Consider the following 55,463-nt stretch of genomic DNA (forward strand, 5'->3'; position numbering starts at 1 on the left):
GTATGTTGACTTTCAAGGCGGAGCCTTTAGGGAAAGGCGCCAGCCAATCCCGGTATTGTTTTGTGGTATGTTGACTTTCAAGGCGGAGCCTTTAGGGAAAGGCGCCAGCCAATCCCGGTATGGTTTTGGGCCTTTTTGACTTTCAAGGCGGAGCCTTTAGGGAAAGGCGGGAGCCAATCCCGGTATGGTTTTGTGCTATGTTGACTTTCAAGGCGGAGCCTTAAGGGAAAGGCGCCAGCCAATCCCGGTATGATTTTGGGCCTTTTTGACTTTCAAGGCGGAGCCTTAAGGGAAAGGCGCCAGCCAATCCCGGTATGGTTTTGGGTCTTTTTGACTTTCAAGGCGGAGCCTTTAGGGAAAGGCGCCAGCCAATCCCGGTATGGTTTTGTGGTATGTTGACTTTCAAGGCGGAGCCTTTAGGGAAAGGCGCCAGCCAATCCCGGTATGGTTTTGTGGTTTGTTGACTTTCAAGGCGGAGCCTTTAGGGAAAGGCGCCAGCCAATCCCGGTATGGTTTTGTGGTATGTTGACTTTCAAGGCGGAGCCTTTAGGGAAAGGCGCCCGCCAATCCCGGTATGGTTTTGGGCCTTTTTGACTTTCAAGGCGGAGCCTTTAGGGATAGGCGCCAGCCAATCCCAATCAGTTAGTCCCTAAATTTCAAGTAGGTATATTGCCATTTTTATTGGCCTTGATCGCATTGATGATCATCAGTGCATGGATTCGGGAGTTTTCTATAAACCATTTATGGGTTTCCATCCCTCCGCAAATAACCCCAGCTAAATAGAGCCCTTTAATATTGGTCTCCATAGTTTCTTGGTTGTATTGGGGAAGTCTTTTTTCATCTGGCGAAAGCTGAATCCCCAATTTTTCAAGAAAAGTGAAATTTGGTCGATAGCCAGTCAAGGCAAGTACAAAGTCATTTTCCAATTCAATTACTCCGTCTTCTGTCGCTATCAATAACTTGTCAGGATGGATTTCTTTAACATTGGCATTGAAATAGGCCTTGATACTTCCTTCCTTAATACGATTTATAATATCGGGCCGAACCCAGTATTTAACACGTTGACCTACTTCAGGTTCACGAATGATCAGTGTCACTTCCGCACCTTTTCGATAACATTCCAGTGCCGCATCTATGGCAGAATTACTTCCCCCTATGACAGCCAATTTTTGACTGGCATAAAAATGTGGGTCTTTATAATAATGGGATACCTTATCCAATTTTTCACCGGGAATATCCAGTAGATTGGGTATATCGTAGAATCCTGTCGCTATAATCACATTGGATGCTTTGTAATTTCGTTTGTCCGTAACGATTTCAAAGCCGGAATCGACCTTATTAACCGCTTCCACCTTCTCAAAAAGATTTATTTTTAAGTTATTGCTGGTAACTATTCTTCGATAATACTCCAAGGCTTCGTTCCTTTTGGGTTTGGCTTCATTGCTGATAAAAGGAATTTGATCTATTTCCAGTAAATCCGAAGAGGAGAAGAATTGCATATTTACGGGGTAGTTGTAGAGTGAATTTACAATAGTACCCTTTTCTAAGATTATATAACTTAGTCCGTTCTTTTTGGCTTCCAACCCACATGCAATACCAATAGGGCCACCTCCAACAATTACAATATCAAAATGATCCATTAGTAAACAAGTTCCTTTAATTCATGAATCGTTTGTGTTGGATTATCACTTTTGAAGACAAAACTACCGGCAACCAAAACATCGGCTCCGGCATCTACCAAGGCCTTTGCGTTTTTTGAAGTAACACCTCCGTCTATTTCAATCAGTGTTTTTGCACTTTTACCATTTATCAATGCTTTGAGTGATCTAATTTTTTCATAGGTGTTCACAATAAAGGACTGTCCTCCAAAACCAGGATTAACACTCATAAGACATACCAAATCAATATCCTTAATGGTGTCCTCTAATAAACTGATATTCGTGTGCGGGTTAATCGCTACCCCAGCTTTCATTCCTTCTGCTTTTATGGCCTGCAGGGTGCGATGAAGGTGGTTGCACGCCTCATAATGCACACTTAGCACACTGGCGCCTAAATCTGCAAAGGTTTTGATGTACCTGTCCGGATCAACGATCATCAAATGCACATCGAGGGGTTTGGTAGCATGCCTTTGAATCGTTTTAACCACAGGCATGCCATACGATATGTTGGGAACAAAAACACCATCCATAATATCGATATGATGCCAATCGGCCTCACTTTGGTTAACCATTTCGACGTCTCGTTGCAAATTGCCAAAATCGGCAGCGAGCAATGAAGGGGCAATTTTAATGTGACTCATAGTTTATTCGCAAGAAGTTTATGTAAAAGTAATGATTTGCTGTCGTTTTCAATGCCTCGGGTTTTATCTAAAATGAGGGAATAACTTTTAGAAATCGCCAATTTCTAACTGACATCTTGAAATTTTCGAAGCAGGGGATTCCCTTTCCCGCATTACGAAATATGTTTTAAACCTTCATAAACGACAATGCTCACGGCATTGGCCAAGTTTAGACTTCGTATGTGTGGACTGTATAGCGGTATTTTATAAAGTTTGTCCGTATTGGGTTCGGTTAAGGCATTGGGTAGGCCAACGGATTCCTTTCCAAACACTAGAAACATATTGTCCTCATAGTTTATAGACCAATGGTCTTTTTTCCCATGGCTCGAAAAATAAACCAAATTCTTGTCTTTGTGTTTTGACTGAAAATCAGCGATGCTTTCATAAATGAACAGTGATATATGGGGCCAATAGTCCAACCCTGCACGTTTTAATCTCTTATCATTTATCTGAAAACCAAAGGGTTTTACCAGATGTAGGTTTGCACCCGATGCCAAAGCAAGCCGACCAATATTACCGGTATTGTTAGGTATTTCAGGTTCTATAAGAACAATATTGAGAGGCATTTAATCGCGGATAGAGTGTAAATATAGTCGTTCTACTTTTTCTCTTGCCCATGGTGTTTTTCTCAAAAAAATGAGTGATGATTTTACAGAAGGATTACTTTTAAAACAATTGATATTTACTTGATTGGCCAATTCTTCCCATGTGTATTTTTGGGTGAGATATTCTAAAATATCCATTAGTTTTACGCCATGTAGCGGATTGTTTGGTTGTTCGTTGTCCATAGTAGGCATATGATTATATCATAAGTTGTCGTTTGGGATCCATTAAAAGCAATGGGATAATTCTAAGTTTAAGGAAATATAGGGAATTTGAACTTACTATAAAAACAAAAAGGTAATAGGTATAAATCCCATTGCCTTTTTGTTTTTGATATAGAAGGATTGACCTTTGCAATACTATTTTCTAAGCACTTTGTCCAAAACAGTATCCTTATCTAGTTTTTTTGTACAGAAGAACCAATCTTTGCAATCAATATCACTATCTTCCATTCTGTCTTTGGCGGTTCCGCAAGAACCTGCTGGGCCAATGATTACGTCATCGCCCGGGTACCAGTCTGCTGGGGTCGCTACTCCAAACTCATCAGCTGCCTGCAGCGCGATGATTACTCGGTAGAGTTCGTCAAAATTTCTTCCCAAACTTAAAGGATAGTAGATGATTGCCCTTATTATTCCTTTAGGGTCAATGAAAAATACAGCCCTAACAGCTTTGGTAGAATCTTCGTTAGGTTGGATCATTCCATATTTTTTCGCAACATTCATGGTAATATCCTCAATCAAAGGAAAGTTGACCTCGACATCCTTCATTCCTTTGTATTCGATTTTTTCCTTGATGGTACGTAACCATGCAATATGGCTATAAAGACCATCGATTGAAAGGCCAACAAGTTTGCAATTGGCTTTATTGAACTTCTCATCCATGGTAGCGAAAGTCATAAACTCTGACGTACATACGGGGGTAAAGTCAGCGGGATGGCTGAATAGAATCACCCAATTTCCTTTATAATCCGCTGGGAAATTAATATCACCTTGAGTGGTCACTGCTTTAAACTCTGGGGCGGCATCACCAATTCTAGGCATACTTATCACTTGTTCCATTTGTTCTTCCATTGTATTTATTTTATAATTAGACAACTTATTAGTGCTCTAAAGATAATTTGCCAGGTAGCCTGGATAAAGCTACTATTGTTACAGATACGCCTTTTTGTGAATTCATTAACAGGTTTGACGTTCTGAAAATCGCTGATAAATAGTGTTGTCTTATTTCAAGGTGATAAATCTGTTTTGATGGATTTGGAAGTGTATGAAATGAAAAAACTCCGGTAATCAGCCGGAGTTTATTCATCAATCAAAAAACGAACAGTCATGATAAACTGTTGTTAACTATAAAATTACAATATATATGCCAAATTTCCAATTTAAGGAGAATTTAACATTGTTAATAGTGCAATTGACCTATCCTAAATAGGTCTTTAAAATTTTACTTCTTGAAGTGTGTTTTAGACGTCGGATCGCTTTTTCCTTGATTTGACGAACCCTTTCCCTTGTTAAATCGAAAGTTTCACCAATTTCCTCTAAGGTCATTGAATGTTGTCCTGCCAAACCGAAATAAAGACGAATAACATCTGCCTCCCTAGGGGTTAAGGTTTCCAATGCACGTTCAATTTCTGTGCGCAATGATTCATGTAATAGTTCCCGATCTGGGTTTGGAGATTCGCCACTACGAAGTACGTCATAAAGGTTTGAATCCTCACCAGCAATCAAAGGAGCGTCCATAGATACGTGACGACCTGAATTCTTCAAGGATTGTTTAACATCCTCAACGGTCATATCCAATTCCTTGGCGATTTCCTCGGCAGAAGGCATTCTTTCATGCGCTTGCTCCAAAAATGCAAAAGTCTTGTTGATTTTGTTGATCGATCCAATCTTGTTCAGAGGCAAACGTACAATACGCGATTGCTCTGCCAATGCTTGTAAAATGGATTGACGAATCCACCATACGGCGTAGGAGATAAATTTAAATCCACGGGTTTCGTCAAATCGTTGTGCCGCTTTGATCAATCCCAAGTTTCCTTCATTGATCAAATCAGGCAAAGTAAGTCCTTGGTTTTGGTACTGTTTGGCGACCGACACCACGAATCGAAGATTGGCCTTTGTGAGTTTTTCAAGAGCGATCTGGTCGCCTGCCTTGATGCGTTGTGCCAATTCTACTTCTTCATCTGCGGTAATCAAATCTACTTTGCCAATTTCTTGCAAGTACTTGTCCAAAGATGCGGTTTCCCTATTGGTAACCTGTTTTGTAATTTTAAGCTGTCTCATCTACAATATTTAAGTTCGAGTTGCATAGACTGCATATACTTATACGTAAAAAAGACTGAAATGTTACAAAAGGGAGGAAAAACTTCTATATTTAATGGTAGGAGAACTTTCGAGGATGCTTTCTATCTCCCTACTGCATTGTTAACCTTTTAGGACTCCTTGACATTAAGTGGTAATTACACCTCATGTGTTGGTCCTGACTTTATTGGTCTAAAACTTATTTTATTAATATATACCAACACTGCGGTAAAATACTAGTCTTATGAAATCATTGTATTTAATTTGCGTATTGTGGTCGATTGTAATTTATTCTTCCAGATTATCGGATCACTCAACTGAAGGTCTGCCCGAACAACAGCGGATAAACGGTACCTATCAACTAACTTTCTACGAGTACAGTGCTTCTCGATTAGATAATACTAGATCGGATGATGACTGGGATTTGAGATATGCCAATTCGATATGTCGTGCTACAAATATCTCAATGAGCGTAACATTTCAGGATGATGGCACTTTCAAAGCCGAGGGTGGTTATTTAGGTACTTCAATAGATCCCAACCTTCCTCGTCATACCATGCTGACCCGTTCAGATGAGTTTACCCAGGATGGTAAATGGAAAATAGATAATAATAAGTTGGTTTTCAGTGATGATGAGTTTTTGGGATATCCGATTTCAATGAACCCTTGGACGTTGACAATTTTTCATTCCGTTGAAGAGTTTCCCATAGATGGTTTGAAAATCGTGGACATTACCAATGAAAAGATTACTTTGGAGCTAGTTTCAAATGTAGATGTAGACTTTGGCATACCTTCAAAGGTGCAATTTATTGGTACTGTTATTCTAGAAAAATGATTTGTCGGTTAGGATTCTTTCACTTTAATACAAAAAAAGCCCTGACGGTACCGTCAGGGCTTAAAATATATTAGACTTAAGGTTTAATCCCTTCTTGGTTTACGGTCCCTATTGTCTCTTCCGCGACGGTCGTCCCTACCGCGATTTCGATCATTGCTACGTGGTGGTCTTTCCACAAAACCTTCTGGTTTTGGTAAAAGTGCCTTACGGGAAACTTTCTCTTTTCTTGTTCTTGGATCTGTACCTAAATATTTCACATCAAAAACGTCACCCATGTTTACAACATCACTGACATTTTCGGTTCGTTCCCATGCCAATTCGGAAACATGAAGTAAAACTTCATTTCCAGGGGCATCCATATATTCAACAACAGCACCAAAATCCAACATCTTGATGACCTTCACTTCATACACGCTACCAACTTTAGGCTTAAATAATATAGAATCTATTTTCGCCAATACTGCATCTATACCTTCTTGACCAGTTCCAAGGATCTCTACAATACCTTCTTCTGTAACAGGATCTTCATTGATAACGATAGTCGTATTTGTGGCTTTTTGCAATTCCTGTATGACTTTACCTCCTGGCCCGATCAAAGCACCAATAAACTCATTAGGTATGGTCCTTGTCACCATTTTCGGTGCGTGGGACTTAACGTCTGCATTTGGTGCGGCAATGGTATCGGTAAGCTTTGTCAATATATGTAAACGACCTGCTTGGGCTTGTTTCAAAGCTTTTACAAGAATTTCATACGACAATCCTTTTACTTTGATATCCATTTGGCAAGCGGTTATACCATCTGCGGTACCTGTAACTTTAAAGTCCATATCACCCAAGTGATCTTCATCACCCAGAATATCGGATAACACCGCATATTTCCCAGAATCACTATCAGAAATAAGTCCCATGGCAATACCAGAGACAGGTTTCTTTAGTTGAACACCAGCATCCATCAAAGCCATGGTTCCTGAACATACAGTTGCCATAGACGAAGAACCGTTAGATTCCAGTACCTCTGAAACAACACGAACGGTATAGGGACAATCGGCAGGAATCATTCCTTTCAAAGCCCTTTGCGCCAAATTACCATGACCTACTTCCCTACGGGATGTACCTCTTATGGGTCTTGCTTCACCGGTTGAGAAAGGAGGGAAGTTATAATGAAGGTAAAATGTTTCCTCACCTTCATAAGATGGCATATCAATTTGATTGGCTTCCCTTGAGGTTCCTAAGGTTACTGTGGCCAATGCCTGGGTCTCACCCCTTGTAAATATGGCAGAACCATGTGTAGAAGGCAAATAATCCACCTCACACCATATAGGTCTGATCTCATCTGTTTTTCTGCCATCTAAACGCAATCCTTCATTTAAAGTAAGGTCACGAACAGCGGCCTTTTCAGCTTTACTGTAATATTTTGATATCAATCCTCCGAACTCGACTAATTCCTCTTCAGAAAAGGTAGCTATGAGATCATTTTTAATTTCTTCAAATGCCGCACTTCTATCATGTTTGGCAGATCCAGCTTTCGCGACAGCGTAAACCTTGTCATAAGCCATTTCATGTATTTTTTTGGCCAAATCCTCATTTTCGCTTTCTGTCTCGTACTCACGAACCTCTTTTTTACCAAAGGCTTCAGCCAATTTTATTTGGGCTGCACATTGTACCTTGATAGCTTCGTGGGCAAATTTAATGGCCTCGACCATTTCTTCTTCTGAGATTTCCCCCATTTCACCTTCTACCATCATAACAGAATCGGCAGACGCCCCTATCATCATATCGATATCACTTTCTACTAATTGTGCTCTTGTGGGGTTAATGATAAATTCCCCATTCACACGACCAACCCGTGCCTCGGAAATAGCACATTCAAATGGAAAATCTGATAATTGAATTGCCGCGGATGCTGCCAAACCTGCCATTGCATCTGGCATGACATTTTCGTCATGGGACATCAATTGAATCATCACCTGGGTTTCAGAATGATAATCTTTTGGAAATAATGGGCGTAAAACCCTATCGACCAAACGCATGGTCAATACTTCTCCATCACTTGGTCTTGCCTCTCTCTTGAAGAATCCACCTGGGTAACGCCCAGATGCAGCGAATTTTTCACGATAATCTACCGTTAACGGTAAGAAATCTACATCGCTTTGTTTGTAATTGGAAACAACTGTACATAATAACATACATTTTCCTGACTGGACAACAACAGAACCATGGGCTTGTTTTGCCAATTTTCCGGTTTCGATAGAAATTTCCCTACCGTCACCAAGGTCAATGACCTCTCTAAATACTTTTGGAATCATAAATTCGATTTAAAACCTGATTCATTCAGGTTTATTAAACAATGGTCTATCCGCCATGCTTTCTGGTCGGATTGTGTTGTGTTGTTGTGTGTTGACCAATGAAAAACTGTGTGCAGCTTTTTGAATTTGCCCTTTTTTGGATCCTGGACTTAGGAGTATATTAAAAAGGGGAAGCCCAGCTTCCCCTTATTTCTTATTTTCTAATATTCAATTCTTTGATAAGTTCACGATATTTTACAATATCCTTCTTTTTCAAGTAATCCAAAAGACTTCTTCTTTTACCTACAAGTCTTACCAATGAACGTTCGGTGTTATAATCTTTGTGGTTGCTTTTTAGGTGACCGGTCAAATGGTTGATGCGATGTGTAAACAAAGCAATCTGCCCTTCCGTTGAACCTGTATTGTCTTCTTTTCCGCCGTGTTTCTTGAATATTTCGGCTTTTATCTCTTTGGTTAAATACATTCCAATATTGTTTTAAATGATTTTTATGTATTTGATTGATTTTCAATCAGGGCGCAAAGATAGGAATATTTTTTGTTTCGTGCGGTAGAGTATTCTTTTTTTAAAACAACATTAAACCTTTTGATCTTTTCCTTGTCAAACTATAAATGTTAAAAAAATGTTATTATGAAAAAAAGTTTTAAAAAAGTGAACTTCACGGGATCATTGCTTTTGGCAATATTGGTTTTGGTTTCCTGTGACAAAGATGATTCCACGGATATGTCCGAGGAAGGAGCTATTACCGCAACAGAACTCAAATTCAGTGACGAAACGGATTTGATTGTGGAAGATGTTATAACTATTGGTGAAGAAATTTATGCAACGGATGAAATCATCGTTACCTCTAAAGCCAATTATATTTCCGATTACCTACCCGATTGTGTTACGATTACCACGGTGGTTAACAGCACCACCAAAGAGAAGACCATTGATTTTGGTGAGGGTTGCGAACTGCCAAATGGTAATGTGCTTAGCGGAATCATTTATCTTAGTTATTTAAAGGATATGGATCTAGCTACAAAGACCTTGAGTATGTCCTTGGAAAATTTCACTTTCAATAGTGTTGCAGTTGAGGGTAGTGCATCAATTGTAAGGACCAGAAGTAACGATAGTGGTAATCCTCAGTCAGATGCTGAAGCTGGTTTCAGTGGAACATGGCCCGATGGTACTACTGCCAATTTCACGGCCAATAGAACCCGCGAATGGATTGAAGGTTATGGATCTGGTTATTGGGGTGATAATGTTTTCTTGATCTCAGGGAAAGGAACCTATATTGGAAAATTAGAAAACGTTTTTATGAAAGAAACGATTGTCCCCTTAAGAAGGGAAATGTCCTGTAGGTTTATTGTAAGTGGTATTTTGGAAATATCAAGAAATGAAACAACGGTTACCCTTGATTTTGGTGATGGAAGTTGCGATGCAAAAGGTATTCTTACCTATCCGAATGGGGAATCTGAAGAAATATTCTTACGGAGGTTTATTAAATAAAGTTTGTTGTGAATATAAAAAGCCCTGACAATCTGGTCAGGGCTTTTTTATTATTTCCTAATCGGATTGTTTTGAATCAAATCGATATAGAGATTGATTTTCTTTTTTAAGTCCCTTCTATGGGTAATGAAATCCAAGAAGCCGTGTTCCTGCACAAACTCCGATGTTTGGAAACCTTCAGGCAATTCTTTTCCAGTTGCTTCCAATACTACCCTAGGTCCTGCGAAACCGATCAAAGCACCGGGTTCCGAAATATTGATATCGCCCAACATCGCATAAGAAGCCGTGGTGCCCCCAGTTGTTGGATCGGTACATAATGAGATATAAGGCAATTCAGCTTCGGCCAATTGTGCCAGTTTTGCGGAGGTCTTGGCCAATTGCATTAATGATAATGCCGCTTCCATCATTCGAGCACCACCGGATTTTGAAATCATTACAAAAGGTACTTTCTTTTTAATGGCATAATCAATTCCCCTTACGATCTTCTCACCTACAACGCTACCCATAGAACCCCCGATAAAACTAAAATCCATACAGGAAATGACAATATACTTTCCCATGGATTTGCCATAACCAGTTCGTACGGCATCTTTAAGTCCGGTTTTCTTTTGGGCCGCCTTTAAACGATCAGTGTATTTCTTGGTATCGGTAAATTTAAGGGGATCTTTTGAGTGCAATTTGACATCCAATTCGGTGAATTTATTGTCGTCGAAAAGTATTTCGAAATATTCCTTGCTTCCGATCCGAACATGATAGTCATCCTCAGGACTGACATAAAAGTTTTTAGCCAATTCCTCCGATTCAACGATCTTACCTGTGGGAGATTTATACCACAAGCCTCTTGGCGTATCTTTTTTCTGCTCAGTGGCAGTCTGAATTCCTTTTTCTTTTCTTTTGAACCACAACGACATATCTTCCATATTGGGTTAAACTCTTCTATTCTTATAGTGTATTTACATTATTAAGGTCTTCAAATGCTTTTTTCAAACGCTCGACAAATGTCTTTTCACCTTCACGCAACCAAACCCTCGGGTCGTAATATTTTTTGTTGGGCTCATCAGGTCCATTGGGATTGCCAATCTGTGATTGTAGAAAATCCTTTTTATCCTGAACATAATCCCTTACACCTGCCAAGAAGGCATATTGTAAATCGGTATCGATGTTCATTTTAATGACACCATAACCAATGGCCTCCCTGATTTCCTCTACGGTAGACCCAGATCCACCATGGAATACAAAATCGATATAATTGTGCTTTACGCCATATTTTTTAGTAATGTATTCTTGTGAGTTCTTTAGGATTTTGGGCGTTAATTTTACGTTCCCTGGCTTATATACCCCATGTACATTGCCAAAGGCTGCTGCAATCGTAAACCTAGGACTTACTTTTGAAAGTTCTTCATAGGCATAGGCTACTTCTTCTGGTTGGGTATATAATTTGGAGTCATCTACATCGGAATTGTCAACGCCATCTTCCTCACCTCCTGTAATTCCCAATTCTATTTCCAAGGTCATGCCCATTTTGCTCATTCTCTTAAGGTACCCTTTGCAGATTTCGATATTTTCTTCAATTGGCTCTTCCGAAAGGTCGATCATATGGGAGCTGAATAAAGGTTTGCCGGTTTCGGCATAATGTTTTTCACTCGCATCTAGCATACCGTCTATCCAAGGTAATAATTTTTTTGCACAGTGGTCTGTATGTAAGATTACCGTGGCACCATAAGCCTCGGCCAATTGATGAACGTGTTTCGCACCAGCAATGGCTCCAAGTACGGCAGCCCGCTGTCCATCATTCGATAAGCCTTTACCTGCGTTGAATTGTGCTCCGCCATTTGAAAATTGTACTATCACAGGTGCGTTAAGGGTCGCTGCGGTTTCCAATACCCCGTTTATAGTATTTGATCCTATAACGTTTACTCCTGGTAAAGCGAATCCTTTTTTCTTTGCATAGTTGAAAATTTCCTGAACTTGGTCTCCGGTGGCTACACCGGGCTTAATATTATGGGCCATAATTATTTGGTCTTTAAATTCTTAAAAAGTGAAGCACAAAAGTAATAAATAATTAGGTCTAAAACGGATAGTTTATACCTATTTGTAATACCGAATTGGCAAAATTATAGTCCCTGAACCATCTTTTTGAATTTTCTTCCGCAGGATTATAGGTTTTAAAACCAAGATCTACCCTGATTAAAAAATAGGTGAAGTCGTAGCGTATTCCAAAACCTGTGCCCAAAGCGATATCGGTGAGGGAATCTATACCATTAAAGGTTTTGTCAGGGTCATCCTCGTTATCGAATACGTTCCATATGTTACCTGCATCGGCGAATAGGGCCCCTTTTATATCACCTACCACAGGAAATCTGTATTCCAGGTTTAAGGCTAATTTTAGGTTAGCTTCGTTAAAATCATTGGTTTCATCTGATTTCCCGGGACCCAGGGAATAAGGGTTCCAGGCCCTATTGTCATTTGATCCCCCGGCAAAATAACTCCGAACAAAGGGAATGTTGTCCGAATTGCCATAAGGTACGGCTATACCAAAGAAACTTCGAAATGCCAATACGTTCGATCGACTCAGGTCCCAATATTTTATATAATCGAATTCCGTTTTAATATACTGGGAGTAGGGAACGCTAAAGACAAGTAGGTCCCCATCGTCGTCTTCATTAAAGGGAACAACATAGGACAAGGCCGAAAGCAGGTTCCCTGCGCTTTCGACTTTCCAACGAAACCGATGAAAGCTATTATCGGTGATACCGTTTCTGTTGTTCTTGTTAAAAGAATAATTTGTCGAGAAAATAAGGTTGTTCTCCGTTAGGCGATCTCTTCTTTCTTTTATACTTCGTACGTTGTCATAATCATCACTTGTAGAGGAGACCGTGCCATTAATAATTGCGTTTATAAAATCATTGGCCCCATCAGGTATTACCAATTCCGGATCATCGCTATTATCACTGGTCTCAAAATCATTAGCGAGTTCTGGGTATTCGGTTGCATCATCATAGGAATCCGCTATTTCGTCTAAACTTTCATAGGTGCTTTCGTAAACATAAAAGAATCTATCTGGATTTACATTGTTGACAAATTGGATATTCAGAAGTTCCACAGTATGTTTTTTATGGTCATTCGGAGACCAATTATATCCTAAAATACTATTCAAGGTTTGTTTGTCCAGTCCTATATTTTTTTGAAAACTGGTCCCTAAAGAAAGACGGGTTTTAGGCAGGGTGTAATTCGGAATCAATTTGCCTGTATTTACAAATGGAAACCATATTCTTGGAAAGGTCAAGTTAATATCGGCCCCAAACTCCAATAAGTTAAAAAATCGATTATCGGTTGCTGTAATACTTTGGTCGTTAGAAGACCCTACATTCAGCCTTCCTGTTAAACTGAGGTTTTCAGCCCCTTTAAATAGATTACGGGCCTGTAAAGACGGGCTAAATGTTAAACCTACCTGTTGAATATTCGAGTGGGAAACGTCCAGATCCATACCCAACTGGTACTTAGGCTTTTCGGTTAAATAGATATTGGCGGTAAGTCCTGTACGCGTGGTATCGGTCTCAAAGGCTATTGAGGGGTATTTAAATACATTGAGATTCGTAATCTGCCTATACGTCCTAGATCTATTTAATTCCCTATAAATACTGTCTTTTTCAAAAAATATGGCATCGGTCAGAGTTTTGGGATTTAACCCTAATTTATCTTTATAGTGAATAGTATATCCCTTATATTCAACAGTATTGAATTCTTCATCTTCTCCATTATGGAGATAATCGGTATAAATGTTTATTTTCTTGAACGTTTCAATTTTATATTCGGAAGTAGTCATGTCATTATTACTTCTAAGACGCAGGTTGTCAATATTCAAGTCAATGGCCATATCCTGGTCATCCCCAGCCTTTGTAGAATCCCGAGTGATTGCATAGTTGATCGAACTCTCTTGAAAATTTCGTATTCCCGAATTTCGAAAAATCGACGTTAATCGCTGGCGTTCATTGTCAAAATTGGTCAAATCAAATTGTTGGCCTATTTTTATCAAAGATTGCGCCTTATTCAATTGATAGATCGAATCGACGACTTTGGAAGAAATCCGATCTGAAATGGTATCGATCATATAGGGTTTTCCTAAGGTGATCTTATAGTCGATTTCAGCTCTTTTTGGCCGTTTCAAGGTATCGACGACGTAGGTCGTGTTATTGTTGAAATACCCCTTGGTACTGTAATACGCCTTTAATCTTTCTAAGGTTCTCCTACTATCGGAAGTATCGATAATGGTTGGAGGTTCACCGATATTCTTTAACCATTCGCTCATGCCCTTGACCAAAAAGGATTCCCCCAGTCGGCCGACTTGCTTTTCAGAGAGCAATTTTACCAAGCGCCCCTTTCTTTTCTCCTTTTTATATAACCAATTTTGAAAGGAAGAATCCGGATTTTGTTTGGCGAGATTATATAAATTCAATCGTAACGGATAACCTAATAGGGTGCTGTTGGGATTTTGAATGATAAGGCTTTGTATATCCTCGTTCCTTACTTTGTCCTCATCCGCATAAATGGTGTTTTTCATGAGAAGGAGTTCATTATCATCGACCCGCTTTAAGGTATTGCATGAGGCAAGTACAATGGCAAAAAATAATAAGCTTATTTTAGCACTGGGGTTTTTGATACGAAACTCTATCCTCATAGAAATCAAAAATACATTATTTGTATGGTTGGTAAAAGCCAAATAAAGTTTATAAAAAGCCTACAGCAAAAAAAGTACCGAAATCAACATGGGATGTTCTTGGTTGAAGGATTAAAGACCGTTCAAGAGCTCTTGGATTCAAATTTTGAACCACACAAACTCTATACTACGGACGCAGCACTGATCCAAGCGGATCAGGTTGGGATCGAGTTGATTTCAGAAGCTGAATTAAAAAAAATAAGTAACCTCAAGACCCCCAATAAAGTATTGGCGATATTTAAATTCCCCGATATAAAACCCATCGATGATCGTGAATGGATTTTGGCGTTGGATGATATTAGGGATCCAGGAAATTTAGGTACCATTATAAGGCTTTGCGATTGGTTTGGAATTCAACATTTGGTATGTTCGGAAAACACGGTAGACTGTTTTAATCCCAAAGTGTTGCAAGCTACCATGGGTTCTATAGCTCGCGTTAATATTGTATATACCGATTTGCTTCAATTCATTACTGACTTTAAAGGGCTAGTTTATGGTACTTTTATGGATGGTGAACCTGTCTATACCATAAAATTACCCCAAAAAGGAATACTGGTCATGGGAAATGAGGCCAATGGAATTTCGAATGAGATCAAGAACAAGATAGATAAAAAGATCAGTATACCCCAATTTGGTGGTAGGCAAACAGAAAGCCTTAATGTTGCCACAGCGGCAGCTATTTTTTTAAACGAAATAAGAAGAATTTAAAAGTAGTGCGAGCAGCAAACAGCTAGCCACTGATTATTATTCAAAAGTGAAATTAATAAAGAGGCCACGTGTTCGCATTGCATCAATATTGCTGGTCCAAGGGCTGTTAGGGTCGTTATCGGGCACCAATTCATCACTTAAGGCAAAAACACCCCGTATGGACGGCGTAAACTTAAAGTATTCCAGATAAAAATCTATTCCGAATCCCAACTCGTAATTGTAGACCATTTTTTTCATTCTGAAGGTACCTCCGGAGTTATCATCCAAACTATCTTCATTACTTCCTAAATTCAAGGAAGTTGAGGCGCCCCCGATTAAAAAGGGCTTCCAATTCCCGATTCTTCGTGTATTTACTTTTAATAATAAAGGAAAATTGATGTATGTGGACTTCACCTCTCTAATGGCGTCATTTTCTTCAGTAAAACCAGGGAAACCTAAGGTTCTTGAGTTGTATAAGAGGCCAGGTTCAAAACGTACATCCAAAAACTCATTGATACGCATTTCCCCGATAAGGCCAACATTAAATCCAAAGGACTTGTCTACCAGAACATGGCGGGCATCGTTTTTGTAATCGAATTTAAAGTCATATTGGTTAAATCCCAGGAAATATCCCCAATTCAATAAGGGTTCATCCTCATTCTCCAAATTAATGACAGGATCTTCGTTAAATTGGGCCGTTATCGATTGGTTTAAAAAAACCATGCCGATCAGGATCAATACTAATTTTCTCATAGTTTATTTTGTGGCTATATAAATAGATGCAACCCCAAAGGTTTGCGGTTTGTTCACTACATCTATAAACCCGATTTTACGTAAAATATTGTTGAACTTCTGGCCATGTGGGAAAACGGAAGCCGATTTACTCAGATACGCATATGCAGAATCATCTTTGGAGAACAGCCTACCTATTTTCGGTAGCATATATTTGGTATAAAATACATACCCTTGTTTGTATGGTGATTTTGTGGGCACCGAGGTTTCTAAAACTACAAATGTGCCCTCGGGCTTCAACACCCTATGTATTTCGGCAAGTCCTTTTTCAAGGGTCTCGAAATTACGGACCCCGAAGGCTACGGTTACGGCATCAAAGGTATCATTGTCGAAAGGTAGATTTTCACTATCGCCTTCTATCATCTCTATGGTTTGGTCCAACTTTTTGTCATGTACCTTTTTCTTTCCCACTTCCAACATACCTGGGGAAATGTCCAAACCAACGATCTTATGTGCCCCGGTTTTAACCAGGTTGATGGCCAAATCCCCCGTTCCTGTGGCAATATCCAATATTAGGTCAGGTTGTTTTTGCTTTAGGATGGCCACTACCCGTTTTCTCCATTTTATATCAATACCAAAGGAAATCACTCTATTTAAACCATCATAATTCCCCGAAATCTTGTCGAACATTCGGGTAACCTGTTCCTTTTTTCCTAAATCCGAATTCTTGTAAGGTGTTACTTTTTTGGTCATTGAAAAAATTTCGACAAAGATACAATTTAGCCAATAGCTATTTTTTTTTTAGTGATAAAGGATGATTACCACTTCACTTATCACTTATTAAAGTGATTATGAACCCGGAAAAAATATGTAATTTTGTGCAGCATTTATTGCATATATTCATTCAATGGGCTGTTTAAATAGCGTATTATCTCATAAAATATTTCTTTTTGAAAATCAATTAAGATATGATTGTCTTAATCGTGAAATCAATACTTTTACTACATGAAAATTATTATTGCCGGTGCTGGTGAAGTAGGGTTTCACTTGGCAAAATTACTCTCATACGAATCTCAGAATATTACCTTGATAGATACGGATAAAGAGAGTTTGGTATATGCGGATAATCATTTGGATATTAAGGTGTTGCGAGGTGATGCTACTTCGATTTCCTTATTGAAGGAAGCTGATGTGCATCACTCGGAACTGGTCATTGGTGTTACATCTTCGGAGACCACCAATCTTACCTTTTGTATGTTGGCCAAGCAATTGGGCTGTAAAAGAACCATAGCAAGAATCTCAAACACGGAATTTATCCAAAATAGGGATATTATACGTTTTTCTGAATTAGGAATAGATGAATTGATTTCACCTGAGCAGTTAGCTGCAGAGGAAATTCAACTCTTGTTGAATAAATCGGCCTTTAATGATACGTATGAATTCGAGGGGGGTAAATTGATTATGGTCGGAGTTTCATTGCAAAAAAGTGCACCTTTCGTGGGTAAAACGGTGAAAGAAGCGGCCCAAATATTCACAGAGCATCATTTTATGCCCATTGCCTTACAACGCTTGGGGACCCAATTCACTGTTATACCACGGGGGGATACCATTTTCAAGGAAGGTGACCAGGTTTATTTTATAACAACCCCGGAAGGGGTCGATGAGTTGTACAAATTGACCAACAAAAAGAAGGAAGAAATCAGGAATGTCATGATCCTCGGCGGAAGTAAGGTTGGATTTAAAACTGCGAGGGATCTATGTGCAAAGAAATTCAACGTTAAGCTTATTGAAAAGAACAAAGAAAAGGCCTTTGATTTGGCTGATGATCTTCCTAATGCTCTTGTCATCAATGGTGATGGTAGAAATGTTGAATTATTAGAGGAAGAGAGCTTGGATTCTATGGATGCTTTCGTGGCCGTAACCGGTAATTCCGAGACCAATATCATGTCATGTTTGGTAGCAAAATCAAAACATATTAAAAAGACAATCGCACTCGTTGAGAATATGGACTATTTTCAACTTTCACATTCTATCGGTATTGATACGCTTATCAATAAAAAGCTTTTGGCTGCGAACCATATTTTCAGGCATATTAGAAAAGGGAAGGTAGTAGCCCTAATGCGCCTTAACAATCTGAATTCAGAGATCCTCGAATTCGAAGTTAAACCAACTTCAAAGGTTAGGGGCAAGCTAATCCGGGAAATCGAATTTCCCGAGGAAGCTACTATAGGTGGTGTCGTCAGGGATGGTATAGGTGTTATTGCCCTCGGGGATTTTAAAATACGGTCCGGGGATAGGGTAGTGGTCTGCTGTTTGCCTGATGCCATACCAAAAATAGAACGTTTATTTCTCTAGTATGTCTTTGAATTCCAAAATCATAATCCATTTAATGGGGCTTCTTTTGCTCTTTAATGGATTGTTCATGCTTTTTGCTGCGATAATGAGCGGTATTTATGATGATGGCGCTACCTTGGATATTACCTTGGCTTCCATAACCTCAATGTTCATTGGGATTACTGCCATGTATTTTACGAGAAACCATAAGAAGGAGGTAAAGCGAAAGGAGGGGTATATCATAGTTACCTTTGGGTGGATCGTGATGTCTATTTCTGGGATGTTGCCCTATTTATTTTCTGGGGCGATTCCCGATGTCACCAATGCCTTTTTCGAAACGATTTCTGGTTATACGACTACCGGAGCGACGATTTTGGATGATATTGAGATTTTGCCCAAAGGTATTTTGATCTGGAGAAGTCTTACCCATTGGATTGGAGGAATGGGAATCATTGTACTGGCCATTGCCATACTTCCTCTTTTAGGAATTGGGGGAATGCAGTTGTTCGCGGCTGAGGCCCCAGGCCCAAGTGCCGATAAATTACATCCAAGGATTACAGATACGGCAAAACGACTTTGGTATATTTATGTGGGATACACCATTGCCGAAACCATATTGCTAAAGTTTGCTGGCATGTCTTTCTTTGATGCTTTAAACCATTCCTTAGCAACCTTATCGACCGGCGGATTTTCTACAAAAAATGCGAGTTTGGCATATTGGAACGACCAACCATTGATTCAATATATCGTTATCTTTTTCATGTTTTTGGCAGGGAGCAATTTTGTACTTAGCTATTTTGCCTTTAAGGGGAAAATACAACGTGTATTAATGGATGAAGAATTTAAATTCTACTTTACCTTTATATTGATATTTACCGTTATTGTTGCTTTGGGAGTATATTTCCAAGCAAATGTTCCTGTGTCGGATTATCATCCTATGGTCAACGGACCTGCCGAAAGTGCCTTTAGGCATGGCCTTTTTCAAGTCGTTTCGGTAATAACAACAACAGGTTTTGTAACCGCGGATTTTAGCAATTGGACCCCGTTCCTTAAGGTCCTCTTTTTTGGTTTGTTTTTTCTAGGTGGTTCGGCAGGGTCAACTGCTGGTGGTATAAAAGTTATGCGACACCTTCTTATCATTAAGAATGGCATATTAGAGTTTAAGAGAACCTTACATGCAAATGCGGTTATTCCCGTTAGATATAATAATAAAACAGTAAGGGAGCATATCGTCTACAATATAATCGCCTTTTTCGTACTGTATATGTTGTTGTTTATCATCGGTTCCCTGGTGTTGGGTTTCTTGGGATTGGATTTTGAATCTGCAGTAGGCGGAGCAGCTTCCTCTTTGGGGAATGTTGGTCCAGCTTTGGGCTCCCTTAATCCATTGAGTAATTTTAACGGATTACCTCTATTGGGGAAATGGTGGCTAGGTTTTTTAATGCTCTTAGGAAGATTGGAACTCTTTACTGTACTGATTATCTTAACACCTTACTTTTGGAAAGACATATAAAAAAACCCGCTTTTGCGGGTTTTTGATTTTATAACGCGGCTTTAATCCGTGATATGGCTTCCCTCAGCTCCGCTTCAGAAGCGGCATAGGAGATTCGTATGCAATTAGGGTTGCCAAAGGCTTCGCCGGTTACCGTAGCAACATTTGCGAATTCCAATAAGTACAAGGCAAAGTCAGAGGCATTATTGATTTTTTTGCCTTTCATTGTTTTTCCGAAGAAACTCGATATGTCAGGAAATACATAGAAAGCACCTTCAGGGACATTGAGATTGAAACCTTTTATTTCTCCCAAAAGGTCAAGGATCAAATCCCTTCGTTTATGAAATTCATCGATCATAAACTGAATTTTACTTATAGGGGCTTCCAGGGCCGTAATGGTTGCCCTTTGGGCAATGGCATTGGCACCACTTGTGTTTTGTCCTTGAAACTTGGTGCATGCTTTGGCGACCCAATCTGGCCCTCCAAGATATCCTATACGCCAACCCGTCATGGCAAATGCTTTCGAAACCCCATTGACGGTTATCGTACGATCATACATACCATCAATACCGGCAATACTCACATGACCTCCCCTAAAGTTAATGTGCTCATAAATTTCGTCGGACACAACAAAAATACCTGGATGCTTTTTTAGGACCTCGACCAATCCTTTTAATTCTTTCTCGTTATACACCGAACCACTGGGGTTGCAAGGCGAACTAAACCACATCATTTTGGTCTTAGGGGTAATGGCTGCCTCGAGTTGTTCGGGAGTCATCTTAAAATCAGAGGCAATACTGGTGGGTACTTCAACAGGAACACCCTCTGCAAGTTTTACAATGTCGCTATAACTCACCCAATAAGGGGCTGGTAAGATAACCTCGTCCCCCTTATTCAACATAACCATGGCTATATTGGCCAATGACTGCTTGGCGCCGGTCGAAACTACAATCTGGTTTAATCCGTATTCTAGATTATTGTCTCGCTTGAATTTGTTCGAAATGGCCTGTTTTAAATCGACATAGCCATCCACCGGTGAATAACTGCTATAATTCTCGTCTATGGCTTTTTTTGCGGCTTCCTTGATAAAATCGGGGATATTGAAATCGGGTTCCCCTAAACTCAACCCAATAATATCTTTGCCTTGACCTCTTAGTTCCCTGGCTTTTGCAGCCATGGCCAATGTGGCCGAAGTAGCCATATTGTTAATTCTTTCGGATAAATGGTTGTTCATTGAATTCTTAAATTTACTGGTACTGTAATGTGGGTTTTTTACCCAATTCCCTTAAATGTTTGAAGTGCGAAATTATAGCTTTTCTTGTAGTTTTATATTCGTTATAAGGTAAATTAAACTCTTTTGCTGTTTGTTTAACAATTTTGGAAATATTTGTGTAATGTATATGGCTAATATTAGGGAAAATATGGTGTTCAACCTGATGGTTCAACCCTCCGGTAAACCAGTTTACAATACGGTTTTTGGTCCCAAAGTTTACAGTCGTGAATAATTGATGTATCGCCCAGGTATTTTTCATAGTCCCGCTTTCATCAGGCAAAGGTGTTTCAGCCTCATCTACGACATGTGCCAATTGAAATACCACACTAAGGATAACGCCTGCCACATAATGCATAATAAAAAAACCAATTAATATCTTCCACCAAGCAATGTCCAAAATAAGCATGGGCAGCACGATCCAAATGGCCACATAGATTGATTTTGTGATGACCAAAGTACTCCAATTGATCACTGGATTGGGTAGTTTGCCAAAGGAAAGCTTTCTCTTCATATAACGGTACATCTGCTGAAAATCAGTGGTAATGGCCCAATTGAAAGTTAAAAGTCCATAAAGGAAAATCGAATAAAAATGCTGGAATTTGTGGTATTTATGCCATTCGGCATGTTTGGAAAAACGTAAGATGCGACCCGCTTCCAAGTCTTCATCATGTTCGTGGATATTGGTATAGGTATGATGCAGAACATTATGCTGCACTTGCCAATTGTATACATTACCTGCAAGGATGTATATACTGCCGCCCATTATCTTGTTGATCCATCTTTTAGAGGAATAAGAGCCATGATTGCCGTCATGCATTACGTTCATACCAACTCCGGCCATTCCCACACCCATAACAATGGTCAATAGCAGGTTGGCCCAATTTGGCAACCCTAAGGTCAATATTAAAAAGTAGGGGGTTAGGAATAAGGCGAACATGACAATTGTCTTTAGATGTAATCGCCAGTCACCGGTTTTTTTCTTGTGGGTTTCTTTGAAATATTCGTTTACTCTTTTATTTAAAGTCTTGAAAAATTGGGCGGAATCCTTTCTGGAGAAACGCACTGTTTTTGTATCCATCTGTTGAATGCTATGTGTTAATATAAGGCAATGACAGCGTATTAATAAAATTGTTTCAATTAAAGGGAAATCCTAATATGCTATTTTTGCAAAATACAAAGATAAACATGAATGCCGAGATAGTATTTAAATATTTTCCCAATTTATCCGATATTCAACGTCAGCAGTTCGTGGCATTGGAAAATTTGTACAAAGATTGGAACCTCAAAATCAACGTGGTATCACGCAAGGACATTGAAGACTTGTATTTGCGCCATGTCTTACATTCCCTGGGCATTGCTATGGTACAACCCTTTAAGCCGGGCAGTGATATTTTGGATGTAGGCACAGGTGGTGGGTTTCCGGGCATACCCCTGGCCATTTTGTTTCCAGATTCTAAATTCACATTGGTAGATTCTATTGGTAAAAAGATCAAGGTCGTTGAAGAAGTGGTCGATGGCTTGCAATTACAAAATGTAACCCCAATAAATAAGAGGGTTGAAGATTTGGACAAACAGTTCGATTTTATAGTCAGTAGGGCGGTCGCAGCAATGCCTACCTTTGTGCATTGGGTAAAGGGAAAAATTAAAAAGGAGTCAAAACACGAAAGGCGAAACGGAATTCTTTATTTAAAAGGAGGGGACTTGTCAGAAGAACTGAAAGACTATAGGAATGCACAGACCCTTGAATTGTCCGATTATTTTTCGGAAGATTTTTTCAGCACGAAAAAAGTGGTCTATCTACCCCTTAAATTCAAGGGGTGATCTCTTAGATTTTAAACATTGAATTGAAGGCATAACTGCAATCCTCTGCATACTTCTTAATATATTTCTGCACTCTATTTAAATAAGAGAACATACTGTTCATTGACGTGTCTTGATTGTTGTTTTTTGCATTCATAGGTTCATAAATTAGGAATGTAAATTCTATTTTTACTAAAAATTTACATTTACTTAACGTTAAATTTACATAGAAATTGTCCAGCTTTCCAAATAATAGATGTTAAAGTATTTATAATTAGGTAATTACGTTAATTCTGCTGATGGTTTTGGCCGGTTTAAAATGGAATTTTTTGACGTTTGTTTCTACGTATTTTAAATCCGAAAAATAAAATCAATATTATAGTAAAGGATTTGCTTTCCTATATTCTATCCCATCCCTTAACCAATACAAATCCTCTATGGGATTGTTTGTTCCGCAGATCGAGCCACCAATATCAAAACAGGAAATAACAACGAATACTAATATGAAGCCTTGGATTATTTTTATCATAAAACAAGGTTTGGGTGTTCGTATAGATGTATACCCCTTACTCGGTTGAGTAATAAGAAGCCCCTATTCTCTAGAGAATAGGGGCTTTTTTATCTGGGGTTAAACCCTGTTGTTAACCCAAAAATGGGTATCTATAATCAATTGGGGTAACGAAAGTCTCTTTGATCAATCTTGGCGAGACCCATCGTAACAGATTTTGTGCAGATCCTGCCTTATCATTGGTTCCGGAAGCCCTAGCTCCTCCGAAAGGCTGTTGGCCAACAACGGCACCGGTTGGTTTGTCATTGATATAAAAATTACCCGCACAATTCTGCAACGCTTTGGTCGCTTCATCAATAGCGTAACGATCTTTTGATAACACAGCCCCTGTTAATGCATACTCAGAGGTTTGATCAATCAATTCCAACGTTGCCGACCAATCCTTATCATTATAAACGTATACCGTTACCACGGGACCGAACAATTCGGTTTCCATCGTAGTATAATGTGGGTCTGTGGTTAAAATGACCGTTGGGGCTATAAAATAGCCTTTCGATTTGTCATAATCTCCACCGGCCACGATCTCTGCATTTTTGTCTTTTTTCGCTTGGTCAATGTATTTGGTCAATTTGTCAAACGAACCTTCATGGATGACAGCCGTTATAAAATTGGTCATATCTTCAGGAGAACCGGGTTTGTTGAAAGACGCTAGATCTTTTTTTACCAAATCCAAGATTTCCTTTGATGACGATTTGGGTAAATACACCCTTGAAGCGGCACTGCATTTTTGACCTTGGAATTCAAACGCACCTCGGGTTATCGCTGTAGCGACTTGTTGTGGATTTGCTGTTGGATGTGCCAAAATAAAATCCTTACCTCCGGTTTCACCCACTATTCTCGGATATGTTTTATACCTGTGAATATTATTACCTATCTGTTTCCAGAGTTCCTTGAATACATAAGTCGAGCCCGTGAAATGCAATCCAGCGAAATCGGGACTATCCAACAGGGTTTTCGTAATCATGACAGGATCACCGTACACCACATTGATCACCCCATCGGGAAGTCCAGCTTCCTTGAAGACATCAACAATCACTTTTGCAGAAAATATTTGACTATCACTGGGTTTCCAGATAACAACATTCCCCATCATCGCCGCACTGGCAGGTAAGTTACCCGCAATGGCAGTAAAATTGAATGGGGTAATGGCGTAAACAAACCCTTCTAAAGGCCGATATTCCACTCGGTTCCAAACACCTTCTGCAGAATCGGGTTGTTCTTCATAAATTTGGGACATATATTCCACGTTGAAACGGAGGAAATCTATGAGTTCGCATGCGGCATCAATTTCCGCTTGGTGTATGTTTTTTGACTGTGCGATCATGGTTGCCGCATTGATTTTGGCCCTGAAAGGTCCAGCAATTAGGTCTGCGGCTTTTAAGAATATGGCGGCCCGCTGCTCCCAGGTTAAATTGGCCCAAGCGGTTCTAGAATCCAAGGCGCTTTTTATGGCCTGTCCTATATGCGCCTTATCAGCCAGATGGTATTGCCCAACGACATGTTTATGGTCATGTGGTGGGGAAATGGGTTTTGTCTTTCCTGTCCTTATTTCCTTGCTTCCGATATAGAATGGAATATCAATATTCCCGTTAAAAAATGTCTTGTATTGTTCCAAAACTTCCTTTCTTTCCGGATTACCGGGAGCATAACTTTTAATTGGCTCGTTGATGGCCGTTGGTACCTGAAAAAAACCTTTACCCATTGTCGTATTTTTTAAATTGAAAAACTGACCAAAGGTACTGAATTGGCAATCGATAAAAAACTAATTGAAGTGTAAAAGAAGAATCAATTCAAGGCAAAGGGGGCACTGAACTTGAAGGTAGGGATGTAAACCCTGAATTTTTCGGAAGACCCTATTTTGACCATATTATAATGACCTTTCATCGCCCCGATTGTAGAGGCCAACAAGCAACCGGAGTTGTACGTGTGCGACTCTCCTGGTTTAATGACCGGTTTTTTACCAATAACCCCTTCGCCATCCAAAACTTCAGTTTCATTCAATGAATCATAGATTCGCCAATGCCTTGAAGTCAGTTGTACCGAATCTTTGCTTTGGTTCTCTATGGTTATGGTATAACCGAACGCAAAATGCATTTTGTAGTTTTTGAAGAATGTACCTTCAAAACTGGTGTTCACTGATATTTTTATTCCTTTGGTTACTTGTGTTATCATCGCCATTTTCATATGTTATTAAACATTCAGTGAACATTGGATTTACTGAAATGCCAGCTAAAATAAAAAAAATCGTTTTTAAAAAAAGATATTTAACTATTGTTTAAAAGTTTCTTCTTTGTAGAATTTCCGCATGGCCTGATACAGGTAGATGGAAAAGATAGTTATGAAAACCCAACCACTATCCAGGGCAATTATGGTGTCTACTAAAAACTAATAAGGAGCAAGATAATCAACAGTGATTGATTATGGAAGGTAAATATGGGATTATCGGTATAATTGTATTTTTTTCTGATGTACACCTGTCAAATGATTATCGTAGTGCCTAGTGGGTCGATGAAAGTTTCGCATGGGAATTTCGTAAAAAGAGTCGATTGCCAAAAACCATAAGCCATGGAGGTTAAAATAGGTTAGTTACTGATGTTTTGGGAATTAGTTGATCCTACACCTATGATGCTGTCATAGATATCCCCAAAGTTTCGGTAATAAACCAATATTAAATAGCTGTTTTCTGTAAAATGGAAATTACCCGAAATAGTATTCAATTCTATGACCTCATTATCCCGTTCAATCACATATTTATAATTGTAAAACCCCTGTTTCAACAATAAGGTGGCTTCCATCATTCCATTGGTCTCATTGTAGGTCATCTTATTTTCATCACCCAAAGCATAATTATTGAATTTCCCATATACGAAAACATCATCGAGTGCGATTGCTTCTGAATAAGGAAGGCTAAAATGCACGTTGGTGTAGTCGGCTTCCCGGGATACGTCGTCACCTTGTAACGTTCGCACTACAAAGTCCCCATTAATGTCAGGGAAGTACGTATAGGGCCTTTCTGCTCTGAAACGGTCTGCAAAAAGGTAATGGTTGTACAAATCCTCAACTTCTATATGGGATATTGCCGAACTCGGTGCCCTCAAATCCTTAGTGTCGAAATTTAAATATTCATTACCGCCAAAAAAGCTGGTTTCCTGGTCATATTTGTAAACAAGTTCATTCCCTATTGTAAATTGTGGGGTAATATTGTATAAGGCCGTTGGCCAATGATAATTCTGTAGAATGGCCACTTTAATCTCTTTTTTGGGGTTTACCCAACTAAAGCTACCCGCGTTTATATTGAATTGAACAACCTGCTTTTCATCGATGAACGAAAAATCCCTAGTACGCTTAACGACACCTCCAACTTTGACCAAATCTTTATACACGATAAATTTTCTCGAAAATTGTAGGTCGTTACTACCATTGTAGATTTCCAAAAGGTAATTGCCACTAACCTTTAAACCTACATTCTCATTAGGGATGGTCAATTTGTAATTGGAATATGGCTGTAAGGTGGTATAACTGTTTTCATAATCCAATATGCGCTGGTTGTCAATACCACTCAAATATTGCGATTTTAATAATTGGGAAGGTGTCCAGTCATAATCACAATGGATAATTTTATAGTAATAATCCTGTTCGTTGGCAAGAAGGTCATCAAACTCCAAAAAAATAGGTTCACCTATTTGAACAATTGGAAATTGATCATCATTTTCCCCTTTGAAACTAATCGATTTTATCGTTGGAGGGGCATTTACTTCTTCTTGGACCTGCGCGAATAAGGTAGGTGCAAAAAGCACGAGTAAAAAATGTTTAAGAAAAAGCCGCATTTAGGGTTAAATTTTCCGGTAAAGGTAAACAAAAACCATACCTTACAAATTCTCTACGGTGAAATGCCAAATTTATGGACGATAATTATGAATACTTTCCATTAAATGCTATTTTTGCCCGAAAATTTGTTAACCTAAGGTCTACAATTTATGTCTAAAGACATCCGAATACGAAAGGGCTTGAACATTAACCTTGTAGGTGCTGCCGAACAGACAACTTCCAAAGCTGTCTTAAGCAATGTTTATGCGCTAAACCTCAATGATTTTTACGGAATTACACCAAAGATGTTGGTTAAGGAAGGTGCTGAGGTCAAAGCTGGCGAAACACTCTTTTACAACAAGAATAATGAGGCAATGATGTTTGTGTCTCCGGTAAGTGGTGAACTGGTTGAAATTAATCGCGGTGCAAGGCGGCGAATCCTGTCGCTTAAAATTCTTGCCGATAAGTCGCAGTCTGCTATAGACCATGGAGTTTTTGATGTTTCAAAAGCTACTTCAAAAGAGATCAAGGCACATCTATTGAAAACGGGTTGTTGGCCTTTTATTAAGCAGAGGCCTTATGATATCATAGCCAATCCGGATGCAAATCCCAAATCGATTTTTATTTCCGGTTACACTACGGCCCCTTTGGCGGCTGAAAGCGATTATATATTACAAGGTAAGGAAAAGGAGTTACAAGCGGCAATTTCGGCCTTGGGCAAACTAACCCCTGGGAAAGTCCACGTTTCTGTAGGTACGAAATCCAATTCTCCCTTAGTTGGACTTAAAGGCATAGAATTACATAAAGTTTCGGGACCACACCCTGCCGGACTTGTGGGTACCCAAATCAATAGAATTGACCCAATAAATAAAGGGGAAGTGGTATGGACCGTTACTCCTCAGGATTTGGTGATTATCGGAGAGTTGCTTTTGACAGGAAAGTTCAATGCTGAACGCATTGTGGCTTTGGCCGGTTCGTCTGTAAAGACCCCAAAATACTATAAAACAATAATTGGTGCCGAAATCGCTACGTTCCTTTATGGTAGTGGGGTAAAAGATGATGATTTCAGGGTAATCAATGGGGATGTGTTGACCGGTGCTAAAAGTAGACCGGATGGCCATTTGGGGTATTTCAATAACACTGTAACCGCTATACCTGAAGGTGACGATTACGAATTTTTCGGGTGGACCCGACCTGTCTTTAATAAAATATCAACTACTAGGGCTTTGACATTCTCATGGATACAACCCAATAAGAAATATGATTTAAACACCAATACCAATGGTGAACATAGGGCATTTGTAGTTACAGGACAATATGAGGAGGTCTTCCCATTGGATATTTACCCCATGCAACTATTAAAAGCTTGTATGGTGAAAGATCTTGATGAAATGGAGCAATTAGGATTGTATGAAGTGGCCCCTGAGGATTTTTCATTGACCGAATTCATTTGCATTTCCAAACAACCCCACCAAAAGATCATTCGCGAAGGATTGGATTTATTATACAAAGAAATAGGCTAAAAGATGAGTAATAGAAGATTGACTTTTAAGAAAAGACTGCATATACTTAAACATCATTTTAGGGATAAAAAAATGGCACCGGCGTTCGCTGCGTTCCATACCTTCCTATTCACTCCCGATGAAACTACTCATTCGGGTGCCCATGTTAGAGGTGCTGATGATCTGAAGCGAACGATGAACATGGTAATCTTGGCTCTGGTTCCAGTATTGCTTTTTTCTATGTTCAATGCCGGATATCAGCATTATGCCGCTATCGATGTGGCAAACAACGTGTCGCGTGAACTTTCATTGTGGGAAAATTTTCTTACTTGGGACAATTTCTGGATAGGTATTATCAAGGTATTGCCCTTGGTCGTGGTGTCTTACGGAGTGGGCTTAGGTGTTGAGTTTATATTTGCGATCATCAAGGGTCATGAGGTAGAAGAAGGATATTTAGTAACCGGTATGTTGGTGCCCTTAATTGTTCCAATAGATACACCACTTTGGATGTTGGCCATTTCCGTTATTTTCGGAGTCGTCATTGGTAAAGAGGTTTTTGGAGGTACGGGTATGAATATTTTGAACCCTGCCTTGACGATAAGGGCCTTTTTGTTTTTCGCATATCCGACCTGGATGAGTGGGGATAAGGTTTGGGTTTATGAGGCTGTTGAAAGGACAGGTACTGCGGATGCCATATCCGGTGAAACCGTATTGGGGGCCTTGGCCCAAAATAATCTTGCCGAGCTCAATTATTCGGTCTCGGATATGTTCTTTGGATTTATTCCCGGTTCTGTGGGTGAGACCTCGACCTTTTTGATTCTCTTAGGAGGTTTGTTTTTAGTGTTCAGCAAAATTGCGAGTTGGCGTATTATGTTGAGTGCCGTCATCGGATCCCTGGTTATGGGTTACATTTTCAACGTTATAGTTGATATGGGAATCATAACCGAGTACAGTAATTTTTATGGCTTAATGAGTTTTGAATATTGGCAACACTTACTGGTGGGCGGTCTGGCCTTTGGAATTGTTTATATGGCAACGGATCCCGTAACCGGATCCCAGACCAATCGCGGAAAATGGATTTATGGATTCTTGATCGGTTTTCTGTCGGTAATGATTCGGGTATTCAATCCTGCTTATCCGGAAGGGGTGTTCTTGGCTATTTTACTTATGAATGTATTTGCACCGACTATTGATCATTACGTAGTTAAGTCCAATATCAAAAAACGCTTAAAACGGCTTAAGAATGCAACCATTCTTCCGAAGGATTCCGATAGTAAAGCAGAAGAATTAAAAGCAGAAACAGTTTAATCATGGCAATCAATACAGAAAAGAATAGTTACACGATAATTTTTGCAGCCGCCATGGTGGCTGTTGTGGGTACCATTTTAGCCTTTTTGGCCTCTTCTCTGAGTGAAAAGATCAAAGAAAACGAACGACTGGAGAAACAACAGAACATCCTTTATGCCATGGGCATAAATGAAAATGAAGGAGAAGGTAGTGTTAATTTTATACCAACCGATGCGGTTGCAGGTGAATTCTCAAAGTATATTAAAGAGCAATTGATCATCGAAGGGGATAAGATTACCAAAGATGATCAAGCTTATTTGATCGACCTTAAAAAACAGGCTACAGCGGCAAAAAATGGCGAAACCAGAAAACTACCCTTGTTTATTGGGGATAAGGATGGCAAAACATTCTATATCATTCCCATGAGAGGCAAAGGGCTTTGGGATGCCATTTGGGGTTTTGTCGCCTTGGATGAAGAAATGGTGGTCCAAGGGGTTTATTTTGATCATGCCGCCGAAACACCTGGTCTTGGCGCCAATATCAAGCAACGTTACTTTATGGATGATTTCGTCGGGGAATCTATTTTAGACGGAACTAAATACGCCGGTATTACAGTAGCCAAGGGCAATAATGATCCATTGAACGAAATTAAGGATGATAATGAGGTTGATGCGCTAGCCGGGGCCACCATTACAGGAAATGGGGTTTCTGCGATGATCAGTGAAAGCGTAAATCTTTATAAAGACTATTTAGAAACGATTAGAGTTAAATAATATGGCACTACTTTCAAAAAAAGATGCGAATTTAATCATTGACCCGTTAGCCGACAATAATCCTATTACCATTCAGGTATTGGGTATATGTTCGGCATTGGCAATCACCGCGGAGTTGAAAGCTTCGGTGGTTATGGCCATTTCCGTTCTCTTTGTATTGGGTATCGGTAATGTGGTCATTTCCTTGATGCGAAATATCATCCCTTCGAAAATCAGGATAATTGTACAACTTATCGTTGTAGCAACCTTGGTGATTATTGTGGATCAGATATTAAAGGCCTTTGCGTATGAGTTAAGCAAAACCCTTTCAGTATTTGTAGGATTGATTATTACCAACTGTATTATTATGGGGCGTTTCGAGGCCTTTGCGTTGGGTAATGGCCCTTGGAAATCATTTTTAGATGGCATTGGTAATTCGCTTGGTTATGGGGTTATATTAATCATTGTAGGATTTTTTAGAGAGCTGTTGGGCTCAGGAACCTTATTTGGTTTCCCGGTTTTAGGCAACCCAATCGCAAAAACGGGATTATATGCAACAGGATACGAAAACAATGGATTCATGATTATACCACCTGCGGCATTGATCGTGGTTGGGATTATCATCTGGGTACAGCGGTCAAGGAATAAAGCCTTAATTGAAGATAATTAGTAGTTAGTTAAAAATAAAATTATGTTAGAGCATATAGAATTATTTTTTAAGTCCATATTTATCGATAATATGGTGTTTGCGGTATTCTTGGGAATGTGTTCCTATTTGGCCGTTTCAAAGAAAGTGGCGACTGCTGTGGGTTTAGGAGCGGCCGTAATCTTTGTATTGGCAGTGACCGTACCTTTGAATTGGTTATTAGACCAATATTTGCTTCGCGATGGGGCATTGGCATGGTTGGGGCCCGAATTTGCAGATTATAACCTAAGTTTTTTATCCTTTATACTGTTTATTGCCACGATTGCGACCATGGTACAATTGGTAGAGATTGTGGTTGAAAAGTTTTCACCGGCACTATATAATTCACTCGGTATATTCTTACCCTTGATTGCGGTAAACTGCGCAATACTTGGGGGCTCGTTATTTATGCAATCCAGGGAAATCGCGACGTTGGGATTGGCCTTCAATTATGGTGTCAGTTCCGGAATCGGATGGTTCTTGGCCATTTTGGCCATTGCCGCCATTCGCGAGAAGATTAGATATTCGAATGTACCACCACCTTTAAGGGGTCTTGGCATCACCTTTATCATTACCGGATTAATGGGTATCGGCTTTCAAAGTTTTGGGGGTATGCTTACCGGTGGTAGCGAGGAAGAGGCTCCCGTACTAGAAAAAACGGCCGCTGCTAAGGTTGAGGAAGTTGAGGTAAAAGAAAATAAAAAAGAAATCGACGAAAAAGAGATTTCATATAATGACGCTATAAACAAGTAAAAATGATTTTAGCTACAAGTACCGGCGGAACAATTTTAATTACAGTATTATCGTTCCTCATTCTATTATTGGCTTTGGTAGCCCTTTTATTGTTTGCAAAGGAAAAACTTTCACCTTCAGGGCCAGTAACCATTACCATAAATGGTGAAAAGAAAGTCGAAGTGAGCTCAGGGGGTTCCCTGTTATCTACTTTAGGAAACCAAAAAATATTCCTACCATCCGCATGCGGAGGTGGGGGTACCTGTATTCAATGTGAGTGTCACGTATTATCGGGCGGCGGTGAGGCCTTACCCACAGAAACACCACATTTCTCGAAAAGGGAATTAAATGAAGGTGCACGGTTGGCATGTCAAGTAAAAGTTAAACAGGATATGGAAATTACCATTCCTGAGGAAGTATTCGGAATCAAGAAATGGGAAGGTACCGTTGTACGTAATTACAACGTGGCTTCCTTCATCAAGGAATTCGTTGTCGAGATTCCTGAGGATATGAATTATAAAGCCGGTGGATATATACAAATCGAGATCCCCCCTTGTGAAATTAAATATTCGGATATAGATATTACGGCACATCCTGAAGAACATGAGACCCCTGATAAATTCCAGGCCGAATGGGACAAATTCAATCTTTGGCCCTTGGTTATGAAAAATCCTGAGACCGTAGAAAGGGCATATTCAATGGCTTCTTATCCGGCTGAAGGTAGGGAGATTATGTTGAATGTACGTATTGCCACTCCTCCATGGGATAGATCTAAAAATGGTTGGATGAGTGTAAATCCTGGCGTCGCGTCATCTTTTATTTTTGCACAAAAACCAGGGGATAAGGTGATTATTTCAGGCCCTTATGGTGAGTTCTTTATCAATGAATCCGATTCTGAAATGTTGTATGTAGGTGGAGGGGCCGGTATGGCACCCATGCGTTCGCATTTGTACCATCTGTTCAAAACCCTGAAAACAAAACGTAAAGTGACTTATTGGTATGGTGGGCGTTCAAAAAGGGAATTGTTCTATCTAGATCATTTTTATAAATTGGAGAAAGAATTCCCCAATTTCAAATTCTATTTGGCACTTTCGGAACCTATGGAAGAGGACAATTGGAAGGTTAAGGCTGATATAGACGCTCCCGGTGACGGTTTTGTAGGGTTTATACACAATTGTGTCATCGATAATTATTTGAGTAAACACGAATCGCCAGAGGATATAGAGTTGTATTTCTGCGGCCCTCCATTAATGAATAAGGCCGTACAGAAAATGGGTGAGGATTTTGGAATCCCCGATGAGCATATTCGCTTTGATGATTTTGGAGGATAAACCCCTAGTGCTAATTTTGTTTGGCAGTAGTAAGAGAAACATTATAATTAAAAACCGATACCTTCCTATCGGTTTTTTTTGGCTCCTTTTGGACGTATAGCAGATATTAATGAAGTTAGACTTAGAAATTAGATGAAATGAAACCCCTCACAGCGCAAGAATTACATAATTTGGCGATGAACATCGTTGGGAGATTGCTCGAAGCCGAGGGGTATGAATTTATGGGTGTAAATAGCAAACCCAAGAAGAACCCCCAATTTGTCTGCTTAAAGAATAAGCAATTGCACTTTATTGTAGTGCGAAATGTGGTCTATCCAAAAGACCCAAAAAAGTATGACCTTGATTTGATGAAAAAGATGAAAGACCATGCTCATAGTCAAGAGGGTAGAATTTACTATGCCGGGGTGGGGTTGTACAATGCCGCAGACCCAAGTTTACCCGTATACTTAAATGAGGAATATATAGTCGATTATGAAGGACTTATCGAAATACAGTAATGTTGATCATTTTAAATATGGGATTTTTTACCCAATATCCAAGTCAAATATGATAATCAATAAATGGGTATTGATTTTAATAGCAATGGCCGTTACCTCCTGTGGCAAGGCACCGGAGAAATATATCAAGAATATCAATGTGGGAGGTGCTTTGGGAACATCATACAGTATTATTTATTTGGCAGATCGAGAGCTGGACTTTCAACGCGAAATCGACTCGGTGTTCAATGTGGTGAACCAATCTTTGTCAACCTATATTCCGACTTCCGATATTTCAAGAATCAATCAAGGGGAAGACCAAGTAATGGTTGATCACATGTTTCGGGAGGTATTTACACTTTCCAAGGAAATAAATGCCAAAACCGATGGTTATTTTGATCCAACAGTAGGTATAATGGTCAATGCCTGGGGGTTTGGTCCGGGTAATAAAATAAATATGGATAGCACAGCCGTAGATAGTCTTATGCAATGGGTTGGTTTGGACAAGGTAAGTCTGACGCCAGAATACCGCATCCAAAAACAATTCCCCAATACTTATTTGGATTTCAATGCCATTGCCAAAGGATATGCCATAGACCGATTGGCCAAAATGATGGATCAAAAAGGAATTGAAGATTACCTGCTCGAAGTAGGCGGGGAATTGGTGGGCAAGGGGTTGAACCAGATAAAACAGAAACCATGGGTCGTAGGTATTGACGATCCGCAAGTAGAGGAAGGGAGAAGATTGAAGATCTTGATCCATTTAAAGGATATGGCCTTGGCATCATCAGGAAATTACCGCAAATTCAGGATTGATTCGATTACAGGTAAAAAGTATGTGCATACTATAGATCCCAAAACCGGTTATACTAAAAGTGCGAGTACCTTGGGCGTTACCGTACTGGCCGATTCATGTGCCAAGGCCGATGCCTATGCTACGGCTTTTATGGCGATGGAATTGGAGCGGTGCAAAGAAATAGTGGCGGCAAATAACGAATTGGAAGCTTATGTAATTTATTTGGATGATGAAGGGCATACGCAAGAATATATGACCCCAGGATTTCAAAAACTGGTAGCGGACTAGGATTTTCGAACGAAGGGAATAATTTCGTTTACAGCCAACCTGTACCTATTTATTTCTTCTTGGGTAAGTTTGTGGGTGAAATCAACTTCCTCTACTTCAAACCCGGCTTTTCGAAGTTTATCAAAGTAATCCCTGCCATATATACGAACATGGTCGTATTGCCCGAATATTTTAGCACGTTCCTTACGGTCTATAATGTTATCGTCTTCAAAAGTCCGTTCCCTTTGCAGATCTTGTGGAATTTGGAAAACACCCCACCCACCAGGTTTAAGAACGCGATATAACTCCTGCATGGCCTTTTGGTCATCAGGTATATGCTCCAATACATGGTTGCAAAGTATCACATCGTATGTATTGTCCTCAAAAGGCAAATTACAAATGTCCGCCTTAATATCCGACAAAGGGGAATTCAGGTCCGTTGTGGTATAATCAAGATTTTTTAACTTTCTGAATCTTTTATAAAAAGCCTGTTCAGGTGCAAAATGTAACACTTTCAAGTTAGACCGGAATAAATCCGTTTCTTGTTGAAGAAACAACCATAATAACCGATGTCGTTCCAAGGATAAGGTAGAGGGGGAAAGCACATTTTCCCTCGGATTTTCATAACCGTAAGGTAAAAATGACCTGAACCGTTTCCCATCAATGGGGTCGGTATATTTGTTTCCCCTTAGCCATAAGGCTAAAAAAGGCCGGATCCAATAACTTAATTTTATAAGCAAAGGTCTCGGAACTGCATTCAAGAAGTATTTAAAAAGTTTTTTCATTTTGCCGTTCCTGCATAGCGGGAATCATACTTCAATGCTATAGCTGTAGTTTCTTTTGTCGAAATTCATCCTCTTCGTTACTTACGATTCCCAAGGCCTTATAGATATATTGAAATGTGGATAATAGTTCGGGTTTGCCGTTTACAATGGCCACATTATGCTCAAAATGGGCACTGGGCATTCCGTCAGCAGTCAAAATCGTCCAGCCGTCCTTAAGCTGTTTTATGTTTTTTGTTCCCATGTTGATCATGGGCTCAATGGCAACCACAAGGCCCTCCACAAATTTCTTGCCCCTACCACGTTTTCCATAATTGGGCATTTCAGGACTTTCATGTAATTTTCTTCCTAATCCATGGCCTACCAATTCGCGAACAATACCATAGCCATGTTTTTCACAATGATTTTGAATGGCATAGGCAACATCACCGACACGTTTGCCTACCCTAAATTCCCGAATTCCCAAATAGAGCGATTCTTTGGCGACTTTCAATAATTTTCGGGTTTCAGGCGCTACTTCACCCACTTCGAACGTATAGGCGTGATCCCCATAAAAACCGTTTTTAAGGGCACCGCAATCCACAGAGATAATATCCCCTTCTTTTAGGGGTTCTTTGGTGGGAATACCATGGACCACTTGTGCGTTTGGACTCATATTCAGGGTATTGGGGAAGTCGTACATACCCAAAAACCCTGGTTCCGCACCCTGTTCCCTAATAAATTCCTCGGCTAATTTATCTAGAAATAAGGCATTTACCCCAGGTTTTATTTCGGCAGCCAACATGCCCAAGGTCTTAGAAACAACCAATGCGCTTTCGCGCATTAGTTCAATTTCTTCAGGAGTTTTGATTTTTATCATAGTTTGCAAAGGTAAAACAATCTGAGTTGTTTTTAAACCAAAGGTTTTTGGGTCATCGATGCAGGCTGTGGTATGCCCATTAATTTTAAAATTGTTGGGGCGATATCACCTAATACCCCATCTTTTATCACTTTCACATCTTTATCTATAAGAACCAAAGGAACAGGATTGGTGGTATGGGCGGTGTTTGGCGACCCGTCTGGGTTGATCATGGTTTCACAATTACCATGGTCGGCAATAAGAATGGTCGAATACCCATTTTCCAAACCTGCAGTTACAACCGATTCGGCACAGCTATCCACTGTTTCACAGGCTTTTATCGCGGCATTCATATCGCCTGTATGCCCCACCATATCAGGATTGGCAAAATTAAGACAAACAAAATCGGCCTCACCTTTCTTCAATTCAGGAATAATGGCATCCCTAATTTCATAGGCACTCATTTCAGGTTTTAGATCGTAAGTTGCAACTTTTGGGGACGGACAAAGGATCCGTTGTTCCCCATCAAAAGGTATTTCCCTACCGCCATTGAAAAAGAAAGTTACATGGGGGTATTTTTCGGTCTCGGCAATTCGAATCTGTTTTTTGCCATGTTTCGAAAGTACCTCTCCCAAGGTTTCCTTGATGTTCTCCTTATCGTATACCACGTGTACATTGTTGTATGAATCATCATAATTCGTAAGGGTTACATAGTACAGGATCAATTTATGCATATTCAACTCATGCATATCCTCTTGGCTCAATACCTGGGTCAATTCCCTTCCACGATCCGTTCTAAAATTGAAAAAGATCACTACATCATTTTCCTTGATATGTGCCAATGGATTACCAGCACTATCGGTCATAACAATTGGGTCAATGAACTCATCTGTAATATTGTTATCATAACTTTCTTGCATAGCCTTGGCAATATCCGTTGATTTTTTCCCAACGTTATTGACCATCACATCATAGGCTTTTTTTACACGATCCCATCGTTTATCCCTATCCATAGCATAATACCTTCCTATCACGCTAGCCAATTTTGCATTTGTATCCGAACAGAATCGGGTCAGATCCTCAAGGAAACCCTTACCGCTTTTAGGGTCTACATCCCTTCCATCGGTGAACGCGTGGATATACATTTTCAAGACTCCGGAATCCTGCCCGGCCTTGATCAAACCTTTTAAGTGTTCAGTATGGCTATGAACACCCCCATTACTGACCAATCCTAAGAAATGGACATCTTTATTGTTTGCTTTGGCGTATTCGAAAGCCTGCCGTAATACCGCTTCATCCTTTAAGGTATTTTCTTTTACGGCAAGGTTTATTTTGGCCAGATCTTGATAAACGATCCTACCAGCCCCAAGGTTCATATGCCCTACTTCACTATTGCCCATTTGACCTTCGGGAAGCCCTACGTTCATCCCATCGGTAAGCAAGTTTGCATTGGGATACTTGGTATATAGCGAATCAACAAAAGGTGTATTTGCATTGTCAATTGCTGAAACTTTTGGGTCGGGGGATTTACCCCATCCATCCAAAATCATTAAGATTACTTTTTTGTTCATGATGTGTTTATTTCAAACTACAAAAATACGGTGTTACGATTAGTATAACTAGTTATACAAGAGCCTTTTTTTTACTTTCAATGCCAATGCTCTCAATAGAATTGGAAAATTGTTGGGTGTTAAAATTTAGTTATTTAACAGTTAATGCTGAAACATTTATCTGGGAACGAGGTCTATATTTATAGTAATACTATAAATCATTCATCAATCAGTACCGGATTTTGTCCTGTACAAAAAACAATCATCATGAAAAGAACAGTTTTAATCGCTGCCACGGCATTTATGTTTGTGTGCACCACCGTATTGGCAAACAATCAAAACCAAATTGACTATTCAAAAGTAAATCCCATCTCCTTTGAAAAGGCTGAAATCAGTGCACTTTGTAAGGCTATAGTCAAAGGGGATATTGAATTAGTGAAAAAATTGATTTCCTTGGGTGAGGATGTTAATCGGAAATCTTTAGGAAAAACCCCGGCCATTTTTGCCGCCCGCTACAACAAGGGTGAAATCTTAAAATTATTGATAGACAACGGTGCGGATCTTACTATCAAAAGTGATAGTGGATACACAATTACAGAAATTGCAAAATCAGCGAATGCCAAAGAGGCTTTGGAAATCATTAGCTCGGCCATGCAAAGTTAAAACAAGTCACCGCAAAAAAAAGGACCATTGCACTAAGTGCAATGGTCCTTTTTTAATTGTTCACTTCAAATAGTGTTCAAGTAAAAGAGTGAATCGTAACCATTTAAAATTCGAAGCCAGTAGCTACCCTATAAATAAACGCATAAAATGCCATTGTCAGCATTAAAACGCAAAAAACGGAATAGGCTTTTAAGAGTATTACTACAAAATTTGGTTTGCAATTCTCGAAGGCTTCTGTGTAAATGTCTTTAAAATGTAATAGTGTTCCCATATAGTCTTGTTTAAATGATTGTAAATCAAAGCTATAAGGGTTAAATCTGAGGCAATTAAAAGATTTGGTAGAAAATCAAAGATAGTAAAATAAAGTAAAATTCAATATGTTTTATGTTAATTCTAGAAATAATCATCCCCCATATTTTGCAATTGCTTCCTTGATTTTTTCAATACGGTTCTCTGGATCGGGATGGGTACTTTGAAACTCAGGTACGCGATTAGGTCCAGCAGCAGCTTTTAAGATTTTCATCACCTCGATCATTTCATTAGGATTATAATTGGAATTGACCATAAATAACACACCGAGTTCATCACTTTCCAACTCATCTCCACGACCATTTGTTAAAAGGGTATTTTGACCTATACTACTCACTATTCCACCAGCATCGGCCCCAACTGTCGCTCCCATGGTAACGGTTTGCCAAAATTGACTGTCAGCGATACGCTCCGCGGAATGCCTGCCGATTACATGACCTATTTCATGTCCCAATACCCCTGCCAATTGGGCTTCGTTCAATTGGGAAAATAGGGCATAGGTAATAAAGACTTGCCCGCCTGGTAATGCAAAGGCATTTATGGTTTGATCATCGGCCAATAAGTGAAAATCATATTTATAGGGGGTTTCTCGGGCAATGCTATTGTCGACCAACTTTTTGCCCACATAATCAACGAATGACTGGAGCCTTTCATCTGGATACAATCCCCCATGTTGCTGCGCAATTTCTGGGGCACTTTGCAGGCCTATGGCAATTTCCTGCTCGGAAGTCATATTAATGTTTTGGACCCTACCGGTATACGGGTTTTCTTCTTTATTGTTGCATCTTTGAATTAGGGCAAAACCCACAATGGCCAAGCCAATAAAAATTCTAATTTTCCAATTGCCTCTTCTCATAGTTTGTGCTGTTCAGTGTTGACACAATGTACAAAAAGACTTATAAAAGCGCTGTATTTATGTCCAAAATATTATTTCTCACATAATTCTTTATAAACCCTGTGGTAAAGTGTTCACTACCATAAAATTCTTCATTTCTGAGCAATTGAACGATATTCAATTTACGATATGCAGTTAGCATGGGAATTGAAATAGGGGCATAGCTATAATGCCAAGGCTCATATTTAAAACCTCTTCGTTTGGGGTCATCGGTATAAACTAAATGGAAGTCGAATTTACGGGAATTCCCATCCATCCATTTCTTAAAATCCTCAAAAGGTCCTCCCGGTTCGAATTTTTCAGGAACCAGGACATCGCCACTGGTCTTTCGATACCCGTCAATGATATCGATGTCTGTGCCCCAATGATGTCTGCTTGTGCCCGGGATGGTGGAATATTCTATGATCTTATCAATAGCAGCAAGGGGTTCTAAACCGTCATCCTCGGTGTATTTCAAGTACTTTCTTTCCCAGATCAATTCCTGTCGTTCGAAATTGCGATAACTCGAAACTATTTTAAGATCTATACCGTCACTATATGCAGCTCTTTTCATAGCCAAAAAAGCATCATGGGCTTCCTTTCTAAGTTGTATTCCTTCACCATAAAGCGCAATGTCTTCCTTGCCCATTAATTCCAATACCGAATATTCAATTTCATTTGCAAAAGCAAATGATGGGGTAATCGACAATGCGATTCCTATTGTGCTGCTCTTTTTTATGAATGTTCTTCTTTTCATGCTTATTTTTTGATTTAAACCCTATGGTTTGTCGCAAGGTAACAACAAAAATGCTGCCACAATACCACTTTGGAATTTCGTATTGCCAGTAACAATATAAAAAGGGTGCGATACACGCAACCCATCATTGGGAATCACCCACATTTCTGCGGAATAAAATTAAACAAATATTCTTGTTCTTACCAAGTCCTAGAAATGCTTTAAAGCCTTACGCTCATGGTATACGCCAATAAGGATTATTGGGTCAAGGATAGATAGAGGTATCCTTGATGGCGCTGTTGTAGATCATGCATGGTAATGATATAGAAATAAATACCAGTGGCCAATCCGGAACCGCGTGCAACCACCATATTTCTATTCGAGGTGCCATCGAACTCATTTTTGTAGTTATCTTTTGAATAGACCAATACCCCATACCTGTTGAATATTTGTATGGAATTGTTGGGTGATTTTTCAATGCCATCGAGGACCAGAAAATCGTTTTTGCCATCCCCATTAGGGGTCATAAAATAATTGTCTAGTTCTAAAGTTTCAAATTGTTCAACCTTATCAGCATTTCCGCCGAGCGTAATTATTTCATAATCATTAGGAATAAAGGGTTCGGATGTTACTGACCCACGCATAAGTCCACCTTCAACATTAGTATTGCCAAGGTTTACCCATGATTGCTGATCCTTATGCCACCCAACCACCTTAAGGTCACCAATAAATTCGGCCAATGCCCCAATATTACTTAATTCATCCCATGTAAGGGTAACCGAGGTCAATACCCCTCCTTCTAAATGCCAATATTCTTTTTCGCTTACCGACATATATTCAGAAGCTATTTTCTTGGTTTCAAAACTTTTTCCGAAAACAGAAGGTGCATTGGGATTTTCGTAAAAATATGCACACTTGACCAGTGGGTCAATTATTTCAGAACGTATCCCTAAAGGTCTAAGCCTTTCATCATCGCCTACAGGGAATGTAAAATTGTACTTGTTGGTAAAGGCGGCATATCCGTCAATAAGTGAGACATCATTTTCACCAACATAGAAGGCATTTTCCATGAAATTGGTAAATACATCCGTATTGATTCTTGGTGTTATCACATCACCTATAACGAGGTTTACGTTGTTGGTCACATCTATTGGGGTGTACAGATACAAACCGTTGTCCACGGAGATTTCCGCATCGTAGAATACTGGAATATTTGTTCCGGAAACCATAATCGATTTATCAAACCCATAAAACCCTACTAACCCTGAATTTTGGTCAAAAGCGCCATCATTGATCAAATCTATATGAAAACCCATCATTGTGGAACCATGTATTTGCATATCACCAAAGTTGTGGACAGCATCTTGTGCGAAAACGCTGGAGTATAAACAAAAGGATACTATTAAATATTTCATTTGCATACCCCTATCTTAATTTGTTGATTACAAAACTGGATTCCCCAGAACCATTGAAACGCACTGTACCGGAATTAGCTTCCCTGTAGGTAACTATGGTTACGACATCATTGGCATTCAAGCTTAAGATTTCACTTATATGAATGCTTGATTGGTTATGGCCACTTGCGTTTCTAATATAACCTGATGCGGCCAAAGCTCCAATGGCTGTGCCATTAACAGCAATTCGGGCGTTTGTATTAGCCCTTGCTGAAGCACTATATAAGGACAAATTGGCCCTAATATCATATCTGCCAGATTCTTTTACAATTAAGGTATTTCCGCTTACTTGGTAAAGATTGGTTCCGTCATCTTTGTAGTCTTCGGTTCCAAATAGAGGGGCAACCGTATTGTTGACATTTAAATTGGTTGTGGTATTCGTATTCGTCCATCGGCCACCATAATTGATTTTAGATCGTTGCAGAACACCTGTGGCATCTACCGCGAGTATATCATCGGTATTTGCAGCCGTGCTCAATGTTCTTATTCTGGCGTTGCCATTTACATCGAGCTGTTCAGAAGGAGTATTAGTATTGACACCTACTTGGCCACCATTTTCCAAGAATAACCGATAATCCGCTACTCCGGATTCCACAAAGTTAAGCCCACCCGATAACAAGTTCCAATGCCATTTTGGAGATCCTGTATTATCTTGAAAAGCCAATACATCCACACCATTTGCTCTAATTACTAATGGGTGGTTATTGAAGGCGGTAGCGCCATTTACCAGAACGGATGAAGTTGTAATTTGTAATTCTTGGCTTCCACCTACTGAAAATGCCAATTCGTCTGCCGCACTTCTGTACATCCCAGTATTACTATCTGCAGAAAATCGATAAGAGGGAAGACCCGCAGTACCATCGGAGTTGTTTAATCCGGATGTACGAGTGGTGCCGTTTACCGTCATTTTATTGGTTAATCCGGAATTCGTTCCAACACCTAATCTGTTATTGGCGCTATCCCAAAATAATTGCCCATTACTTTCCGTTGGCTTTCCATCGGAACCGGCAAAAAATACGGAACCCGAAGTACCTGTGTGCTGCAAGCCCGCAAGGTCTACCGTGGTATCCGTACCGGACTCGGTGATAACTAAATTTGTACCGGTCAGTACTGCTGCAGTCAATGATTCATTGCCAATATTGGCATCGGCATCATCTACATCATCATTATTGTCGGCAAAGCCAGCTGGGATGTTGGCCAGGCTGGTCCATTCCCCGTCGAAATCGTCCGTGGAATCCGTGTCCAGATTAACCGGTAAATTGGTCAAATCCGTGAAGTCACCGCTAAAGTCATCAGTGGAATCGGTATCCAGATTCACAGGTACGTTGGTCAAGTCGTTGAAGTCACCACTGAAATCATCGGTGGAATCGGTATCCAAATTCGGGAACTCGTTGTTTACGGCCGTCGCCACCTGGGCATCGGTCAGTTGTGTATCGTCGTCCCCATCGTCCAGTCCGGCAGGCCTATTGGCCAAGCTGGTCCATTCCCCATCGAAATCATCGGTGGAATCGGTATCCAGGTTCGCTGGAACATTGGTCAAGTCGTTGAAGTCGCCACTGAAATCATCGGTAGAGTCCGTATCCAGATTAACCGGTACGTTGGTCAAATCGGTGAAGTCACCGCTAAAGTCATCGGTCACATCCGTATCCAGATTCGGGAACTCGTTGCTGATTGCCGTTGCCACCTGGGCATCGGTCAGTTGTGTATCGTCGTCCCCATCGTCCAATCCGGCAGGCCTATTGGCCAAGCTGGTCCATTCCCCATCGAAATCATCGGTGGAATCGGTATCCAGGTTCGCTGGAACATCACTCAAATCGTTGAAACTTCCTGTGAAATCATCGGTGGAATCGGTATCCAAATTCGGGAATTCGTTGTTTACCGCCGTTGCCACCTGGGCATCGGTCAGTTGTGTATCGTCGTCACCATCGTCCAATCCGGCAGGCCTATTGGCCAAGCTGGTCCAATCGCCATCGAAATCATCGGTGGAATCCGTATCCAAATTCGCCGGTACGTCGGAAAGGTCATTGAAACTCCCCGAGAAATCATCGGTGGAATCGGTATCCAAATTCGGGAATTCGTTGCTTACGGCCGTTGCCACCTGGGCATCGGTCAGTTGTGTATCGTCGTCACCATCGTCCAAACCGGCAGGCCTATTGGCCAAGCTGGTCCATTCCCCATCGAAATCATCGGTTGAATCGGTGTCCAAGTTCACAGGCACATCACTCAAATCGTTGAAACTTCCTGAGAAATCGTCTGTTGAATCGGTATCCAAATTCGCTGGTACGTTCGTCAAATCGGTAAAGTCACCACTGAAGTCATCGGTCACATCGGTATCCAAGTTCGGGAACTCGTTGCTTACGGCCGTTGCCACCTGGGCATCAGTCAGTTGTGTATCGTCGTCCCCATCGTCCAATCCTGCAGGCCTATTGGCCAAGCTGGTCCATTCCCCGTCGAAATCATCGGTGGAATCGGTGTCCAGATTCACAGGTACATTGGTCAAATCGGTGAAGTCACCGCTAAAGTCATCGGTCACATCGGTATCCAAATTCGGGAACTCGTTGTTTACGGCCGTTGCCACTTGGGCGTCGGTCAGTTGTGTATCGTCGTCCCCATCGTCCAAGCCGGAGGGCCTATTGGCCACGCTGGTCCATTCCCCATCGAAATCATCGGTGGAATCGGTGTCCAGATTAACCGGTACGTTGGTCAAATCGGCGAAGTCGCCACTAAAGTCATCTGTCACATCGGTATCCAAATTCGGGAACTCGTTGTTTACGGCCGTTGCCACCTGGGCATCGGTCAGTTGTGTATCGTCGTCCCCATCGTCCAAGCCGGCGGGCCTATTGGCCAAGCTGGTCCATTCGCCATCGAAATCATCGGTGGAATCCGTATCCAAATTCGCAGGCACGTTTGTCAAGTCATTGAAGTCGCCGCTGAAGTCATCGGTGGAATCCGTGTCCAGGTTTACTGGAACATCACTCAAATCGTTGAAACTTCCGGAGAAATCATCGGTGGAATCGGTATCCAGATTCGCTGGTACGTTGGTCAAGTCGGTAAAGTCACCACTGAAGTCATCCGTGGAATCCGTATCCAGGTTAGCCGGTATATTGGTCAAATCGGTGAAGTCGCCACTGAAGTCATCCGTGGAATCCGTATCCAGGTTCGCTGGTACGTTCGTCAAATCGGTAAAGTCACCACTGAAATCATCGGTCACATCCGTATCCAGATTCGGGAACTCATTGCTTACGGCCGTTGCCACCTGGGCATCGGTCAGTTGTGTATCGTCATCGCCATCGTCCAATCCGGCAGGCCTATTGGCCAAGCTGGTCCAATCCCCATCGAAATCATCGGTTGAATCCGTATCCAAATTGGCAGGCACGTTTGTCAAGTCGTTGAAATCGCCACTGAAGTCATCCGTGGAATCCGTATCCAAATTCGCCGGTACGTTGGTCAAGTCGGTAAAGTCACCACTGAAATCATCGGTCACATCGGTATCCAGATTCGGGAATTCGTTGTTTACGGCCGTTGCCACTTGGGCATCGGTGAGTTGTGTATCGTCGTCCCCGTCGTCCAATCCGGCAGGCCTATTGGCCAGGCTGGTCCAATCGCCGTCAAAATCATCGGTTGAGTCCGTATCCAGATTCGCTGGTACGTCGGCTAGGTCATTGAAACTTCCTGAAAAATCGTCCGTGGAATCCGTATCCAGATTCACAGGTACATTGGTCAAATCGTTGAAGTCGCCACTGAAATCATCCGTGGAATCGGTATCCAGGTTCGCTGGAACATCAGATAGGTCATTGAAACTTCCTGAGAAATCATCGGTCAGATCGGTATCGAGGTTCGGGAACTCATTGCTTACGGCCGTTGCCACCTGGGCATCGGTCAGTTGGGTATCGTCGTCACCATCTGCAATATCCGCAGGAATGCTGGTAAGGCTGGTCCAATCGCCATCGAAATCATCGGAGGAGTCCGTATCTAGGTTCGCTGGAACATCACTCAAATCATTAAAACTTCCTGAGAAGTCATCGGTGGAATCCGTATCCAAATTCGCAGGTACGTTTGTCAAGTCGGTAAAGTCACCGCTAAAGTCATCTGTCACATCGGTATCCAAATTCGGGAACTCGTTGTTTACGGCCGTTGCCACTTGGGCGTCGGTCAGTTGTGTATCGTCGTCCCCATCGTCCAATCCTGCAGGCCTATTGGCCAAGCTGGTCCAATCCCCGTCAAAATCATCGGTGGAATCGGTATCCAAATTCGGGAACTCGTTGTTTACGGCCGTTGCCACCTGGGCATCGGTCAGTTGTGTATCGTCGTCCCCATCGTCCAATCCTGCAGGCCTATTGGCCAAGCTGGTCCATTCCCCATCGAAATCATCGGTGGAATCCGTATCCAGATTAACCGGTACGTTGGTCAAATCGGTGAAGTCGCCACTAAAGTCATCGGTCACATCGGTGTCCAAATTCGGGAACTCGTTGTTTACGGCCGTTGCCACCTGGACATCGGTCAGTTGTGTATCGTCGTCACCGTCGTCCAAGCCGGCAGGCCTATTGGCCAAGCTGGTCCAATCCCCATCGAAATCATCGGTAGAATCCGTATCCAAATTCGCTGGTACATTGGTCAAGTCGTTGAAGTCGCCACTGAAGTCATCGCTTGAATCCGTATCCAGGTTCGCTGGAACATCAGATAGGTCATTGAAACTTCCTGAGAAATCATCGGTCAGATCGGTATCGAGGTTCGGGAACTCATTGCTTACGGCCGTTGCCACCTGAGCATCGGTCAGTTGTGTATCGTCGTCACCGTCGTCCAATCCGGCAGGCCTATTGGCCAAGCTGGTCCAATCGCCATCGAAATCATCCGTGGAATCGGTATCCAAGTTCACTGGTATATCACTCAAATCGTTGAAACTTCCTGAAAAATCGTCCGTGGAATCCGTATCCAGATTCACAGGTACATTGGTCAAATCGGTGAAGTCGCCACTGAAGTCATCCGTGGAATCCGTATCCAGGTTCGCTGGTACGTTCGTCAAATCGGTAAAGTCACCACTGAAATCATCGGTCACATCCGTATCCAGATTCGGGAACTCATTGCTTACGGCCGTTGCCACCTGGGCATCGGTCAGTTGTGTATCGTCATCGCCATCGTCCAATCCGGCAGGCCTATTGGCCAAGCTGGTCCAATCCCCATCGAAATCATCGGTAGAGTCCGTATCCAGGTTCGCTGGAACATCACTCAAATCATTAAAACTTCCTGAGAAGTCATCGCTGGAATCCGTATCCAGGTTCGCTGGTACGTCGGACAGGTCATTGAAACTTCCTGAGAAATCGTCTGTTGAATCCGTATCCAAATTGACAGGCACGTTGGTCAAATCGGTAAAGTCACCGCTAAAATCATCGGTAGCGTCCGTATCGAATGCTGAAAGATCGATAGTTGTGGCATCTGGATCATTGGTCAAAGAAATAATTCCACCGGCATATTGTAAATCCTGTATTTCATTTCCCGCATCCGCATCCGCATCGTCTACATTCAAGGTAATCGTATTGCCCCCATCGATTCCGATACTTCCCGAAGTGCCATTTGTCGTTAAATTCTGATTGGCACCACCAGCACTAAAAGTGGTTTGTGCACCATTTTCATTGGTATAGGTGTAGGTTCCATCAAGATTATTGATCAAGGTCGTGGTGGTTTCCGCAGCTCCATAGAAAGTGATCGGACTTACAGTTCCATTGGTAAACGTGTAGGTTCCGTTACCATTATCAACCACTGATGCGCTTCCAGAAGCGGAATTATTACAAAGATTATTCCATTGCGACCCATTAAAATAATGGATGCATTGGGTATCGGTGTTGTAAACCATCGCCCCATGTAAAGGGGTTATGTTTTGCATTTGGGAGGTTGATAAACGGGTCAGCACCAATGCTTTGGTGGTACTTTCCAACTCTATGATCGATCTCGCATTTATCGTACTAGGGTTCTCACCAATTTTTACTTGGGCAGTTACCATTGTTGCAGAAAAAATGAGCAACGCAAAGATTGTTTTACTTAAATTCATAGGTTAAGTCTTGGGTGTACTAAGCTACTTTCCCGTAAAAATAACCGATGCCTAGCTTTTACCTAAGAAATTGTTGTGTATGGACAACACAATGTGGTGAAACTCATAAAGCGACACGATTCACCTATAAAACGTGCAGTTTAACTAATGGTCACGGCGGAACAACTGTGGGTAAAATCTTGAATATACTACTCCTAAACTCTCTTTTTAAGAAAGAAAATTCTGATTCCTTGGAAGACTTAATTATAGGTAATCGCAATAATAATCATAATACAACCTACGAAAATTTAGCAATATGGATAGGTTCATATGTAAACCATGGTGACTTCCAGAATGTTATTTCGCGAGGTAGATATATCCTTGATATTTTAAATTATGCGCTTTTATTTCAAGAATATAGAAATAAACCCCTTCTGGTAAATGTTGTCCTTTTTGGATGATTTTTTTGTTCCCGATCCCATTGAATTCATTTTGATAATCTGTTTTTTCATAGACAAGCTGACCCTCCCTATTAAAGATCATAAGATTATTAGTAGGGTATTCTTCAACTATTTTTAATATAAAAAAATCGTTTGCACCATCCCCGTTTGGGGTAAGGGCATAATTGCCTGAATCTCTATTTTTTAAATTAAACAAGAAACCGAAAGTAAAGATTTCATAGTCATTGGCATTGAATGTATTTGATGTTACCCAGCCCTGGTCGATTTCCCCTTCAGATTTAAAACTCCCCAAATTGGTCCATTGTTCATTTTTTTTGTCCCACCCCGCTACCGCTATGTGTTCAATCGCTTCTACAGTAGATCCTAAGTTGCAATCCGGACTCCAGTTTAGGGTTATTTGAATCATGCCAGAAGTCGTCACATTCCAAAATTCCTGGGTATGAATGGAGCTCAATTCAGCATCCTTTCGATTAATGTCAAAACCAGTGGTGAAACTCTCTGGAAAATCAGGATTTTCACGAAAGTATTCACATTTGGCCAAGAAAGGGCCATCAATAAACTCAAGTAACAATGGTCTTATTAGATTCCCATTGCCAACTGGGAAACTGAATATTTTCTGTCCTTCGACAGCGGCATGACCATCGATTTTGGCCATATCCACAGCACCTTCATAAAATGCATTTTCTGATATTTTAGTGTAGATATTTTTATTATTTCTAGCCGATGTGATATTCCCATAAATAAAATTTAGGGAATTGTCAATAATTAATGGAACTTCCAAATACAAATCGCCTTCTACAGCCGTTTCAAAGTCATAAAAAGTTGGACTGAAAGACCCCGATATAGATAGACTTTCCTCGCTATGATAAAATCCTATCAATCCTAAATTATTATCAAAGCTACCATCATTGATAAAGCCTGTATGAAAGCCTACCAAACCTTTATTATGAAGTTGTAGGTTGCCATAGTTATGCACCGCCTGACCTATTAGGCTTTGACCCAACAAAAAAAGTAGTATAAACAATCCTTTTTGCATCTTTTAGTGTTGTATGTTTATTTGCTGCCAGTCAAAACCATCACTCTGAAGCCAAATCACCTTATTTTTATTCAAAGAATTTTGAAGCATGCCTTTATTGCATATATAATCTATGTTCGTTGCATTATTACCCTTGCTAATATTTTTCAAAATATAGAGCCTTCCAGGATTATTCGCTGCGGCAGGTAAGTTTATTGTAAGATTTTTTTCAGTCATAACAATGGTAAAATCATTTTCGGTTACGGTGGTACTGATGTCGGTTCTTCGTATAGGCGCTGCAATGGAGCCTGCTATATGTAAGGATGAAGTAGGAGTTGTGGTTCCAACACCAACATTGCCATTCGTGAAACTAAGATTTTGACTTGTTATGTCGACTCCCGCAGGCCCTGTTTCACCCTGATCGCCTTTATCGCCCTTTTCGCCTTTGTCTCCTTTGTCTCCTTTGTCACCTTTTTCACCTTGCGGTCCAATCTCACCTTGCGGGCCGGTTGCACCGTCAGTACCATTTGCTCCAGCCAGACCTTGTGGTCCTTCTGGACCAACTTCTCCTTGGGGTCCGGTTGCTCCGGTATCCCCGGTTACTCCTTGTTCCCCTTTTGGTCCAGTTGCTCCGGTATCCCCTTGGTCTCCTTTTTCCCCAGTATCCCCTTTTAGGCCTTGTGGACCGGCTTCACCTGTATCTCCTTTTGGTCCAGTCTCACCAGTATTTCCTTTTTCACCTGTTTCTCCTTGCGGTCCAACCTCACCTTGTGGTCCTTCTGGACCGACTTCGCCCTGAATTCCTTGTACGCCAGTTGCACCAGTATCTCCCTTTTCACCTTGGATGCCTTGTGGACCAGTTGCTCCGGTATCCCCTTGGTCCCCTTTGTCCCCAGTGTCACCTTTGAGGCCTTGCGGACCGGCTTCCCCTTGTATTCCTTGCGGTCCGACTTCACCTGTATCTCCTTTGTCTCCTTTCTCACCTTTTAAACCTTGAGGTCCAACTTCTCCTTGGGCCCCTTTTTCACCTTGGATGCCTTGAGGTCCGGTTGCACCGGTATCACCTTTTTCACCAGTATCCCCTTTTTCACCTTGTATTCCCTGAGGTCCTTCAACTCCAGTTGCTCCGGTATCGCCTTTTTCACCTTGAGGTCCGACCTCACCTTGTGGTCCTTGAGGACCAACTTCGCCTTGCAGGCCGGTTGCACCGTCAGTACCATTTGCACCAGCTAATCCTTGCGGGCCGACTTCACCTTGGATGCCTTGTGGACCTGTTTCTCCCTGGATCCCCTGTGCTCCTGTAGCTCCGGTTTCACCTGCATCTCCTTTTTCACCCTGTGGTCCAACTTCTCCTTGCGGACCGACTTCTCCCTGAATTCCTTGCGGTCCGACTTCACCTGTATCCCCTTTTTCTCCTTGTGGACCTACTTCACCTTGCGGACCTGTCTCACCGGTAGTTCCTTTTTCACCCTGAGGTCCTACTTTTCCTTGTGGACCAGCTTCGCCTTGAATTCCCTGTGGTCCGGCCTCTCCTTGTATGCCCTGGGGTCCAACCTCTCCTTGCGAACCGACTTCTCCCTGAATTCCTTGCGGTCCGGTAGCACCGTCAGCACCATCTGCTCCAGCTATTCCTTGTGGTCCTTCTGGGCCGACTTCGCCTTGTATTCCTTGTGGACCAGTTTCTCCTTGGGCCCCTTTTTCACCTTGGAAGCCTTGAGGTCCGATCTCTCCTTGGGCCCCTGTTTCGCCTTGAATTCCCTGAGGTCCGATTGCTCCTGTTTCGCCTTGGTCACCTTTATCTCCTTTTTCACCTTGGATGCCTTGTAAACCGACCTCGCCCTGTATTCCTTGAGGTCCAGTTGCTCCTGTTTCACCAGTATCTCCCTTTTCACCTTGGATGCCTTGTGGACCGACTTCGCCTTGTATTCCTTGAGGTCCAACTTCTCCTTGGGGTCCGGTCGCTCCGTCGGCACCATCGACTCCATTCGTTCCCGCTGCTCCTTTATCTCCCTTTTCTCCTTGCGGTCCGACCTCACCTTGTGGTCCTTCTGGACCGACTTCGCCTTGTATTCCTTGAGGTCCAACTTCTCCTTGGGGTCCGGTCGCACCGTCAGCACCATCTGCTCCAGCTATTCCTTGCGGTCCGACCTCACCTTGTGGTCCTTCTGGACCGACTTCGCCTTGTATTCCTTGAGGTCCAGTTTCTCCAATAGCGCCAGTTGCTCCTGTAGCTCCGGTATCCCCGGTTTCTCCTTTGGGGCCGATTGCACCAGTTTCTCCTTGTATGCCCTGAGGTCCAACCTCACCTTGAATACCCTGTGGTCCAACCTCGCCTTGTGGGCCAGCCTCACCTTGAGGTCCGGTAGCACCGTCAGCACCATCTGCTCCAGCTAGTCCTTGTGGTCCTTCTTCTCCTTGAGGACCTGAATCCCCTTTTGGTCCTTGTTCGCCTTGAGGTCCTGCCTCACCGGTATCTCCTTTGTCTCCCTTTTCACCTTGTATACCTTGCGGACCAGTTTCTCCTTGGTCGCCTTTTTCTCCGGTGTCGCCTTTTATGCCTTGTACGGCCTTACTGACTATTTCAGTTACGGCTCCAGGAGGCCCTGGAATTCCTTGGATACCTTGCTCTCCTTTCTCACCCTTTTCACCAGTATCCCCTTTGTCACCTTTTAGACCTTGAATTCCTTGCTCGCCAGTATCCCCTTTATCCCCTTTATCACCCTTTTCCCCTTGTATTCCTCGTGGACCAGTTTCTCCCGGAATTCCCCGGGGTCCAGCCTCACCTTGCGGTCCGGTAGCACCGTCAGCACCATCTGCTCCAGCTAGTCCTTGTGGTCCTTCTTCTCCTTGAGGACCTGTATCCCCTTTTGGTCCTTGTTCGCCTTGAGGTCCTGCCTCACCGGTATCTCCTTTGTCTCCCTTTTCACCTTGAATCCCTTGCGGTCCTATTGCACCGGTAGCGTCTACTACCCCACCTTGTTCCGAAGGGGCACTGGAGGTGAACGTAGTACCATCTGCATTGCGTATGGTGAATGTGCCATTGCCATTATCTACAAAAGAAAGACTCCCGTCATTGGAACTCTTGCAGAGACTATTCCATTTTTTACCATCATAGTGGTAGACGCAAAAGGTATCTGTATTATAGATCAAAGCGCCGGCCAATGGCTTTATTTTTTGCATTAAGGCCGTATTCACCCGGGATAACACAAAGACTTTATCCCGACTTTCAAGCTCGAGAAGGGATGATTTATCTATTTCATTTGGACTATCGCCAACTTTTAGCTGGCCAATCGCGTAGTTCGCACATAATAATAAGAGTATTATGCTAAGTTTCTTAAAACTCATTTTTGGGGATTTAACTGGTTGGTTCCAACCGGAAAACTAGTCTAAAGAAGTTATTTGTAATATTTATTGTTGCAAAGACGTAAGAAAAGTATGTATAAGACGGTAATGTTGTTGTTACAAATATTCAATTATGGTATTAAAAAGGGGGTGTTCACCGATTTTATGGGTATTTCATCGAGGAATTAAAATAAAAAATAAGGAAGATAAAGACTACAAATTAACGCGTTAAATACAAAAACCCTTGGAAATCCAAGTCCAAATCGTCCATAGTTACGATGTAGAAGTACACATCGGCGGGTAATCCTTGTTGTCGATCGATTACAAAATTATCTACATTGGCGAAGCCGTTAAACTGATCCGTATAATTCTGTTGCTCAAAAACAAGAGACCCAAATCGGTTGTAGATTTTTAGATGGTTGTTCGGGGAGAGTTCCAGCAATTCGGGAATTATAAGCACATCGTTGATGCCATCCCCATTGGCCGTAACCAGGTAATTTTCCAAGGTCAGGAAATCGGCGGGTACGTCCATAGTCCCAAACGTAAGGGCCTCATAATCATCGGGGACAAAACTTTCAGAAGCCACAAATCCAGTAGACAGGTCCCCAACGGCCACCGTACCCCCTAAGGGTGTCCATTGCCGGGAGGCTTTGCTCCAACCTACCACCATAATCGTTGCGACATCATCGGTAAGTGAGGCGATAGCACTGCGTTCGTTCCAACTGATGCTGATGGTTGAAGGGACACTCCCCTCTAGCCGCCAAAATTCCGTGGCACTCACAGCCCCCAAGTCCCTCGCTCTTATGGCCGGACTAAAAGTGACCTCTAAGGAAGACGGACTACCCGGATTCTCATAAAAATAGGCACATTTGGCCAAGGGGTTAACACCCGAAGAGTTCAATATCAAGGGCCGTAATTGTTGGGTATCGCCTATGGGAAAGGTCACATTTTGTTGTTGGGTCACGGCGGCATACCCATCGACCTTGGAGAGATCGCTTTCCCCCGTATAAAACGCATTTTGTAAAAAATTGAAGTAGGACCCCGATTGGTCCTTTGGGGTCAAGAAATCGCCAAGGATAAAATTGGTATTGTTGCCGCTATTGACGCCGGTCTGTAAAAACACCCCCAGGTCGTTAACGATCTCTACATCGAAAAAGGTAGGGGCAAAGGCCCCTGATACATTCAGTAAGGCAGTGCCATAAAACCCGGCCAGGCCCACATTTTCATCAAAGGCGGCATCGTTGATCAGATCGGTATGAAAGCCCAATTGCCCTTGGTTATGGATCCGGATGTTCCCACTGTTATACAGGGCGGTTTGGGCATGTGTTACCAAACCTATTAATAACGATATAAGGATGAAAATATATTTCATTTGCTTATTGTAAGAGTGTAAAATGCCAAATAGCATTTGCAGGTACACCAGTACCATCTACTATTTGAACTGTAAACGTATTTGAACCTTGTGAAACAACATAAATTCTATTGTCTCCTTGAACGGTGAGCTGAATTATGTAATTTGAGCCTGAAACAAAACCACCATTTAATGAAACTACATATTGTCCTAAAGATGGATTTGAAATTGGGGATAATAACAACCCTGTGGTTCCAGCAGCTAAATTACCACCTCCACTGTTTACTTTTCCAATGCCTTTAACAGGACCGGTATTAGTAGGAACAGGTTGCCATGCGACTGCGCCACCCACTGTAGTCAAGACATATCCATTAATGGTATGAGGGCTAATTTTTGCTGGGGTCACATTTTCATTTAATATTTTTATGGATGTAACAGCGTCCGTAGCTAATTGAGCTGAGTTAATTCCTCCATCGGCCACTTTGAATTCATTTCCTGACGTACCATCCCCCGTAATAGTTGCCTGGTCAGCGAGTTCGGTCGTTCCGCCACCAAGGGGAAGGTCTACCCATGTAACTAATGTCCCCGTACCATTAGTTCGTAATATTTGATTCGCACCTCCAGGTTGTATTTTAGCTGGTGTAACTGATTCAGCTATTAATTCTGATTCACCGACTGAATCTGCCTGTAATTCCGATTGATCCACTGAATTAGGAGCTAAATCAGCAGCAGTAATGGTATTATCTGCAATACTTCCTCCAATACCACCTATAATCGAACCATCCGCAAGTTGCAGGGTATTTACCCCGCCATTGGCTACCTGAAGCTCGTTGCCCGTTGTCCCGTCTCCTGTGATTGTAAGGCCGTCACTGCCTACCGCACCTGCCGTTGCGGCGGACCAGACCACATTTCCCGCCCCATCGGTTGTGAGTACCTCTCCGCTGTTGCCTTCGGCTA

The 55,463-nt window shown here is 41.3% G+C and carries 45 protein-coding genes; 15 read left to right on the top strand and 30 right to left on the bottom strand.

Annotated elements, in window-relative coordinates:
* Positions 1-656: 656 nt before the first annotated feature.
* The 6 genes from HPE63_RS17465 to HPE63_RS17490 form a co-directional block, all read right to left on the bottom strand.
* Positions 657-1,640: a YpdA family putative bacillithiol disulfide reductase gene (locus HPE63_RS17465; RefSeq protein ID WP_188315598.1), complete on the bottom strand. Its 984-nt coding sequence runs from the start codon at positions 1,638-1,640 to the stop codon at positions 657-659.
* Positions 1,640-2,299: a ribulose-phosphate 3-epimerase gene (gene rpe / locus HPE63_RS17470; protein ID WP_188315599.1), complete on the bottom strand. Its 660-nt coding sequence runs from the start codon at positions 2,297-2,299 to the stop codon at positions 1,640-1,642. Before rpe ends, HPE63_RS17465 begins: the two co-directional genes overlap by 1 nt.
* A 152-nt stretch (positions 2,300-2,451) precedes the next feature.
* The gene (locus HPE63_RS17475) at positions 2,452-2,904 is read right to left on the bottom strand and encodes a tRNA (cytidine(34)-2'-O)-methyltransferase (protein WP_188315600.1); all 453 of its coding nucleotides are present in this window, start codon (positions 2,902-2,904) and stop codon (positions 2,452-2,454) included.
* A complete protein-coding gene (locus HPE63_RS17480; protein WP_188315601.1) occupies positions 2,905-3,126 on the bottom strand; it encodes a VF530 family protein in 222 nt (73 codons plus the stop codon).
* Positions 3,127-3,300: 174 nt separating this feature from the next.
* Positions 3,301-4,011, bottom strand: a complete 711-nt coding sequence (locus tag HPE63_RS17485; protein ID WP_188315602.1) for a peroxiredoxin — start codon at positions 4,009-4,011, stop codon at positions 3,301-3,303.
* A gap of 345 nt (positions 4,012-4,356) precedes the next feature.
* Positions 4,357-5,220, bottom strand: a complete 864-nt coding sequence (locus tag HPE63_RS17490) for a sigma-70 family RNA polymerase sigma factor (protein ID WP_013304569.1) — start codon at positions 5,218-5,220, stop codon at positions 4,357-4,359.
* 262 nt (positions 5,221-5,482) lie between these two features.
* On the opposite strand from HPE63_RS17490, the gene HPE63_RS17495 reads away from it, so the two are divergent.
* Positions 5,483-6,073 carry a hypothetical protein gene (locus tag HPE63_RS17495; RefSeq protein ID WP_188315603.1) on the top strand — a complete coding sequence of 197 codons (591 nt, stop codon included), beginning with the start codon at positions 5,483-5,485 and terminating at the stop codon, positions 6,071-6,073.
* A gap of 83 nt (positions 6,074-6,156) precedes the next feature.
* Here the strand turns inward: HPE63_RS17495 and HPE63_RS17500 are convergent, their stop codons facing one another.
* Positions 6,157-8,379 (bottom strand): polyribonucleotide nucleotidyltransferase, encoded by a 2,223-nt coding sequence (locus HPE63_RS17500; RefSeq protein ID WP_188315604.1) that lies wholly within the window; start codon positions 8,377-8,379, stop codon positions 6,157-6,159.
* Positions 8,380-8,572: 193 nt separating this feature from the next.
* Positions 8,573-8,842, bottom strand: coding sequence for a 30S ribosomal protein S15 (gene rpsO / locus HPE63_RS17505; protein ID WP_188315605.1), 270 nt, complete (start codon positions 8,840-8,842; stop codon positions 8,573-8,575).
* A 165-nt stretch (positions 8,843-9,007) separates the two neighbouring features.
* Between rpsO and HPE63_RS17510 the strand changes: the two genes are divergently transcribed.
* The gene (locus HPE63_RS17510) at positions 9,008-9,868 is read left to right on the top strand and encodes a hypothetical protein (RefSeq protein WP_188315606.1); all 861 of its coding nucleotides are present in this window, start codon (positions 9,008-9,010) and stop codon (positions 9,866-9,868) included.
* Positions 9,869-9,918: 50 nt separating this feature from the next.
* Here HPE63_RS17510 and accD read toward each other — a convergent pair whose 3' ends face one another.
* The 3 genes from accD to tamL are packed head-to-tail and all read right to left on the bottom strand — an operon-like array spanning position 9,919 to position 14,546.
* Positions 9,919-10,779 (bottom strand): acetyl-CoA carboxylase, carboxyltransferase subunit beta, encoded by an 861-nt coding sequence (gene accD, locus HPE63_RS17515; protein WP_188315607.1) that lies wholly within the window; start codon positions 10,777-10,779, stop codon positions 9,919-9,921.
* Between the two features lie 31 nt (positions 10,780-10,810).
* Positions 10,811-11,878, bottom strand: a complete 1,068-nt coding sequence (gene fbaA / locus HPE63_RS17520; RefSeq protein WP_188315608.1) for a class II fructose-bisphosphate aldolase — start codon at positions 11,876-11,878, stop codon at positions 10,811-10,813.
* Between the two features lie 58 nt (positions 11,879-11,936).
* Complete coding sequence (gene tamL, locus HPE63_RS17525; RefSeq protein ID WP_188315609.1) at positions 11,937-14,546, bottom strand: translocation and assembly module lipoprotein TamL; 2,610 nt, start codon at positions 14,544-14,546, stop codon at positions 11,937-11,939.
* 24 nt (positions 14,547-14,570) lie between these two features.
* Between tamL and HPE63_RS17530 the strand changes: the two genes are divergently transcribed.
* Positions 14,571-15,293, top strand: coding sequence for a TrmH family RNA methyltransferase (locus HPE63_RS17530; RefSeq protein WP_188315610.1), 723 nt, complete (start codon positions 14,571-14,573; stop codon positions 15,291-15,293).
* Between the two features lie 36 nt (positions 15,294-15,329).
* Here HPE63_RS17530 and porT read toward each other — a convergent pair whose 3' ends face one another.
* Positions 15,330-16,025 (bottom strand): type IX secretion/gliding motility protein PorT/SprT, encoded by a 696-nt coding sequence (gene porT / locus HPE63_RS17535; RefSeq protein ID WP_188315611.1) that lies wholly within the window; start codon positions 16,023-16,025, stop codon positions 15,330-15,332.
* A gap of 3 nt (positions 16,026-16,028) precedes the next feature.
* Positions 16,029-16,757: a bifunctional demethylmenaquinone methyltransferase/2-methoxy-6-polyprenyl-1,4-benzoquinol methylase UbiE gene (gene ubiE / locus HPE63_RS17540; protein ID WP_188315612.1), complete on the bottom strand. Its 729-nt coding sequence runs from the start codon at positions 16,755-16,757 to the stop codon at positions 16,029-16,031.
* Between the two features lie 252 nt (positions 16,758-17,009).
* Between ubiE and trkA the strand changes: the two genes are divergently transcribed.
* On the top strand, positions 17,010-18,359 hold the full coding sequence (trkA, locus tag HPE63_RS17545; protein ID WP_188315613.1) for a Trk system potassium transporter TrkA: 1,350 nt from the start codon (positions 17,010-17,012) through the stop codon (positions 18,357-18,359).
* A 1-nt stretch (position 18,360) separates the two neighbouring features.
* Positions 18,361-19,851 carry a TrkH family potassium uptake protein gene (locus HPE63_RS17550; RefSeq protein ID WP_188315614.1) on the top strand — a complete coding sequence of 497 codons (1,491 nt, stop codon included), beginning with the start codon at positions 18,361-18,363 and terminating at the stop codon, positions 19,849-19,851.
* A 28-nt stretch (positions 19,852-19,879) separates the two neighbouring features.
* Here the strand turns inward: HPE63_RS17550 and HPE63_RS17555 are convergent, their stop codons facing one another.
* Positions 19,880-21,064 carry a pyridoxal phosphate-dependent aminotransferase gene (locus HPE63_RS17555; protein WP_188315615.1) on the bottom strand — a complete coding sequence of 395 codons (1,185 nt, stop codon included), beginning with the start codon at positions 21,062-21,064 and terminating at the stop codon, positions 19,880-19,882.
* 13 nt (positions 21,065-21,077) lie between these two features.
* Entirely contained in the window at positions 21,078-22,181 is a 1,104-nt protein-coding gene (locus HPE63_RS17560) for a fatty acid desaturase family protein (protein WP_188315616.1), read from the bottom strand.
* Between the two features lie 107 nt (positions 22,182-22,288).
* Here HPE63_RS17560 and rsmG point away from each other — a divergent pair, with 107 nt between their 5' ends.
* The gene (gene rsmG / locus HPE63_RS17565; RefSeq protein WP_223198210.1) at positions 22,289-22,924 is read left to right on the top strand and encodes a 16S rRNA (guanine(527)-N(7))-methyltransferase RsmG; all 636 of its coding nucleotides are present in this window, start codon (positions 22,289-22,291) and stop codon (positions 22,922-22,924) included.
* A 620-nt stretch (positions 22,925-23,544) separates the two neighbouring features.
* On the opposite strand, the gene pruA is transcribed toward rsmG, so the two are convergent.
* The 3 genes from pruA to HPE63_RS17580 form a co-directional block, all read right to left on the bottom strand.
* The gene (gene pruA / locus HPE63_RS17570) at positions 23,545-25,173 is read right to left on the bottom strand and encodes an L-glutamate gamma-semialdehyde dehydrogenase (RefSeq protein ID WP_188315618.1); all 1,629 of its coding nucleotides are present in this window, start codon (positions 25,171-25,173) and stop codon (positions 23,545-23,547) included.
* A gap of 83 nt (positions 25,174-25,256) precedes the next feature.
* A complete protein-coding gene (gene apaG, locus HPE63_RS17575; RefSeq protein ID WP_188315619.1) occupies positions 25,257-25,643 on the bottom strand; it encodes a Co2+/Mg2+ efflux protein ApaG in 387 nt (128 codons plus the stop codon).
* Positions 25,644-26,053: 410 nt separating this feature from the next.
* Complete coding sequence (locus tag HPE63_RS17580) at positions 26,054-27,298, bottom strand: type IX secretion system plug protein (protein WP_188315620.1); 1,245 nt, start codon at positions 27,296-27,298, stop codon at positions 26,054-26,056.
* A gap of 150 nt (positions 27,299-27,448) precedes the next feature.
* Here HPE63_RS17580 and HPE63_RS17585 point away from each other — a divergent pair, with 150 nt between their 5' ends.
* The 8 genes from HPE63_RS17585 to HPE63_RS17620 all read left to right on the top strand — a co-directional run bounded on the left by HPE63_RS17585 (position 27,449) and on the right by HPE63_RS17620 (position 35,127).
* A complete protein-coding gene (locus HPE63_RS17585) occupies positions 27,449-28,801 on the top strand; it encodes a Na(+)-translocating NADH-quinone reductase subunit A (RefSeq protein ID WP_188315621.1) in 1,353 nt (450 codons plus the stop codon).
* A gap of 3 nt (positions 28,802-28,804) precedes the next feature.
* On the top strand, positions 28,805-30,088 hold the full coding sequence (locus tag HPE63_RS17590; RefSeq protein ID WP_188315622.1) for an NADH:ubiquinone reductase (Na(+)-transporting) subunit B: 1,284 nt from the start codon (positions 28,805-28,807) through the stop codon (positions 30,086-30,088).
* A 2-nt stretch (positions 30,089-30,090) separates the two neighbouring features.
* A complete protein-coding gene (locus tag HPE63_RS17595) occupies positions 30,091-30,840 on the top strand; it encodes a Na(+)-translocating NADH-quinone reductase subunit C (protein WP_188315623.1) in 750 nt (249 codons plus the stop codon).
* Position 30,841: 1 nt separating this feature from the next.
* Positions 30,842-31,489 (top strand): NADH:ubiquinone reductase (Na(+)-transporting) subunit D, encoded by a 648-nt coding sequence (locus tag HPE63_RS17600; protein ID WP_188315624.1) that lies wholly within the window; start codon positions 30,842-30,844, stop codon positions 31,487-31,489.
* Between the two features lie 21 nt (positions 31,490-31,510).
* On the top strand, positions 31,511-32,257 hold the full coding sequence (nqrE, locus tag HPE63_RS17605) for an NADH:ubiquinone reductase (Na(+)-transporting) subunit E (protein ID WP_188315625.1): 747 nt from the start codon (positions 31,511-31,513) through the stop codon (positions 32,255-32,257).
* Positions 32,258-32,259: 2 nt separating this feature from the next.
* Positions 32,260-33,567, top strand: coding sequence for an NADH:ubiquinone reductase (Na(+)-transporting) subunit F (gene nqrF / locus HPE63_RS17610; RefSeq protein WP_188315626.1), 1,308 nt, complete (start codon positions 32,260-32,262; stop codon positions 33,565-33,567).
* Between the two features lie 137 nt (positions 33,568-33,704).
* Positions 33,705-34,064, top strand: coding sequence for a Na(+)-translocating NADH-quinone reductase subunit F (locus HPE63_RS17615; protein WP_188315627.1), 360 nt, complete (start codon positions 33,705-33,707; stop codon positions 34,062-34,064).
* A 49-nt stretch (positions 34,065-34,113) separates the two neighbouring features.
* Positions 34,114-35,127 (top strand): FAD:protein FMN transferase, encoded by a 1,014-nt coding sequence (locus HPE63_RS17620; RefSeq protein ID WP_188315628.1) that lies wholly within the window; start codon positions 34,114-34,116, stop codon positions 35,125-35,127.
* Here the strand turns inward: HPE63_RS17620 and HPE63_RS17625 are convergent.
* The 3 genes from HPE63_RS17625 to gpmI are packed head-to-tail and all read right to left on the bottom strand — an operon-like array spanning position 35,124 to position 38,297.
* Positions 35,124-35,891, bottom strand: coding sequence for a class I SAM-dependent methyltransferase (locus HPE63_RS17625; protein WP_188315629.1), 768 nt, complete (start codon positions 35,889-35,891; stop codon positions 35,124-35,126). The two genes, HPE63_RS17620 and HPE63_RS17625, sit on opposite strands and share 4 nt — an antisense overlap.
* A 37-nt stretch (positions 35,892-35,928) precedes the next feature.
* Positions 35,929-36,747 carry a type I methionyl aminopeptidase gene (gene map, locus HPE63_RS17630; RefSeq protein WP_188315630.1) on the bottom strand — a complete coding sequence of 273 codons (819 nt, stop codon included), beginning with the start codon at positions 36,745-36,747 and terminating at the stop codon, positions 35,929-35,931.
* 32 nt (positions 36,748-36,779) lie between these two features.
* A complete protein-coding gene (gene gpmI / locus HPE63_RS17635) occupies positions 36,780-38,297 on the bottom strand; it encodes a 2,3-bisphosphoglycerate-independent phosphoglycerate mutase (RefSeq protein WP_188315631.1) in 1,518 nt (505 codons plus the stop codon).
* 246 nt (positions 38,298-38,543) lie between these two features.
* On the opposite strand from gpmI, the gene HPE63_RS17640 reads away from it, so the two are divergent.
* Entirely contained in the window at positions 38,544-38,939 is a 396-nt protein-coding gene (locus HPE63_RS17640) for an ankyrin repeat domain-containing protein (protein ID WP_223198211.1), read from the top strand.
* A gap of 103 nt (positions 38,940-39,042) precedes the next feature.
* Here the strand turns inward: HPE63_RS17640 and HPE63_RS18620 are convergent, their stop codons facing one another.
* The 9 genes from HPE63_RS18620 to HPE63_RS17680 all read right to left on the bottom strand — a co-directional run.
* Positions 39,043-39,210, bottom strand: coding sequence for a DUF6747 family protein (locus tag HPE63_RS18620; protein WP_317172926.1), 168 nt, complete (start codon positions 39,208-39,210; stop codon positions 39,043-39,045).
* Positions 39,211-39,342: 132 nt separating this feature from the next.
* Entirely contained in the window at positions 39,343-40,104 is a 762-nt protein-coding gene (locus HPE63_RS17645) for a M48 family metalloprotease (protein WP_188315633.1), read from the bottom strand.
* Positions 40,105-40,144: 40 nt separating this feature from the next.
* Positions 40,145-40,879 carry a M15 family metallopeptidase gene (locus HPE63_RS17650; protein ID WP_188315634.1) on the bottom strand — a complete coding sequence of 245 codons (735 nt, stop codon included), beginning with the start codon at positions 40,877-40,879 and terminating at the stop codon, positions 40,145-40,147.
* A 236-nt stretch (positions 40,880-41,115) separates the two neighbouring features.
* Positions 41,116-42,273: a gliding motility-associated C-terminal domain-containing protein gene (locus tag HPE63_RS17655; protein ID WP_223198212.1), complete on the bottom strand. Its 1,158-nt coding sequence runs from the start codon at positions 42,271-42,273 to the stop codon at positions 41,116-41,118.
* Positions 42,274-42,283: 10 nt separating this feature from the next.
* Positions 42,284-48,358: a hypothetical protein gene (locus HPE63_RS17660; RefSeq protein WP_188315636.1), complete on the bottom strand. Its 6,075-nt coding sequence runs from the start codon at positions 48,356-48,358 to the stop codon at positions 42,284-42,286.
* A 336-nt stretch (positions 48,359-48,694) separates the two neighbouring features.
* Positions 48,695-49,834: a gliding motility-associated C-terminal domain-containing protein gene (locus HPE63_RS17665; RefSeq protein ID WP_188315637.1), complete on the bottom strand. Its 1,140-nt coding sequence runs from the start codon at positions 49,832-49,834 to the stop codon at positions 48,695-48,697.
* Positions 49,835-49,837: 3 nt separating this feature from the next.
* On the bottom strand, positions 49,838-53,158 hold the full coding sequence (locus HPE63_RS17670; protein ID WP_188315638.1) for a collagen-like domain-containing protein: 3,321 nt from the start codon (positions 53,156-53,158) through the stop codon (positions 49,838-49,840).
* Between the two features lie 217 nt (positions 53,159-53,375).
* A complete protein-coding gene (locus HPE63_RS17675) occupies positions 53,376-54,527 on the bottom strand; it encodes a gliding motility-associated C-terminal domain-containing protein (RefSeq protein ID WP_188315639.1) in 1,152 nt (383 codons plus the stop codon).
* Between the two features lie 4 nt (positions 54,528-54,531).
* Positions 54,532-55,463, bottom strand: a 932-nt coding sequence (locus tag HPE63_RS17680; RefSeq protein WP_223198213.1) for a hypothetical protein, incomplete at its 5' end; no start/stop codon positions are given.

It is taken from the genome of Maribacter arenosus (genome assembly GCF_014610845.1).
GTDB lineage: Bacteria > Bacteroidota > Bacteroidia > Flavobacteriales > Flavobacteriaceae > Maribacter_A > Maribacter_A arenosus.

Excerpts from the sequence above, each read along its gene's own strand:
- HPE63_RS17510 (WP_188315606.1), top strand. The coding sequence starts at position 9,008 with ATGAAAAAAAGTTTTAAAAAAGTGAACTTCACGGGATCATTGCTTTTG.
- HPE63_RS17475 (WP_188315600.1), bottom strand. The coding sequence starts at position 2,904 with ATGCCTCTCAATATTGTTCTTATAGAACCTGAAATACCTAACAATACC.
- rsmG (WP_223198210.1), top strand. The coding sequence starts at position 22,289 with ATGAATGCCGAGATAGTATTTAAATATTTTCCCAATTTATCCGATATT.
- HPE63_RS17580 (WP_188315620.1), bottom strand. The coding sequence starts at position 27,298 with ATGCGGCTTTTTCTTAAACATTTTTTACTCGTGCTTTTTGCACCTACC.
- gpmI (WP_188315631.1), bottom strand. The coding sequence starts at position 38,297 with ATGAACAAAAAAGTAATCTTAATGATTTTGGATGGATGGGGTAAATCC.
- pruA (WP_188315618.1), bottom strand. The coding sequence starts at position 25,173 with ATGGGTAAAGGTTTTTTTCAGGTACCAACGGCCATCAACGAGCCAATT.
- accD (WP_188315607.1), bottom strand. The coding sequence starts at position 10,779 with ATGTCGTTGTGGTTCAAAAGAAAAGAAAAAGGAATTCAGACTGCCACT.
- apaG (WP_188315619.1), bottom strand. The coding sequence starts at position 25,643 with ATGATAACACAAGTAACCAAAGGAATAAAAATATCAGTGAACACCAGT.
- ubiE (WP_188315612.1), bottom strand. The coding sequence starts at position 16,757 with ATGACCAAAAAAGTAACACCTTACAAGAATTCGGATTTAGGAAAAAAG.
- HPE63_RS17600 (WP_188315624.1), top strand. The coding sequence starts at position 30,842 with ATGGCACTACTTTCAAAAAAAGATGCGAATTTAATCATTGACCCGTTA.
- HPE63_RS17645 (WP_188315633.1), bottom strand. The coding sequence starts at position 40,104 with ATGAGAAGAGGCAATTGGAAAATTAGAATTTTTATTGGCTTGGCCATT.
- HPE63_RS17465 (WP_188315598.1), bottom strand. The coding sequence starts at position 1,640 with ATGGATCATTTTGATATTGTAATTGTTGGAGGTGGCCCTATTGGTATT.
- map (WP_188315630.1), bottom strand. The coding sequence starts at position 36,747 with ATGATAAAAATCAAAACTCCTGAAGAAATTGAACTAATGCGCGAAAGC.
- tamL (WP_188315609.1), bottom strand. The coding sequence starts at position 14,546 with ATGAGGATAGAGTTTCGTATCAAAAACCCCAGTGCTAAAATAAGCTTA.
- HPE63_RS17595 (WP_188315623.1), top strand. The coding sequence starts at position 30,091 with ATGGCAATCAATACAGAAAAGAATAGTTACACGATAATTTTTGCAGCC.
- HPE63_RS17675 (WP_188315639.1), bottom strand. The coding sequence starts at position 54,527 with ATGAAATATATTTTCATCCTTATATCGTTATTAATAGGTTTGGTAACA.
- porT (WP_188315611.1), bottom strand. The coding sequence starts at position 16,025 with ATGAGAAAATTAGTATTGATCCTGATCGGCATGGTTTTTTTAAACCAA.
- HPE63_RS17550 (WP_188315614.1), top strand. The coding sequence starts at position 18,361 with ATGTCTTTGAATTCCAAAATCATAATCCATTTAATGGGGCTTCTTTTG.
- HPE63_RS17615 (WP_188315627.1), top strand. The coding sequence starts at position 33,705 with ATGAAACCCCTCACAGCGCAAGAATTACATAATTTGGCGATGAACATC.
- HPE63_RS17620 (WP_188315628.1), top strand. The coding sequence starts at position 34,114 with ATGATAATCAATAAATGGGTATTGATTTTAATAGCAATGGCCGTTACC.
- HPE63_RS17480 (WP_188315601.1), bottom strand. The coding sequence starts at position 3,126 with ATGGACAACGAACAACCAAACAATCCGCTACATGGCGTAAAACTAATG.
- HPE63_RS17665 (WP_188315637.1), bottom strand. The coding sequence starts at position 49,834 with ATGCAAAAAGGATTGTTTATACTACTTTTTTTGTTGGGTCAAAGCCTA.
- HPE63_RS17560 (WP_188315616.1), bottom strand. The coding sequence starts at position 22,181 with ATGGATACAAAAACAGTGCGTTTCTCCAGAAAGGATTCCGCCCAATTT.
- HPE63_RS17590 (WP_188315622.1), top strand. The coding sequence starts at position 28,805 with ATGAGTAATAGAAGATTGACTTTTAAGAAAAGACTGCATATACTTAAA.
- HPE63_RS17585 (WP_188315621.1), top strand. The coding sequence starts at position 27,449 with ATGTCTAAAGACATCCGAATACGAAAGGGCTTGAACATTAACCTTGTA.
- HPE63_RS17555 (WP_188315615.1), bottom strand. The coding sequence starts at position 21,064 with ATGAACAACCATTTATCCGAAAGAATTAACAATATGGCTACTTCGGCC.
- trkA (WP_188315613.1), top strand. The coding sequence starts at position 17,010 with ATGAAAATTATTATTGCCGGTGCTGGTGAAGTAGGGTTTCACTTGGCA.
- HPE63_RS17495 (WP_188315603.1), top strand. The coding sequence starts at position 5,483 with ATGAAATCATTGTATTTAATTTGCGTATTGTGGTCGATTGTAATTTAT.
- HPE63_RS17660 (WP_188315636.1), bottom strand. The coding sequence starts at position 48,358 with ATGAATTTAAGTAAAACAATCTTTGCGTTGCTCATTTTTTCTGCAACA.
- nqrF (WP_188315626.1), top strand. The coding sequence starts at position 32,260 with ATGATTTTAGCTACAAGTACCGGCGGAACAATTTTAATTACAGTATTA.
- fbaA (WP_188315608.1), bottom strand. The coding sequence starts at position 11,878 with ATGGCCCATAATATTAAGCCCGGTGTAGCCACCGGAGACCAAGTTCAG.
- rpe (WP_188315599.1), bottom strand. The coding sequence starts at position 2,299 with ATGAGTCACATTAAAATTGCCCCTTCATTGCTCGCTGCCGATTTTGGC.
- HPE63_RS18620 (WP_317172926.1), bottom strand. The coding sequence starts at position 39,210 with ATGGGAACACTATTACATTTTAAAGACATTTACACAGAAGCCTTCGAG.
- HPE63_RS17625 (WP_188315629.1), bottom strand. The coding sequence starts at position 35,891 with ATGAAAAAACTTTTTAAATACTTCTTGAATGCAGTTCCGAGACCTTTG.
- HPE63_RS17500 (WP_188315604.1), bottom strand. The coding sequence starts at position 8,379 with ATGATTCCAAAAGTATTTAGAGAGGTCATTGACCTTGGTGACGGTAGG.
- HPE63_RS17530 (WP_188315610.1), top strand. The coding sequence starts at position 14,571 with ATGGTTGGTAAAAGCCAAATAAAGTTTATAAAAAGCCTACAGCAAAAA.
- HPE63_RS17640 (WP_223198211.1), top strand. The coding sequence starts at position 38,544 with ATGAAAAGAACAGTTTTAATCGCTGCCACGGCATTTATGTTTGTGTGC.
- HPE63_RS17655 (WP_223198212.1), bottom strand. The coding sequence starts at position 42,273 with ATGAAATATTTAATAGTATCCTTTTGTTTATACTCCAGCGTTTTCGCA.
- HPE63_RS17650 (WP_188315634.1), bottom strand. The coding sequence starts at position 40,879 with ATGAAAAGAAGAACATTCATAAAAAAGAGCAGCACAATAGGAATCGCA.
- nqrE (WP_188315625.1), top strand. The coding sequence starts at position 31,511 with ATGTTAGAGCATATAGAATTATTTTTTAAGTCCATATTTATCGATAAT.
- rpsO (WP_188315605.1), bottom strand. The coding sequence starts at position 8,842 with ATGTATTTAACCAAAGAGATAAAAGCCGAAATATTCAAGAAACACGGC.
- HPE63_RS17485 (WP_188315602.1), bottom strand. The coding sequence starts at position 4,011 with ATGGAAGAACAAATGGAACAAGTGATAAGTATGCCTAGAATTGGTGAT.
- HPE63_RS17490 (WP_013304569.1), bottom strand. The coding sequence starts at position 5,220 with ATGAGACAGCTTAAAATTACAAAACAGGTTACCAATAGGGAAACCGCA.
- HPE63_RS17670 (WP_188315638.1), bottom strand. The coding sequence starts at position 53,158 with ATGAGTTTTAAGAAACTTAGCATAATACTCTTATTATTATGTGCGAAC.